The organism is Deinococcus marmoris, assembly GCF_001949125.1.
GTDB classification, from domain to species: Bacteria; Deinococcota; Deinococci; order Deinococcales; family Deinococcaceae; genus Deinococcus; species Deinococcus marmoris_A.
The window spans coordinates 1-56,402 of sequence record NZ_MSTI01000040.1 but is presented as its reverse complement, the minus strand read 5'-3'; the positions used below and the strand labels follow the sequence as shown (position 1 = coordinate 56,402).

Sequence of the window (56,402 nt, the reverse complement as noted above, 5' to 3'; positions counted from 1 at the left end):
CAGATGCCTTGTTCCCGCGTCAGCCGCATCCCGCACCGCATCAACCGCCCAGTCGCCACCACAGCGCCAGCAGCGCGGCGATCAGCACTGGCGGCGTGGCGATCAATCCCAGGCGCAGGTACTCGCCCCAGGGCACCTCTATCCCCTTTTGCCGCAGCAGACCCAGCCACAGCAGCGTCGCCAGACTGCCAATCGGCGTCAGCTTGGGGCCGATGTCGGCGGCCACGATATTGGCGTAGACCATCATTTCGCGGAGGACAGGCGGAACGCCACCCACCTCCTGAATGCTCAGCGTGCCGATCAGTACGGCGGGCAGGTTGTTGGTGATGGCCGAGAGCGCGGCGATCACGCCCCCCGTACCGAACACCGTGGCCGCTGCCCCGTGGGCCGCGAACGTCTCCAGCAACCCGGCCAGCCAGACCGTCAGCCCCGCATTCTTGACCCCGTAGACCACCAGGTACATCCCCAGCGAGAACAGCACCACGTCCCAGGGTGCGCCGCGCAACACCGGCCCCAGCGCCACCCGCCGCTCCAGCGCAGAAATGCCCAGCACAATGGCGGCGGCCAGCAGCGCCACGGCACTGACGGGCATGCCCAGTCCAGGGGCGAGAAAGAACCCGGCCAGCAGCGCTGCCATCAGGCCCGCGCCAGCCCAGCAGGTGCGCGGAGCAAGCAGCGCCGAGCCGGGCGGCGGCAGGGCGGCGAGGTCATACCGGGCGGGCCAGGAATGCCGGAACATCAGCCACAAGACCCCCAGGCTGACCGCCACGCCCACCAGATTCACCGGCCCCATCACGGCGGCGTAACGCGCGAAGGGCAGCCTGAACAGGTCGGCGCTGATGATGTTGGTGAGGTTGGAGGTGATCAGCGGCAGGCTGGCCGCGTCGGCCACGAAGCCCACCGCGAACAGCACCCCCAGCGACGCCGCCCGTGAAAACCCCAGCACGCTGCACAGCGACAGCGCGATGGGCGTCAGGATCAGCACCGCGCCGTCGTTGGCGAACAGGGCGGCCAGTAGCGCCCCGAACACCACCAGCAGTGCGAACAGGCGTCCGCTGTGCCCGCCCGCCCGCCGCGCCAGGTGCAGGGCCAGGAAACGGAACAGCCCCGCCGCGTCCAGCAGCAGGCTCAGCACGATCAGGGCCACCAGGGTCAGGGTGGCGTTCCAGGTGTCGTTCCAGACGGCGCGCACATCATCCCAGCCCACCAGGCCCAGTGCCAGCCCCAGCGCGGCCCCGACGAGTGCGCCCACTGCCACGCTCAGACCCCGCGGACGGAAGACCACCAGATACAGCGTCAGGGCGAAGACACCCAGGGGAAGGATCACGGCGGCGCGGACCTGTCGGAGTGGCGCTTTTGCCTGAGCCAGCCTGTATTCACCGCCGAAGAATAAGCCACAGGCGCACAGCCAGAGCGTGGGATCAAAACGGACTTGAGGCCGCAGCAATCGCGGTTGCTCCGGCAATCTTTTCCGCCTCACCTGGAAAGTCCTGCTGGGTGGCCCGCACATAGCGCAGGGTGGTGTCCGGCGAGGCGTGGCCCATGGGCTGGGCCAGGCGGTACAGCGGGACTGTCTAGGCCAGGACATAACCGAAACGGTGCCGCAGCTCGTGCGGACTGACCTCGGCGCGGGCCAGACGGGCGTACCTGCGAACCAGATGGGCCAGGGCGCGGGTGGTCAGGCCCCAATACCTCGCGGGCAGTGATATTAAGCGGCACGTCGATATTAAGCGGCACGTCGCGGACCGTGTCGCTCTTGCCAAGTGCAGGTCACGGCGGCACATGGGCGCAGACTTCGTGGGCGCGTAGGCTGGTGTGCAGCATCAGGACGATCAACGTCTGGTCATGCGCCGGGCCGTGGTCATGACAGTCCGCACCAGGGCGCGGTTCACGCCAGTTTGAGGCCGCGTTGATCCTCTCCCCCACGCGCTTAAGGGCCTTGTATGACGCCAGCGTGCTTTACCCGTCGCTGATTCACATGGATTGAATCGTCCGCATTTCAGTCTTCTTCGGCTGGTGGGGCGTAAAGCGGCAACCCCTCAGCCCCGGCAGCCTGGCGCTGGCGGTCATCGAAGGTCAAGAACTCGATTCCGTCAAAGGCCAGGGACGCAATCTGGGCACCGACCAGATGCACGGCGTCCATCGCCCGCAGGCCAAGCGCCGCCTGACGAATCACCAGCGCTGAGGCGTCTTGTAGCGCCCCATCGTCCACCGACACTACCTCAAAGGTCTCCCAATCGTGGTGAAAGTCAGCCAGCAGGCGGGTGACCTGCGCCGCACTTAGGCGGCCCGAGTGGGCGCGGTGCTGGCGCTGCATCAGGGCAGCGGTGAACTCCGGGTGGGCCAGGCCGCTGACCACCACGCGCGGCGCGTCCAGAATGGCCCGCTGCACCAGCGCGAAGAAGGGGTCTTTAACCAGATAAGCCCGCAGCAACGCCGAGGTGTCGAGGAAGAGTGGGGGAGCAGCGCTGGAAGTCTGGCTCAAAGGTCGCGCCCACGCAGCTCGGCGAGCTGGTCGGGCACGCTCCAATCGCCTTCAGGAACAGCTTCAGAGCTGCCTTCAAACCGGCCAGAGCGGCGCGGCGCGGCAATGCGGGCGCGGGCGTCCTCGCGGCGCACGGCTTCGGCGGCGCTGACTGGCTCCAGAACATCCTGAAACAGGACCGCGCTGCCGGTCAGTTCGCTGAGGGCTTCGAGCATGGTGCCGACGGTGGCGAGGTCAATGCGCTGGGCCGGTTTGCTGGCCAGACCGTAGACGGTGGCCGGGGCCAGGCGGCCCTCGGTGGCCTTGACCAGCCGGTAGGCACTGATGCCGCGCCGTTGGAGGAATGCGCCCAGGTTCATCTGAAGACCCATACTGCTAGCTTATCAGAGTAGAGCCTGGCCTGGTGAATGTCCGATTTTTGTCCAACTCGGATAAAAGATAGAGTTTTGCCGTCTGATACGGACTCCGATTAGAGGGTGTTGAAAACACCCGTAATCCGAGCGGAGCGAGAAGGAGAGAAACGGGTGCCGGACGTGGAGTGTAGGAATCGGCGCTGTCCCGATTCCTACACGAAACAAACGGAGTCCGTATGACACACGCAGCGCTAACTACGTCATGGATGCTGCTGCTGGCATACACCGCTCGCCATTGCTCTGAATTGTGCAACAGGGATCTGCAACCCGAGAACGTTAATCTCCACTGGATATCTTCTGGGACGCACAGAAAGCCGTTGCTGTACGCTTCCGAGCTGCGGGGGAGAAAAACGGGTTCCGGGCGTGGAGTGGAGGATCGGCGCTGTTCCGATTCCTGCACGAAACAAACGGAACCCGTTTTTCTCCTGCTCGCTATCGTCGCGAATAGACGCCCATGAGGACGCTGCTCCTCCCGCGCGGATTGCGGATGCTTTCAACACCCTCTAATCGGAGTCTGTATAAGGTACGCACGCGATGTGGACAGAATCTCGGCCTTCGCCCGGTCAACCTGCCTGCACCAGATGCGCTCTGCGCACCTCGTCCATCTGCACAGCCGTGTCAGCAGCTTCGGCAGGACGCGGGTACTGCTCTCCCACCGGGCGATATTGATAGCTCCATTCGCTGATCTGAAGCAAAATCGGCAGCAGCGCCACACCTTTTTCAGTCAGGCGGTAAACCACTTTCTGTGCGTGGCTGGGGTCCTCGGCTTTGCTGATGATGCCCTCTGCAAGCAGCATTTTCAGGCGGTCCGAGAGAATGTTCGATGAGATGGCCTCTTCAGAGGCGAGCAGTTCGCGGAAGTGGCGCTTGCCGCTGAACATCAGGTCACGCACGATCAGCAGCGTCCACTTGTCGCCGAAAACGTCCAGGCCAAGGCTCACTGGACAGCCTGAACGGATGGTTCTCTCTGCGCTGCGCTCACCCATTTTCATCACCTCCCTACTGCTTGCATTATCGCACCAGTTCGGGTATGGTTCAACTGGTTGTGAAACGCAACTGCTTTGACCGACGTTGATCATCGTCCTGCCGTTGACCTGGAGGTTTTACCGTGCACACTTTGTCCACCAATTCAGAACTCCTCGCTTCTCTTCCCACAGATTCCCGCCTGCTGGGCAAGAAGGCCATCGTCACCGGCTCTACCAGCGGCATCGGCGAGGCGATTGCCCGCGTGCTGGCTGCCTCAGGCGCTGAAGTCGTCGTCAGTGGCCGCGACGCCGCCCGCGCTCAGCAGGTGGTGAAGGCCATCACCTGGGGCGGAGGCAAGGCGCATCTTGTTCCCGCCGATCTGGCAGGCTCCTATGACGCCCTGCGCACCTTTGCACGTGAGGCCACGGCTGCGCTTGGCGGTCAGGTGGACGTTCTGGTCAACAATGCGGGGGTCTATCCAGTGACGCCCACCGAGGCGCTTCTCGACGCTGATCTGGAGGCCATCTTGGACATCAATATCCGCGCGCCACATGTCCTGGTGGGCGAGCTTGCGCTGGGCATGGTGGAGCGTGGTTCGGGGAGCATCGTCAACATCGGTTCGTGGATGGGGCGGATCGGCACGGCCAACGGCGCGATGTATACCGCCTCCAAAGCCGCCATTGAGCAGATGACCCGCAACTGGGCGGCGGAATACGGCCCACGCGGCGTGCGGGTCAACACCGTGGCTCCAGGCGCGACGCTGACGCCTGGCAATGCTGAATTCAGTGCCGCCCTGGACGCCATGACCGCTGGCACTGCCGCTGGCCGTCCTGTTCGGCCCATTGACATCGCCTACGCGGTGCGCTTCCTGGTCACCGAGGAGGCCGCCTTCATTCATGGCACCGTCCTGGACGTGGACGGCGGCATGAATGGCACCCGGCTCAACTTCTAGAGCATTCCTGACCCTCACCGGAGAACCCATGAACCTGACTGATTACCGCACGCTGGGCCGCTCTGGCCTGATCGTCAGCCCGCTGGCCCTGGGGACCATGACTTATGGCAACACGGCCTGGGGTTCCGCCGATCACGTCTCTAAGGCCATCTTCAATGCTTATGTGGATGCGGGCGGCAATTTCATCGACACTGCTGACGTGTACTCGGGTGGGCGAGGTGAGGAACTGGTGGGTCAGTTTATTGCCGGGCGCGGCTTGCGGGACCAGATTGTGCTGGCCACTAAATTCGGCTTCAACGCCCAGAGGGGCAACCCGCACGCGGGCGGCAACGGGCGCAAACAGATTTACCGGGCGCTGGAAGGCTCCCTCAAGCGCCTGAAGACCGATTACATCGACCTGTACTGGCTGCACGTCTATGACATGGTGACGCCGGTGGAAGAGGTGCTGCAAACGCTGGGCGATCTGGTGCGGGGTGGACAGATTCGTTATTTCGGCTTCTCGGACATGCCCGCGTGGTACGCCATGAAAGCGGCAACGCTGGCCCAGACGCTGAATAGTCCTGGCCCAGTTGCCATGCAGCTCGAATACTCACTGGTGGCCCGCGAACTGGAGAACGAACATCGCCCCGCCGCGCGTGAAGGTGGGATGGGCGTGGTGCCGTGGAGTCCGCTGGCAGGCGGCTTTCTGGCGGGCAAATACGAGCGCGATGGCGAGAACACGCATGGTGAGGGCCGTCTCAGCGGCAGCAATCCATTTTCCGGGCCGTTCACCAAGTTCACGGAGCGCAACTGGGCCATCTTGAACACGCTGCGGACCGTGGCGGGCGATATCGGCAGACCGCCCGCACAGGTGGCGCTGGCCTGGGCAGCGGCGCAGCCGGGCATCACGTCCACCCTCATCGGGGCCAGCACAGTGGCGCAACTGGAGGACAATCTGGCCTCCCTGGACATCCGCCTGACGCCCCAGCAACTCCAGGCGCTGAATGCAGTCAGTTCACCGGGAATGAACTTCTTCTCGCCTGATCTGCGGCGGATGGTCTTTGGCGGCGCGAATGTGGCGGGCTGGGGTGAGGAGGACTTTAATTGCCCTGGTGGTCCTTCGAACCGACGCAGGGAGTGATCGACTTCCTGACCCCTGACCTGCGTGATCCGCTGGCCTCCACCTCGACGCGCATCTCCGCCGAGGCGGCAGACCCATCGACGGCCCGCATCCTCCGGGTGGCCGTGGGCAGCCCACTGCTGCGCTTCGTGACCCTGGGCCTGACGGCGGGCGGCGAGGTGCTATACCGCAACGTCTCTTTCCAGTCGGGTGATCTGCTGGACGTGCATATTTCGAGACAGGTCACGGCTCCGTAGCTGGCCCTGAACCAGACTTCCAGGTTCCTCATCTTCAAATGCGTTGTCGGTGCAGGAACTGGCCGTTCCCCCGTTCAGCCACCAACCCGCCCTGGTCCACCACCTTCTGACCCCGGACCAGAACCGTGACCGGCATGCCCCGGACTTCCATCCCTTCGTACAGGCTGTAGTCGACGGCGCTGTGCTGCGCCTGTGCCGTGATCGTATGCGGGCGCTCCAGATCCCAGAGCGCCAGATCGGCGTCGTAGCCCGGCGCGACACTGCCCTTGACCCCACCCAGACCGAAGCTGCGGGCCGGATTGGTGGCCGTCAGGGCCACAAACCGTTCCAGGCTGAAGTGGCCGCCGCGTACACCAGCCTGGTGCAGCACCATCAAACGCTCCTCGATACCGGGGACGCCGTTGGGAATCAGGGTGAAGTTGTCCCGGCCCAGGACTTTCTGGGTGTCGAAGCGGAAGGGGCAGTGATCGGTGCTGATCACGCTCAGGGTGCCGTCCCCCACCGCCGCCCACAGCGCGGTCTGGTCCTCCTGCTCGCGGGGTGGCGGACTGCACACCCACTTGGCCCCCTCGAAACCGGGGCGGTCCAGATCGGCCTTGGTGAAGAAGAAATACTGGGTGCAGGTCTCGGCGGTCACGCGCGCGCCCCGCGCCTGGGCCTCGCGCACGCGCGCCAGCGCCGGACGGCAGCTCAGGTGGACGATGTACAGCGGTGCGCCCAGCACCTCGGCCAGGGCGATGGCCCGCCCGGTGGCCTCGGCCTCCAGTTCCGGGGGACGGGTCAGGGCGTGGTATTTGGGGGCCGTCTCGCCCCGCGCCACCGCCTCGGCCATCAGCACCTCGATGGCGTCGCCGTTCTCGGCATGCACCAGCGTCAGCACGCCCGCGTCACGCGCCCGCTCCAGGCAGCGGAACATCGCCATATCGTCCACCTGAAGGGTGTCCTTGTAAGCCAGAAACAGCTTGATGGACGTGACGCCCTGATCCGGCAGGCCGGCGATCTCGTCCAGCACGTCCGGCTGCGGATCGGTCACGGCGACGTGAAAGCCGTAGTCGATGACCGCCTGACTCCGTGCCCTGCCGTGCCAGGTGTCCAGCGCCGCCCGCAGACTTGAACCTCTGGGCTGGATGCAGAAGTCCAGGTGCGTGGTGGTCCCGCCCATCGCCGCCGCGACCTGGCCGGTGTAATAGTCGTCGCAGGTCACGGTTCCCATCGAGGGCATCGACAGGTGAGTGTGAACATCAATGCCGCCGGGTAGAACGTGCTGGCCGCTGGCATCGATGATCTCATCGCCCGACTGTGCCAGGTCCGTTCCCAGCGCCGTGATCTTGCCGCCGTCCACGCGCACGTCGGCCTGGAAGCGTCCATCTGCCGTGACGACTGTGCCGCCGCTGATGATCAGGCTCATTCGGGGGTTTCCATCTTGACTCCTGGGGCTTGAGATCTCATCCTCGCAGACCGCTCCACATCAGAGGCCGAACGCCTCTAATCCAGCGATCAAGCGGTCCACTTCTTCCAGCGTGTTGTAGTGGGCCATAGACACGCGCACCACGCCCTCGGTCTGGTCCAGGTTCAGCGCCTCGATCAGGCGGTAGGCGTAAAAGTGTCCATAACGCACGGCGACGTGTTGCCCGTCCAGAAATCTGGGCAGCTCCGACGAGGCCACGCCGTCCACCACGAAGCTGATGGTGTCCACCCGCGCCAGGGGGTCTGCTGCCGGGTGACCGATGATCCTGACCCTGGGTTTGCCAGCGAGATAGTCCAGCAGCCGCCCGGCCAGCATGGCCTCGTGCGCGGCGAAGGCGTCGAACACGCCGCCGAGACTGTCCACACCGAGCCGCGACTGGAGGGCATCCATATACTCGGTCACGCCCGTCAGGCTGTAGGTCAGCTCGTAATTGAGGTTGCCGGGTTGAAGGCGGTAGGCCGCCGCATCCGGAGAGACGAAGAAGTGGTTGATGCTGGGCAGTTCCAGCAGGGCGTCCAGCTTGCCGAACAGCAGCGAGATGTGCGGGCCATAGACCTTGTACCAACTGAACAGGTAGAAATCCACATCCCACGCCTGAACGTCGACCTGTCGGTGTGGCGCGTAGGCCACGCCGTCCACGAAGACCTTTGCGCCGCGCTCATGTACGAAGCGGGTAATCTGCGCCACCGGGTTGATGGTCCCCAGCACATTCGAGACATGCGTGAAGCAGACCAGCCGCGTGCGTTCTGTCATCAAGCTTTCCAGCGTGTCCAGATCAAGTTCTAGCGTCTGCGTGTTGACCTTCCAGATCAGCGTCTTGACGCCGCGGGATCCCAGCCGCGTCCAGGCCCCCACGTTCGCCTCGTGATCGGTGTCGGTGACGATGATCTCGTCGCCCGCTTTCAGGAATTCGCCCATCGACGAGGCCAGGTTGGCGACGAGTTGCGTGGAGCTGCCCCCCAGGACCACCTCGCGCGGATCGGCAGCATGGATAAAGTGGGCCGCCGCCTGCACGCCCGCCTCAACACGGGCGCTGGCCTGCTGGGACACGGCGTAGCTGGCCCCGAGCTGCACGCTGGTGCTGAGCAGGTAATCGCTGACGCGCTCGGCCACGCCACGCAACACCTGCGAGCCGCCGGCGTTGTCGAAAAAGGCCCAGGGACTGTCCAGCGCCGGAAACTGGGAGCGGATGAAGTCGAGGTGCGGCTCCAGCGGTGAAACGGTGGGTGAGGTGGAAGCGGGAAGCGTGGTCATGGGGCAATCCTTTAAAGTCAAAGATGGGGCGCTATGCGGTCTGCTTCATCTTCAGCGGGCAGCGCGCTGCTTGCTGCGGGCCTCGAAGCGGCTGACCAGACGGACGAGTGGAAACAGCAAGATCACGTAGATCAGCGCCGCGCCCACCAGCGGTGTGGGATTGGCTGACAGCGCCTGCTGCGAGGTGGCCTGCTGCAGCAGTTCAGGCAGCGCCACCACCGAGGCGATGGCGGTATCCTTCATGATCGAGATGGCGTTCCCGGTGAGTGGCGGCACCACGATGCGCAGCGCCTGGGGCAAGATCACCGAGCGCATCACATCCCAGCCGTGCAGTCCCAGCGAGCGCGCGGCCTCGAACTGGCCGACAGGAATGGCCTCGATGCCGGAGCGGATGATCTCGGCCACGTATGCCGAGGCGATCAGCGAGATTGCCAGCACCGCGCAGGTGAAGGCGGGCAGCAGAATTTTGACGAACGGCAGGGCGTAATAAATCAGCACCATGAACACCAGCAGCGGCATGGCGCGCAGCACGTCGATGTAAAAGCGCACCAACCAGCGCAGCCAGCGTGGTCCGTAGAGGCCCAGCAGCGCCACCACCAGACCAAGCAGCGTGCCCACAACAGCGCTGACCACCCCCAGTTCGAGGGTGATCAGCAGGCCGCGCAGCAGGGCGGGCAGCGCCGAGTCCAGGACGTTCAGGTTGAAAAAGGTCTCGAGCAGCTTCATGGTCCTCGCCTGCTATCAGTGGCGCGCAATTACTTGGGCATCGGCAGAACGGTCATGGTGGAGGTGTCCTTTTCCGGCACGGCCCCGAACCATTTCTGGTACAGCTTGGACACGGCGCCGTTCTTTTTCAGGATGTCGAGCTGGGCGTTGAACTGCGCGGCCAGCGGACTGTCCTTGGCGAACATCATGCTGTACTGCTCGCCGGTCTTGAGGCGCTGCACCACTTTGACACCGCCCGTGACCTTGGCGTAGTACTGCAAAGCCGGGATATCGGAGATATAACCCTCGATGCGCCCGGCCTTGAGGTCGAGCATGGCCGGGTTCAGCCCGGTGTACTCGCGGATCTTGTAGCCGTACTGGGCCTGGTGGGCGGTGGCCCATATCGCGCCCGTCGAGCCGGTGTCCACGCCCACGGTCTTGCCCTTGAACGCGCTGACGTTGGCCAGGGTGCTGCCGCTGGCGACGGTCAGAGACTGATCCGAGTCGTAATACGGCTGCGTGAACGACACGGTTTCCAGGCGCTTTTTCGTGACGGTGATGCTGGAGATGGCGACGTCAATGCGCCCCGACTGCACAGCGGCGAACAGGCCGTTGAAGGGCGTGTTGACGATGTTGACCTTCTTGCCCAGATTCTTGGCGATTTCCGTGACCAGGTCGATCTCGAAGCCCACGTTGGCCCCGCTGGCATCCTGAAATTCCCAGGGCACATTCCCGATGTTGGCCCCGACATTGATCGTGTCCTGCGCCTGAGCGCCCGCACCGAGAAGGAGAGAAACCAACATCAATCCGCCGACTGCCGTCTTCATTCGCTTCATTTTTGATTCTCCCGGGAATGCTGGGACCAGAACTTGAAGTGCCGCTGCCTGCGGAGACGTTCCGCAGCCATAAAGGAAAGCCTTCACCTGGGAAGCTGAAGTGGATTTCTTTAGTGGGCAACAGCTTAGGCTGAGATGAGGCGGCTGTCTACAGCGACGCCGCGCTGTGTCTGCTTAACCCGGCAGCGTCCATCGCCTCGCCCAACCTCTCTGGTCCGTCGCTCACATCCTGTGAGGTGGCGGTCCAGGGCACCCGCACCCGGATCATGTTGGCCGACATGTCAGTCTTGAGCAGCAGCAACCCGTGTTCACGCGCCTGTTCGACAATTTTTCTGGGATCGCATTGGCGGGGGCCGCCCTCTGGGTCCTCTACCAATTCAATGGTCATCATCGATTCTGTGCCTCGCACCTGCCCGATCTGCCGACACAGGGCGGCCACCTCCGGTCCAGTCCAGTTCGCAGGCGTTCTCCCAGCACGGCGGCCTGGGGCAGCCACTCCCCTTCGTCGAAGACACATCAGGGACCGCGTTCGCGGCGCAGGCCAGGGGACTCCCCGCGCAGATGCCGCCCAGCCTGCCCGGTGCGGGCGCGTCGGCGATCTCAGCCCTATCAAGCACCGCTGAGATCGGCAGCCCCCCGCCCACGCTCTTGGCCAGCAGGATCGGGTCTGGCTCCACACCGCTGTGTTCAATGGCGTAGAAGGTTGCGGTCCGCCCAATTCCCGACTGGATTTCATCGGCCACCAAGACGATGCTGTGCTGCGCACACGGTTCACGTCGGCCACGCAGGAAAAGACAGTCGTCTGGTGCGCGTTCCTGTGGAAGCTCTCTTCCTAATACAGCTAATACGGGCACAGAAACGCAGCGCCAGGTACAGCCCTGACTACCGCGTCAGTCTTTGAACTGACCTCTTGTTCTGTTCCCCACTCACCAGAGTGGGCCAGGGAGTTGCTACCGTTGACCCACATGAAAAACCTGGTTGTGCTGAGTGTGTTGCTATCGACGGGAACTGTTCTGGCCGCCTCACCGGCAGATACCCTGGTGATCCAGTCCAGCGCGGAGGTCATTACCATGGACCCCGGCGCGATGTACGACGTCATCTCTGCGCCGGTGATCGTCAACGTGTACGAGACGCTGTTGACCTACAAAGGCAGCAGCCTCCAGCAACTGGTGCCCGCGCTGGCCACCAAATGGACCGCTGGAAGCGGCGGCAAGACCTACACCTTCGACCTGCGACAGGGCGTGAAATTCCAGAACGGCGACGTGATGACCTGCGTGGACGCCGAATACACCTTCAGGCGCAATCTGGTCACCAACGAATCATCGGCGGGCAACTGGTTCCTGAGCGAATCGCTGCTGGGCACCCAGGCCAATGCCAACGACGACAAGTCCATCACCTGGGCCAGAATCAGTGCCGCCGCCAAGTGTAACGGCCAGGGTCAACTGGTCCTGAGCCTCCCCAAAGTGGACCCCGCTTTCCTGTCCAAGATCGCCTACGTCGGTCAGGGCATCCTGGACCGCAAGTACTCGGCCAGCATCGGTGAGTGGGACGGCACCGAAGCCACCTGGAAGAGCTGGGTGGGCAAGGACGTGTCCGGCAGCGCCCTGAATAAGAAACCCAATGGAACGGGTCCTTACAAGCTGGTGCGTCAAGACGCCAGTTCCATGCTGTTCACAGCGCACGACAGTTACTGGGGCGGCAAGCCGAGCATCAAAAATGTCGTGCGTCAGAAGGTGCCGGAACTGGCCGCACGCCAGCAGGCGTTCCTGCGCGGCGACGCGGACATGATCGACGGCGGTGGGCGCGCAGTGGACGAGGCCCAGCTCAAGGGCAAGCCCGGCGTCACCTGGGTGGATGATTTGCCCAACACCAACACGGTTGCCATTTTCATGAACGAGAACATCAAGAACTCCGCGCTGCTGGGCAGCGGCAAGCTGGACGGTCAGGGCATTCCCGCCAATTTCTTTGGTGACGCCGACGTGCGCCGCGCCTTTGCGTATCTGTTCAACTACGCCCAGTACACCAAGGACGTGTTCAAGGGCCGGGGCGTAGAGCTGACCATGATGCTGCCCACCACCTTTCCCGGCTATGACCCCAAGATCAGCGTCTACAAGTACGATCCCAAGCAGGCGGAGGCGGCGTTCAAACGCGCCTTTGGCGGCAACATCTGGAAGAACGGCTTCACCTTCACGGCCAATTACCGCGCGGGCAGCACCTCGTCCCAGACGGCGCTGGAGTTTCTGAAGCAGAGCGTCGAGGCCCTGAATCCCAAATTCAAGATGAACTTGCAGGCCAAGCAGGCCAGCGAACTCTCGGTAGACGCGGGCAAGGGCATGGAACCCATGACCGTCCTGAGCTGGTCGCCGGACTACGCGGACCCGGACAACTTCATGTACACCTTTTACAGCAGTAGCGGCTGGTTCTACCCCCGCTCGAATTTCAAGGATGCCACCATCGACAAGTGGCTTGATCAGGCGCGGGCCACCATCGACACGGCCGAGCGCAACAAGCTCTACAGCCAGGTGGGCCGCCGCGCGCACGATCTGGCCCCGGTGATTTACCTGCCGCAGGAGGTCAAATACCTGATGTACAGCAGTCGACTGAGCGGCGCGCCGCTGACCAAAGCTGGGTATAACCCGCTGACCTTCCTCCCCTGGGCGGAACTGGCGAAGAAGTAGACCAAAAAGAGCTACGGTGGCAAAACCAGCTTGTCCCACTCTGCCTCAAGGTGGTCAAGGCAAACCTGGGGGGTGTCAGAACCGCGACTGAAGGCGACGGGTTTCCAGGTTTTGCTCAGGGCTCATCCCACGTTCCGGGGAGCTGATACGGACTCCGATTAGAGGGTGTTGAAAACACCCGTAATCCGAGCGGGACTCGCAGAGCTGCGCCGCAGAGGAGCAGCGTCCTCATGGGCGTCTGTTCGTGACGATGGCGAGAAGGAGAAAAACGGGTGCTGGGCGTGGAGCGTAGGAATCGGCGCTGTCCCGATTTCTACACGAAACAAACGGAATCCGCATGAGATCAGAAGCAGGGTTAACATCGGCTCCAACAGCGAAAATCCACGACAACGGATGTTGTGCATCGTTTGGAAGAAGGCGAGGTAGAGCGGCAACCACCGCTGCGAAATCCCTCTGTTTGGCTGTAACCACGAGCGCCGCAAGCACCACACGCCAACACCGTCGTCATCGCGTGCGAATTCTCGATGACCGTGATTCACGGTGACGTGCGCAAACCCCCACTCAGGCAACCGGGAGTCAATCGCGTACTCATCAGTATTGACCATGCTTCCCGGCTGGATGGTGGTCAGGATAGGGGGGCGGATGGTGCGCTGTTAAATGGTGGCGCAGAGTTGGAGCACGAGTGATCCACCACCTCGCTTGATCATGCCCAGGACGGGTGGCTTGTCGGACACGGCCGTGCCGCGTCCTCGCTTGCCCTTCAAACGTCGTCTACGTCCAAGCCGACATTTTTCTCACCAGATCACTCTGCCCCTTGTGCCCCGCCACGAGATAGACCTCGTCGATCTCGACCGTGCCAGCGAGTGTGGATGTGATGGATGCATCCACCACGCCTTGCCGGAGACTCAGGGTCATGCTCTGAGCATCATCTTCGTTCAGGCTGAACTCGTGGGCAATCTGGCGGTTGCTCAGATTGAGGCCCACCAGATAAAGACAGCGGTCAAGCATCGTCATCGGCGCTGCTCTGACCAAGAAGGCGCCCCATTATCGGAGGGACTGGTGGTGGCCGGCGAAGACCGTGCCGGTCAGGTCACCGAACTTTCAGACAGCGTTCTCGCTATCTGAACCGCTGGCTGTCGTCCCGGCCTAGTTTGACGACACCCGATGCGTGACAGTGCGGGCAGGTCACGCCATCGGGCGAACGGAGTTCCCGCACGCTCTCGAAGCATTTTTCATCGTCCAGGAGCTGAATCAAGCTCAGCATGCCGACAGTTTATCAGGATGTACTCAGCTCTCTGGAATCCAGGAAGAGCCTTCTCTTCACGGACGGTTCTAAAGCGCTTGGTCTGGGCCGGCCGGAGGTCTAGAAACATCAGCCCATTGTTCAGGAACCCTGCCGTTCAAACTCCAGTGTTTCCGGGTCAGCGAAACGCTCCAGGACGTGCCTGGAGAGTTGCGGTGGCAGCGCCTGGATGCGCCGCTCCCGCTTGCAGGCCGCTGCCCACTCGGCCAGCATCAGGTACTCTGCCTCTTCCAATTCGGCCAGCCAGGTCACGCTGCTTCCATGCAAAACGTAGGCATTTCCCTTCAGGTGGCAGGGTCCCAGACAGTGGCTGAACGACAGGTGGCAGGCTTTCCACAGGTAATCGGCTTTCCAGGCCGCGAGCAGGGCCTGCTTGGGGACGCGCCCTGGCGGCGGGCCGCCGCAGTTGCTGCCCGTGCAGATCAGCAAATGGGTCAGTGCCTGAAACTTCTGGGCGCGCGTGGATTCGGGGGTTATGCGTTCACTGGACATACGACATGCGGCACCTCGGAGAATGAATGGGAATAAAAAAGCGCCCGGCGGGGGCGCGTGGGAAACAGAAGAGTCAGGTCTGGCCGGGACAGGGCAGGGCGCGGAGCGCAGCAGACCGTTCTCCTGCTCCTGACGCGGAAGCAAGATAAACGCTGCAACGTGAGCAACCGGACTGGAACCGTGGCGCGACCGTGCCGGACTGTGCTTTCTGGAACCAGAAGGCAGACACCGGACTTCTCTCAAGCTGTGCAGCGGGCCAGTCATGAACTGACCTGCCGGGTAATGTACCTCAGCCGAGAGACTGGTAGCCGTCCGCGCGCCCCGCATGAATCAACGTCACCAGCGACGTGCGGCGGTACCACAGACCCGGGGCGGTGGTCTGGAGACAGGCCGCCATCCCGTCCAGAAATGCTGCCCACTGGGCCAATGCTATCCGGGCGAAGATCAGCAACTCTGCCTCGCTGGCAGATTCGTATTCGTGCCTTATCTCGACCTGCATCTGCACGGCGCGCCACCTGCGCCCAGGACGACAGGGCGCGCGCGGTATTCCAGAAAAGCCGCTGCCGCAGCTCATGCCCTGATCTGGCACGCCTGAACCAGCCGCCGCGCCATCCCCGGATCGGCGGCGTAATGCAGGTGCAGATAGCTTGCGAGGACGTTGCCTGACGCGTAGCCCTCCTCCACCGCGCTGCCGTCGTGGGCGGCCCAGCGGTAGGCCGGATGCGTGGGCACGTGCGTCAGGGCGCTGTAGTGAAACTCGTGACCGCGCAGGGCCTGGCCTTCTGGGGCAAGCGGGGACGCATGCAGCGCCGTGGCCTCGCGGTACCCCAGGGTCAGCCGGGATTGCATGCGGGTGCGGTAGGGAATGACGCCGCACATCTCATGACGCTGTCCGGCCCCGTCCTCAAGATGCTCGGAGAGGTACATCAGGCCGCCGCACTCGCCGATCACAGGCCGCCCGCTGTGGGCGAAGGCCCGAACGGCTGAGCGCATGGCCGTATTGGCGCTCAGCCGTTCGGCGTGAACTTCCGGGTAGCCGCCGCCCAGAAGTAGGCCACCGATGTTGTCAGGCAACTGATGGTCGTGAAGCGGGCTGAATGGAGCGAGTTCGGCCCCAGCAAGGCGCAGTTCATCCAGCGCATCAGGGTAATAGAAATGAAAAGCCTCGTCGCTGGCGTAGGCGATCCGGGTGTGGGCCGCAGGTATTGGAGAGCGTGACGGGAGCGCAAGCGGTTTAGCCGCCGCCGCAGTCAACAGGGCGTCCAACCGCAACGTGGCAGCGGCCTCAAGCGCGGCGTCCCCGTCCCAGTGGGTCTGCTCGGCACTCAACAACCCCAGGTGGCGGGAGGGAAGATGCAACTGCTGATTCCGCAGGACAAAGCCCAGAACGGGAAGACCCATTTGACCCAGCGCCGCCTCACACAACTCGGCGTGCCTGACGCTGCCCACCCGGTTGAGAATGACGCCCGCGATCTGGAGGGCTGCGCCTCCCTGCCGCCCGAATTCGCGCAGTCCCAGCGCCACCGCTGCCACCGTGCGGGCCATGCCGCCCGCGTCGATGACCAGCACCACCGGAGCGCCGAGCAGCCGGGCCAGGTCTGCCGTGGAATGCTCGTCGCTCCGGGGATCACGCCCGTCGTACAGGCCCATCACCCCCTCGATGACGCTGATGTCGGCGTCGGCAGCCGCGCGGGCGAACAGTTCACTCAGGCGCTGGCGGGAGAGCAGGAATGAGTCCAGGTTACGGGTCTTGCGCCCCGCCGCCCGCGTCAGGTGGGTGGGGTCCAGATAATCCGGCCCCAGCTTGAACGGCTGCACCGTCAGGCCACGCGCCCGCAATGCCAGGCACAGCAGCGAAGTGACCGTGGTCTTGCCGCTGCCCGAATGCGGCGCGGCGATGATCAGGCGTTTCAACGGGTGTCCAGAATCCCGCGTCTGGTCCCCGATTCCGGCGACTCAAGCTGGCTTGGGAACTCGGCGGACGCGCGGATCAGCATGATGGAGAAGTCAGAGAACTCAGCCACGCACTCACCTAACCGCCCGCTCCAGCTCGCCTCAGCCTGGGTCAGCGCTTCCCAGACCTCCACCGGGCGGTCAGGGGCCACACCCTGTTGCAACGTGTAGGCAGCGATATCTCGCGGCATGAAATCCCAGGGACGCGGGATCACGATGGCGTTTCTCCCATCTCTCAGCACATGAACCAGATGGCGCTTGAAGGGTTCAATGTCGCCCCGGCGGTGGAAGGTCAGGAAGGTGGTCTCGTCAAAACAGACCCGCCCCCGGCTTGCCATGATCTGTGCGCTGGAAATGCCGGGAACAGTGTCCACCCGGTGTCCGCAGGCCAGTTCTACCCGCTCCAGAAACTGGAAGCCGGAGAAATGCACGTCGCCCATGAAGGCCACCACGCAGCGTTTGCCCATGTGGTGGAGGGCGGCCACTTCCTCCAGTTTTGCCACCTGATCGCGGTAGCCCATGCCGATTTGTACAGTGTCCGGCGCGAGAATGGGCGCAACAAGGCCCAGCACCGTGTCAAAGCCCGCCACCACTTCGGCGTCTTCCAGCAACTTCTTACCCAGGGCCGTCAAATAGTCCAGGCTGCCCGGTCCGATTCCAACACATACAATCATTCAGATTCTCCAGTTTTCAGGGGTTGAGGGAAAGCCGTATTCAATTTCGTCAAAGGGTTTCCAGCACGCTGTACCGCGCTCCCAGCACCTCGGCCAGTTGCGCTGCGCGGCCCAGCCTGATGCGGCCCGTTTCAGTGTCCACCACCAGGGCGGAAACATTTTTGAGGGCCTGCGCAGCGTGCAGGGCGTCCGTCCAGGCATCGCTCCCCGCTGTGAGCGGCACGTTGGCCCGCCCATCGGTGAAGATCACCAGTTCGGCGCTGGATTCGGCGTTGACCAGCTCTGCGGCCAGTTCAAGGGCGTGGGCCAGCGGGGTGCGGCCCCCGGTGGGGACGGCGGCGATGACGGCCTCGGCCTCGGCGGCGTCCGTCGTCCAGGGCAGGGCCAGCGCCGCGCCTGTGCCCCGGAAGACGATTAAAGCCGCGCGGTCACGGCGGGCCTTGTCGTTCAGCACGCCCAGCAGCGTCCCCTTGAGCGCCCCCATGCGGCCCGCGACGCCCATGCTGCCGCTGGCGTCCACCACGAACAGCACCCGCCGCCCGCCCACGGGTTCGTGAATAGCACTTCTGAGATCGTCGGAGGTCAGTTTGAATTCGCCGCCGAGGTTGCGTCCCAGCGCAGCTTTCAGCGTATCGGGCAAGTGAAGAGGCGCGTTGGACTGCGGGGAGGTGGGAACGCTGCGAATCACACGTCCTGGCTGCTCGCCCAGGGATGAACCGCTGCTGGCCGCGCCCTTGCCCACCAGCACGGGCAGAGGAGCGGCGTTGCTGGTAGGTGCGAAGATTTCCTCCGCCTGCGGGTTGAAGTCGGGTGGCGGTGGGGGCTGACCCGCTTCCGGCTCTGGGTTGCCAGGGGGGTGTTGAGAAGTTGGGGACGGGAATGGTGGCGGCAGGCGTGGATCGCGGCGGTGCAGCAGCACCAGCGGGGCCACCCGCTCAATATCCGCCTTGCTGACCTCGCTCCGTCCCTCCAGTGCGGCAAATGCACGGGCGGCGCGGTGCATCACCAGATCGGCCCGCAAACTGCGTACCTGGGCGGCGGCGCTCAGGCCGGCAATCTGGCTCAGCAGGGCGTCTGGCAGATGGACTGAGGGAAAGAGCAGGCGGGCCGCCTGAAGGCGTTCACGTAGGCGCAACTCCTCAGCCTGCCACTGCTCCGTGAAACCTTGAGAATCAGTCTCAAAGCGCATCCGCCGCCGCACGATCTCGGCCCGCTGGCGGGGGTCGGTGGGGGCCTGCACGTCCACACACAGCCCGAAACGGTCCATAAACTGGGGGCGCAGACTGCCCTCTTCCGGGTTCATGCTGCCGATCAGGGCGAAATCAGCGCGGGCCGCCGCACTTAACCCGTCGCGCTCCACCCGCACCACGCCCAGCGCGGCGGCGTCCAGCAGCACGTCCACCAGATGATCGGGGAGCAGATTGACCTCATCTATATAGAGCAACCCGCCGTGCGCCTGCACCATCAGGCCGTGCTTGAGCCGGGCCTCGCCGCGCAGGGCCGCGTCCAGATCCAGCGTGCCCACCACGCGGTCCTCGGTTGCGCCCAGCGGCAGGTTGACGAATGGGGCGGAATGACCACCCTCCTGGGGCAAAAGGGCGGCCAGTCCCCGCGCCGCCGTACTCTTGGCCGCGCCCCGGTCTCCCCGGATCAGCAGCCCACCCACCGAGGGTGCCACCGCCAGCAGGGAGAGGGCCAATAGCAGTTCAGGTTGATGGGCGATGGCTGAAAGTGGATAGGTCGGGAGAGTGTCGGGGATCACGCGCTCCCCCGGCGAACGTGTAGCACATGCACGTCAAAGGTCCAGCGGTAGCGCCAGCCACCATCCTCCTGCGCCGTCAGGAAGGGGTGCAGGAACTCCAGGACCTCGGCCTCTGGCAACGGTAGCCGCGCCTGGGCCAGCAGCGCCGCCGTGTCGGGAAAGACCAGTTCGCGTGTTTCGGTGATCTGAAGGTGGGCGGGTGACTCGCCCAGCGCGTGCAGGGCGCGGCGCAGGCTGGTGGCCCGCTGCGGCCTCGGCTGCCCGGCCAGCGTGCGGCGCAGGGTGACGTGCGGGCTGCCCAGGCCGTCGTCCTCCAGCAGGAACAGATCGCGGCGGGCCAGGCGCAGCAGCCCCGTTAATGCGCCGCGCAGGTCGGGCAGATAGGCCAGCGACCACGCCGCCAGAACCGCGTCGTGGGGCGCGAGGCTGGAGTCGTGCAGAGCGTCGGCGAGTTCCTGACAGCGCACCTCCAGATGCGCGGGCGGCTGCTTGCTGATCAGCACCGCGAGCATGTCGGGCGAGTGGTCCAGCGCCGTGACCCTGGCTACCGCGCCCGCGAGCGGCAGGGTCAGGCGGCCCGTGCCCGCGCCCACGTCCAGCAGCGAGGCCGCGCCGCCCAGCCGTCCGCCCAATTGTCCGTGCAGCCACGCCACCGTGTTGGGCAGTTCCGGCTGGCCCGCGTCGTACTTCGCGGCCTGGGCATGCCAGTAGGCCCGGTCACGCTCCGGCTGCCAGCGCCCCGAGCGCACGGCGAGGACCTGTTCGCGCCACTCGCCGAAGACGTCGGTCTGGACAGTGGGGTTCGGAGCGGTCATCCCCTCACCCGCGCCTGCTCGCCCCGGTCTTCCAGCAGGCCCTCGCTCTCCATCAGCAGGCTTTGCAGGGCCACCAGCGTTTCTGGCAACGCCTCCCACAAGTCACGCTGCTCGGCTTCCAGCAAGCGGGTGGCAATGGCGTTCAAGGCCCACGGATTGCTGCGTTTCAGGAAGTCCTGATTGACCGGATCAAGCGCGTACGCCTGCGCCACACCCTCGTACATGAAGTCGTGGGCAATCTGCGCGGTGGCGTCAAAGCCGAACAGGTAATCCACCGTGGCCGTCTGTTCCAGGCCACCTTTGTAGCCGTGCTGGCGAATCCCATCCAGCCACTTGGGATTGACTACCCGTGAGCGGTACACGCGCAGGGCCTCCTCGCCCAGATCACGTACGCGGGCACGTTCGGGGTTGGCCGTATCACCGAAATAATGCCGGGGCTGAGCGCCGCTGAGGTGCCGCACGCTGGCGATCATGCCGCCGAAGAATTGCAGGTAATCGTCGCTGTCAAAGATGTCGTGTTCGCGATTGTCCTGGTTGTGCAGCACCAGTTGGGTCTGGCGCAGCCGCGCCCCGAAGTCCTCGCGGGCGTCCGCGCCCTGCTCGGCGGCGGTGTAGGCGTAGCCGCCCCAGTTGATGAAGGTCTGGGCGAAATCGGCGTCATTCGTCCAGTTGCCCTCGTTGATCAGGTCCAGAATGCCCGCGCCGTAGCTGCCGGGAGCGCTGCCGAACACGCGGTAGCCCGCCCGGCTCTCGGCTTCTTCCGGTGGCAATTCCGCCAGTCGGCCTGCCAGATCGGCCAGATAATGCTTACGGGGGTAATTCTGCTCGGGGTCTTCTTCGGCGTGCATGACCTGCTGAAAGGCGTCGTCCAGCAGGGTGATCAGGTGCGGGAAGGCGTCGCGGAAAAAGCCGCTGATGCGAACCGTCACGTCAATGCGCGGGCGGCCCAATTCCTCCAGGGGAATCAGGGTGACGCCTTCCAGCCGTCGGCTCTGCGGGTGCCAGACGGGTTTCGCGCCGATCAGGGCCAGAATCTGCGCCACGTCATCGCCCTGCGTCCGCATGTTGGAGGTTCCCCAGACGCTGATGGCGACGTGTTCGGGATAGCCCCCCGCCTCCTTGAGGTGACGCTCCAGCACCTCGTGGGCCAGGCTGCTGCCCACTGTCCAGGCCGCCTGGGACGGCAGGGCGCGGGGGTCAACGGCATAGAAATTGCGCCCGGTGGGCAGAATGTGCGCTTGACCACGCGACGGTGCGCCGCTTGGCCCCGCCGGAACATAGCGCCCGCTCAGGCCCGCCAGCAGGTTGGTGATCTCGGCGGTGGTGCCGTCCAGGTTGGGCTTGAGTTCGTGGCAGACGTAGGCCAGCGTCTGCGGCAGCGCGCCGTAATCGCCCTGAACGCCCATCGTCAGCGCCAGCACGTCGGGGATGGCGGCGGAGTCAAAGTCGCGGTCTGCCAGCGTCTGGTACAGGTGCAGGGCCAGCTCGTCCAGCAGTTCCAGCGCGTCGCCGCCCGTTTGAAGGGGACGCCCCGCCAGGTTGTTGAGCGCCACGTCTGCTTCACGTCTGGCTCCCAGGTTGTCCAGCAGATCGGTCAAATTCAGGTTCAGCACGTCGGCTAGCCCCGCCAGCAGGCCCGGCACCTCGGCGTTAGATAAGCGGGTCAGCGCCCGCAACATCTCGGCCAGCGGCTCCCCCCTTGGCACCTGGCCCAGGATATGCAGCCCGCCGCGAATCTGGGCCATGCCGAGTTCGCACAGGTAGCCGTCAATATCTTCCAGCAGGTGCGCCACATCCGAGCCGTTCATCTCGCTGATGGTGACCGGCACGCCTTCCTCAGTAAATTCATCGTCCCAGTCGTGGACGTGATCGCCGTGATCGCGCCCCAGCATCGTGCCCAGATCGGTGCCGAGATCGGCCTTCTGTACCAAGTCCCATATTTGCCCTTGCAGGAGCGGCAATTTGGAGGGGTCAAGCAGTTCTAGCTGGTAATACTCGTCCACGAGTGCGGCCAGTTCGGCCAGCGGCCCGTAGGTGTCGGCGCGGGTCAGCGGCGGCGGCAGGTGATCCACGATGGTGGCGTGGGCGCGGCGTTTGGCCTGCGTCCCCTCGCCGGGATCGTTGATGACAAACGGATAAAACAGCGGCAGGTCGCCCAGCAGCGAATCGGGGAAACAGTTCTGGCTCAGGCCCACGCCCTTGCCGGGCAGCCATTCCAGCGTGCCGTGCTTGCCGACGTGAACCATGGCGTCCGCGCCGTAACCGCCCAGGGCCACGGGTTCGCGCAGCCAGCGGTACAGCGCGTAATAGTGGTGCGTGGGCGGCAGATCGGGGGTGTGGTAGATGGCGTCCGGGTTCATGCCGTAGCCGCGCGGCGGTTGCAGGGCCACAAAAATCTTGCCGAAATACAGCCCGGCCAGCGCCAGGTGTCCGTCGTGGACATACGCCTCACCGGGCGCGGCCCCCCACTGCTCTTTCATCCGGCGCTGCTGGCTGCCCGGCAACTCGGCAAACCAGCGGACGTAGAGCTGCTCTGGCACACGCCCCGCCGCCTGCGCCAGTTGGGTAGGAGTGAGCAGGGTGGTGTCGTAGGTGGTGCGCTCCAGCAGGGCGTGCATCAGCGCGTCAGAAGTGGCAGGCAAGTCGCCCACGTCGTAGCTGTCAGCTTTCAGCGCGTGCAGCGCGTACAGTAGCGAGGCTGCCGAGTCCAGCCCCACCGCATTGCCTACCTGCGAGGCCTTGGCGGTGGAGTTGGTGAAGACGAAGGCCAGCCGTTTTTCAAAGTTGGGCAGGTGGCGCAGACGGGCCAGCCGCACCGCGATTCCGGCCAGGCGGGCGCTGCGCTCGGGATCGGCCACCAGACGGCGGGCCTGACCTTCCTGCTGCTCCTTGAAGGCAAACGGCACTCCGATGATGCGCCCGTCAAATTCCGGCAGGGCCACGTTCATGGCGGTGTCCAGCGGGTTCATGCCGCGCGAGCTGGTCTCCCAGGGGCCGCGTGCGCCGCCCAGGGTCAGGCCCTGAATAATCGGCACGCCCAGCCGTTCCAGGGCGCTGACATTCTCGCCCGCTGCGGTGATGCCGCCCGCCTTGACCTCCGCCATCGCAAAGCTGAGCGTGGAGATCACTGCGTCCACGTTGCCGTGTAAGAAAGCAAAGGCTTTGGGATCGCCATGCACGTCCACATCTTTCAAGCTGGTGGTAAAGATCGGTAGCGCGTCGGCCCCGGCCTCATCCAGTGCCGTGATCAGGGTATCCAGGAAGGCGGTGTTTCCGCTCAGTGCATGGGCGCGGTAAAATAGAATGCCCACCGCTGGGCGCGAGGATGTGCGGACGAGCTGCCAGTCGTCCAACGTGGCGTTTTCCGGCAAATCAGGTGCGTAGATGCCGTGTTCAGGCAGGGCCAGCGGCGGCAATGCTCCGTACCCCGTCAGGCGCAACGTATCGCTCAGGCTCAGCAGCAGTTCGCGTATGTTCTGCCAGCCGCTCGCCGCCAGATACGCCAGCGCGGTATCCAGCGTGCGGGCCGGCGCGAGGCTCAGGGCCGCCAGTTCGGCGTCGGGTTCCCCCGTGCCGCTCAGCAGCAGCAGGCGTTGCCCGGCCTTGCGGGCATGGTTCAGCAGCGCCTCGGCCCCTGGCACGGCGCTGAATTTGCCGTGGATGCGGACGATCAGCACCTCGGCCAGCCCGACTGCGCCCGCGAGCAGGGTCTGCATCTGCGCCTCGCTGCGAATGCCCGAGAGCATCACGCCCGTCACCAGTCCAAAGTCGCCGGGCAGACTTTCCTGCGCTGCCCGCAGGTTGAGCAGATCGGTGTCGGCGTGCGTCAACAGCGCGAAGCCAGAGAGTTGATCCGGGGTCTTCGCGTCTCCCGCTCCCACCTGAGCAGCGGGCGCGGTTCCGGCGGCGTCCCAGGCGTAGTAGTTAAAGCTGTACTCCACCAGTTCGGCGGGCAGCGGCAGATAGCCGCCGGCGTCCAGCATGGCGCTGATGTAGTCAAAAATCGCCCGCACCAGCCAGGCGTCGTTGACCGAGTGAAACCACACGTCGTGGCCGTCAAAGACCAAGTGCGCCACGTTCGCCAGCGCACAGGGTCCCAGACATCCAGCCTTGGTCAGGTGAATCTGATTGCGAATCTTGCGGCGCGTCCACTCTTCCCGGTACGCGTCCACCGGGGCGGCGGAAAAGCCCCGATCCGTGCGCCCACAACAGCAACCGTGAAAGCAATAGCTGAGATGTCCGCGCTTGCGAACCACGTTGATGGTGCGCCCGTCGGCCCTCTGGACGCGCTGGCGGGAGACGGTCACAGGGCTTCCTGCCTGCGGCGGCGAAACAGAAGTTGCGCCACCACGAACAACGCCAGTGTCAGTCCGGCCAGCCAGAACCCCAGCGGGGACACGTCCACGTTCTGCACGGCGGCCAGCTCACGTTCTGCTCCCGGAAAATGCTCCCCCGCCCACTGCGAGAGGGTCACGACACCGATGATCAGCGCGATGGCCCCCGAAAGGCCCGTGACCAGCACGTTGTAGGTGCGCTTGGCTTTGGGATTGTGCAGCGCCCAGCCATAGGCATGGGCCATCGCCACGCCGTCCAGGGTGTCCAGCAGCGTCATCCCGGCGGCGAACAGCAGCGGTAGCGATAAAATGGCGGCCCAGCCCAGACCTTGCTGCCCCGCGCTTCCAGCCAGCGCCAGCAGCGCCACTTCGGAGGCGGTATCGAAGCCCAGGCCCATCAGAAAGCCTAGCGGAATAACCTGCCACTGACGGTTGACCAGCGCAGTCAGCGGCGCGATCAGGCGGGCCAGGAAGCCGCCGTGATGGTGATTTCCGTCATGCCCGCTGCGGAGAATGCGCGACACCGAGTACAGATTGACGATGCCGACAGTGATCAGGTACGCCCCGGCCACAAATGGCCCCACCCAGCCGCCCACCGTGCCGATGCCGTCCTGATTGTCCAGCAGCGCCTTGCCGATGATCGCCGCCGCCGCCGCCATCAGAAAAACGACGGACGAGTGGCCGATGCTGAAGAACATCCCCACGCCATAAGCAGGCCGCTTGAGGTTCAGCAGTTTTCGCACAGTGTTGTCGATCACGGCGATGTGATCGGCGTCCCAGGCATGACGCAGACCGAACAGGTAAGCCGTGAGGCCCACCCCCCATAGAATCGGGGCATGGAGCGCGGCGGGAATCCACAGAGCAATCGCCAGGAGATGCAGGCCAAAGACGCTCAGAAAGTAGGGCAGGCCCTGTCGGACGCTCTCCTGAATGGTCAGTGGGTTGAGTTGTGGTCCGTCTGGCGTCATCTGCGCTGGCCTGGCTGAGCGGCCCTGAGCAGCGTGAACATGGTGGCGCTGGAAGGATAGAAGTGCTGAGGCATGAAAGCTCCGGCGTGCGGGGCGGGCCATCAGTTCGGAGCACGAAGAAACCCGGACTGGTGGGGGCCAGCGCGGGTGCTTTGGGTCATGCAGCAGACGCGGAACGCGGCCCTCTGACGGCGAGAGGTGCCTCACACAGTGGTGGAGGCGTCCCTGAGAGGCATTCGGGCTTCACCACAGCTTGTGGCATACCGTTGCGCGACAGCGCCGGATTCTCACCGGACTTCCCCTTCCTCAGGTGCGCGCAGGTTAGCAGAGCAGCGCGGTGGAAAAGCGGTGGCCTTCTGACAGAGGCAAGAAGGCAGAACTTCAGGGAACACGCAGCCCTGAGGATGACGCGGTTTTGTGCTGATGGAGATCAGCCTCGACAAGAGGATGCACCATCATGACCCACCACAGAATCGATTCCGCCGAGTTCAAGCGAGACACTGCTGGGCTCGCCCGAACGTGCGCAACCTCTCTCATACCGCGCGCGAGCTGGGCCTCCATGCCTCACTGCTCGGCATATGGCTGACGACCGAGCAGGAAGAGGGTGAGGCTGCTTTCTCTATCCAGGGAAAGCGAAATTTGACCTCATACGGACTCCGATTAGAGGGTGTTGAAAACACCCGTAATCCGAGCAGGGCGAGAAGGAAACAAGACGTGTCAGATCAGTCTATGACGGGTCTGCCAGACGACGCCTGACAACCCATAATGGCTACCCAATGCCCGGCCGCGAACAGGCAGCCTGCCGTGCAATGTTGAGAAACGGCTCAGTGGTGGAAAATCGACTTATGAGCACTCATGGGTACCCCCACTACAGTCAGGAACTCGTCTGTCAGAATGCGGACGCGCTCCCCTGAAACCTATGCCTCTAATATTCCCAGATTCTCTCGGCTGGGAGCGCTTTACCACCAGTGATGCAGGTGCAATTTTTGAGGATTACTCTACGGGCATGGCCGAGCCGCTCTTATCAGAATTCCGCGAAACGACGCTGCCCCTCGGTACCAGCCCCGCCGAGCGGTTAAAAACCTTTACCGACGCGGTAGTGGCGATTGCGCTCACGCTGCTGATCCTGCCGTTGCTGGAAACGGTGCCGGACACCATTCGGGCCAATGAAACTGCCGCCCAGTGGGTTCACGCGAGCAGCAATTATCTGCTTTCTTTTCTACTCAGTTTTGTGCTGATCACCGCGTTCTGGCACAACCATGAACGCATTTTCGAACATGTGCAGCGCCAGACCGCGCCGTTGCGTCTGGTGAACTCCTTTTGGATGCTGACCATCGTGTTCCTGCCGGTCCCTACCGCTCTGTTAGGGCTGCAGAAAACGGACGCCACGCAGTACGCGCTGTATCTGGGGACCATGCTGCTGAGCAGTCTGGCGATCAATGGGTTGGCGCTGCTGGTCGCACGCGATCCCCGCATCGTCGGGCGCAATCCACCCCTTCCAGCGAGAACGCTGGCGTCCACCTTCAGCGCCACCGTGCTGTACGCGCTGACCCTGATCCTGGCCCTGAATGGGGTGGGTTACAAGGCCGCATTCACCCTGATGCTGATTCCTGTGCTGACTCCTGCCATGCTGCGGGTGGTGCAGCGTCTCAAGCTGATCTCGTCGCCCTGAATTCTGTACCGCAGCAGGCCAAACTGGAATGAATCCCTCAGCGCGCGTTTATAAAGGGCCAGGCCCGATGGCAAGCTTGAGGTGTGAAATGCAGGCCGTACTCATCTGATACGGACTCCGATTAGAGGGTGTTGAAAACACCCGTAATCCGAGCGGAGCGAGAAGGAGAAAAACGGATGCCGGACGTGGAGTGTAGGAATCGGCGCTGTTCCGATTCCTACACGAAACAAACGGAATCCGTATGACCTGCCCCAGGCCCAGTTTAAGCGGCTCGAACCGCCGCCAGCCTGACGTGGGCAGCGCAGGTTCGCGGCATACCCGTGAGCCAGGGTGTGGCCAGCGCCATCAGGGCCAGGGCCTGCGCGCGGGGACTGTCCAACTGGTCGAGGCGTACCAGTAACGGCTGTGCAGATCACGCCGCATTGTTCATGTCCAGAACCTTGCGGTGACGAACCTCGTTGTGACAGTTGATGTCGCCGAGTTTCCCGAGCAGGTCATGGTGATCGTGATGGCGCTGAGCCATGACAGCTCCTGTTCGTAGAATTCACAGAGGCCACCCACCAGCCGGGGCTAGCCAATGCCCAGCCCGGCGACGGCCCGCGCGATCAAAAAGGCGGCCCCGGCTGCCAGGCCACCCACCAGCGTCGTCTGCAGGGCGCTGCCCACCACACTGACCCCCGTGAAGAGGGCTTTGACCGCGCCGAACACGGCCAGCGCCAGCAGGGTGACGATCACCGAGATCCGCAGCGCCTCCCCGATAGGCAGTCCAAAAGCATAAGGAACCAACGGAATCAATCCTCCCACCACATACGATCCGCCGATGGTCAGGGCACTTTTTGGGGCGCGTGAGGGCTGGGGTTCCTCAAGCCCCAGTTCGTTGCGCATCATGAACTGCACCCAGCTTTCCGCATTGGAGATGATGGCGTGCGTCGCCTGTTCCAGCGCCTCACCCTGGAGGCCGTAGCCAGAAAAGATCTCGCGCACCTCCTCGGTTTCGCGTTCGGGCAGTTCTCTGACCTCCTGTCTTTCCCGGGCCAATTCACTGCGGTAACTCTCAGCGTCGCTGCGGGCGGCCAGAAAGCCGCCGAGACCCATGGCGATGCTGCCCGCTGCCACCTCGGCCAGGCCGGCCACCAGCACCAGGCCGCTGGAGGCCACCGCGCCCGAGAGGCCAGCGGCCAGCGCGAACGGGACGGTCAGACCGTCGCTCATGCCGATAACCACGTCGCGGACAGTCTCTGAACCAGTAAAATGGCGCTCAATATGTGGGGTCTGGGGCATGATTGCTCCTTTTGGTCACAGCGTCTGGAGGAGCATGTCTGTCGAGGGACGTGACCTCACGGCGTTTTGATGGTTTGGACGATGCCTCTTCCGTTCAACCCAGGCAGGCCTGATCACTTGAATTCGGCGAACCCGTCATCCGTCATGACCATGCTGCCGTTGATGGCGTCAGCCTCGCTGCTCGCCAGGAAGGCCACGATCTCGGCGATGGCTTCCGGCGTCTGCAACTTGCCCCGCATCTGCTGCCTGGCCATCATTTCGCCCAGCCCAGCGTCTTTGTAGCCCTGGATGATCGGGGTGTCGACGCCGCCTGGGGCAATCGCCACCACCCGGATGCCGAGGGGTGCGAGTTCCAGGGCGGCCGCCTGCGTCATCATCTTCACCGCGCCCTTGGAGGCGTGATAGCCGATCACGCCCGGCGACGCGAGCAGGGCGAAGACCGAGGCGGTGTTGATGATCACGCCCCCGGTCTTCAGGTCACGCATTTTGCGCCCGGCAGCCAGGATCCCGTAGTACACGCCGTACTGATTGACCTTCACCACCCGGTCGAAGTCGGCGGGTTCGTGTTCGAGCAGCGGCTTATTGATCCCGATGCCCGCATTGTTGAACATGATGTCCAGCCGGCCATAATGGTCGGCGGCCAGGTCGACAGCGGCCTGCACGTCCTCGAAGACGGATACGTTCGTCTGAATGAACCGTGCGTCATGGCCTAGGCTCAGGAGTTCGTCCACGGTCTGTTTGCCCTGGTCCCCGTTGAGTTCTGCCACGACGACGCTGGCCCCCTCACGCGCAAAGATCAGGGCGGTGGCCCGGCCGATGCCACTGCCCCCACCCGTGATGACGGCCACCTTGTTTTTAAGTCTCATGGATGCTCCTGTTCAGTACCGGACAACTTGGGTTTAAGCTTCACTGGCACGCGAAAAAATCTTTGCTCGTCGCTTGGCTGACGTTTGAGAGAACGTTGTATCCATCGTGCTGCCTCCTGACAGAGCCGACAAGCGCTTGAGATCAGAAGCTGTTCTCAGCGCATTTCTTGTCCCAGACGGGATCGCTGCTCATATCAAGTTTTCTGCCGATCTGGACGACGAAAAAGTAAAGTTGTCCAGTACTGAAATGCTCCTGTTGACGAATGATAGGAGTAGCGTGAACCGTATCTGGAGGAAGCCGAACCAATGGATACGCCGCTTCAGTATCTGCCCGCCCAGTACGGAGCCAGACCGTAATACCCGTAATACGGGTCAAAGAATTCCCGGTCGTACTTCGTGGTCAGTTCAGGATCGAAAGGCGGCGCGGCGATCACATGATCACGGCTGTGGTTGATGTGGACCTCGGCGCGCGTCGTGCTGCTCACGTCTTCGATAGGGACAAGAAATTCCCTTTCACCCAGACCCAGGAAGCCTCCAGCACCCACCTGCAAGAAGCGCACCTTGCGGCCTTGCTTGTCGATGAACAGGGCGCTGACATGGCCGAGCATCTCACCGTGTGTGTCCACCACCTTGCGGCCACGGACGTCGTCGCTGGGGTCACTGAGCATCATGTTGCTGTCGCCAAGTTTTTCAAGCAGGTCCGGGCTGTTATCGTCATGCTGCGTCATAAAAACTCCTTGGATAAGGCTGTCAGCAGTCATTTGTCCGGACGCTGGCAGAAGAAGGCGGGTGGCGGCGGCGCGGGAAGGCGCTGCGCGGCGACCTACACGCCGATACGGATCTGGTTGTCGACGGCGGTGACGCCCGCAGCGTTCCACGCCGCCCGGCCTGCCGCGCCGATCTCTGTCCAGTCGGGCAGCTCGCCGCGTAACGTGACGCTGCCACCGGCGACCTCGACCTGCACGCGGCCCGCGTCCAGTTCGCTGCTGCGCTTGAACGCCTCCTCAATCTTGTTGTGGATGTCCGTGGAGGTAACCTGAGGCTTGAGGGTGAGCAGGTTTTCGACGCCCCCCACCCCCAGCAGGTTCGCCACGAGATCATGGGCCTGCTGGCGCTGAATCTGCCACTCGACCATGCCTTCCAGGGTGACCCAGCCGCGCTCCACCCGGAGCTGGATGTCCTGGTCCGCGAGGGCCGCGCTCCATTCCAGGGCCCGGCGGGCCGCCCCGGCGATGTCCGCGTCACTGTGCAGGCTGCCGTTCCTGAAGTCGACGGTCAATTCCTCGGCCACCCCCTGCACGCCCCGCACCCGCTTGACGGCAGTCTCAGCCGCCCATTTCTCCGGATAATTTGCCACGCTTCCCGCCAGGGTCACGACGCCGCCCTTCACGCTCACCGCGATCTGCCCCGCGTCGAGGCTCGGCTCGAACAGCAGTTCGTCCAGCACGCTCTGGTGCAGTTGTTGATCACCAATCGTGTTCATAGTCCAGCTCCTTGCGGCGGTGAAGAGTGAGATCACAGGGTGGACCATGCCGGCACGGTCACTTTGATGTGGTTGTTGACCTCAGTCACGCCCATAGCGCTCCAGGCCGCGTGGGCCGCGTGTTCCCGCTGCGCCCAGGAAGAGGTCTGGCCGCTCAGGGTCACCTGACCGCCGGAGACCGCCACCATGACCTGCCGGGCGTCCTGCTCGCTGCGGCGGATGAATGCGTTTTTGAGACTTGATTCCACCTGGTCCGGTGTGGTCGCTGGCGTGACCGTGATCCGGTTGGTCACGCCCCGAACCCCGATCAGGCAGGCCACGGCGTCGTGTGCCGCCCGCCGCTGGTAGTCCCAGGTCAGGTCACCGTCCAGGGTCATCCAGCCCTGCTCCACCTTGACCGTGACCGTTTTCAGCGCTTTGATCCAGCTCCAGATCAGGCGGTCGAGCGCGGCCTGCGTGATCTCGGCGTCGGTTCGCTGATGCAGCGCCACAGGACGCACGTAGAGTCTGTTGACGACGCCGCCCACACCATCAACGCGCTGGGTAGCCTCGAGCGCTTCCAGTTTCTGCGCGAAGGTGTTCACCGTCCCCGTCAACGTGACCACGTCGCTGGTGGCCGTGACGCCAATCTGCGCGAGGTTCAGGTCCGGTGTGAATCCGAGTTCAGCCATCACAAGTTCTTGAAGCTGTTGGTCACGCGTCATATGACACTCCTTGATTCCAGGCATGCTCGAATGCGCCGCAATTGACGCGGGAGAACCGTTGACCAGAAGATGGGTCAAGGGGACTGAGAAGCCCCCGCAGCGGGCCTGGCTTCTCAGTACGGTAAACCTGAAAAACTCCAGCGCGCTCGTCGTCAACGCCAGGGTTGGTGTCAACCGCTCCGGCGATCCCGGCTTCCCAGCCCCGTCATGTCTGCCCACAGGGAGGGATGAACACAACATCATGTTGCGCTCCACACATCAGGCCGCGCTGCCAGGAGAGGGCCGGACGGGGCCGGGCGGGGCGGCGTCCACCGTGAAGACCGACCACGTTCGCCAACCGCAACGTTGTCGAGCGGCGGCGGTCAACGCGGCACACGTCCAGCAAAGGACGCGCGCCGCTCAGTCCAGGAACTCAGGATCGGTGTCGGACTTCTCCTGCGGCGCAGGCACGGCGTCCCAGTTCTCGCGCAGGTGTTCTGCCAGTGCTATGGCCTGACGTTTCTCGATAGGCGACAGTACCCGTTCCAGGGCCACGGCCACCCGCGTGTGTGTCTCCAGGTGCGTGCGGATCTGCTGGGTGATCGCCGGGTCTAAATTGTTGGTGCTGAGCAGCGATTCGCACAGGATCGAGATGGCCCAACTGCCCACCCGCCGCACACTCAGGTCACGGATATAATTGTGGTCCGTCAGCGCCAGCAGGTGTTCGCGGCTGGAAAAGGATCTGATCACCTGGAGGTCGCCGCGCCCCTGCATCACGGCGCTGACCTTGGATACGGCCACCTTGCTGACCCCCAGGGCGCTGGCCGCTTCACCCAGCGACAGCGGCTCGGCGCGCAGCAGCAGCAGCGCGATCAATCTTCCCTCCAGTGACGGAAAACCCAACTGCTCGTGCAATTCACCCATCAGCGTCAGGAAGCGCTCCGGCGTCACCGGCCCGCCGCCATGCAGCAGGACGGCTTCTTGGGCGCGTTGCAGATCAGTATCCAGATGCTCCTGCGCGGTTCCCTCACGCTGCGCTGTGACGTCTTCCAGCGTCATCACGGCGGCGGCGGCCTGACCGAGCTGATCTGCAACTGGCGCGGCGTTCACGCGCAGCAGCAGGCGGCTGCCATCTGGCCGCTGCACGTCCAGTTCCTCTGTGCCCACCGCTGAGCCGTCCAGTGCGCGCTCCAGAGGCAGGCGGTCTGCGCTGAGTGCCGCGCCGCTGCGGCTGAAGCGGAGTGCCGCCAGACGCTCAAGGGTCATGCCCGGGGCCAGCCGCACGCCCAGAAGACGCTGCGCCTGCGGATTGACCAGCCGGACGCGGCGGGTCTGCGCGTCCACGATCAGCACGCCCAGCGGCAGGTGGGTCAGCACGTCGCCCAGCCAGTTGACCTCCAGGGCCAGATGCTCAAGTGTTTGCTCCTGACTGGCAGCTTCAGGCTGGATTGGGAGAGCGGGCGCGCCCGTCACGGTGGGCACGCCAGTGCAGAGCCAGCCCGTCACCGTGCCCTGCACCGAGCCGCCCTCACGCAGGGGTGCGTGACGCCACTGCACCGCCACACGTCCCGGCACGGCCTGCATGGTGTAAGTCGCTTCAAACGGCTGACCGTCCTGCTGTGCCTGCGCCCAAACCTGCGCCGCCGCAGTGGAGTTTTCCGGGGCCTGAACGTCCAGCCAGTTGCGCCCAATCGACGCAGCGCGGCTCAGCCCAGTCAGGGTCAGCCAGCGTTCGTTGACCTGTCGGACGCTGCCCCGTCCGTCCGTCACGACTGCTGCAGAAGGAAGCGCCTCGATCAGCGCCAGGATCGACATCCCGGCAGTTTCGGCACTCTGGCTGTTCTGGTGATCGGTCATGTCCTCCCCCTTACTGACTTTTGCGGCTGAACTCTGTAGCTGAACTATCTGGCATCTCCATGAGCGGTGTGACTTCGCCAACCCCCCGGTTGGTGAGACTGAGTGTCCTTTACGAATATCCGGTCCAGGCGCTCTGGATAACGGGCAGTGCATAGAGGCTTACGGCCTTGCCAGCCGCGCAGCGCCCAGTTTCAGACATGGACGGCAGCAGACAAGAGTCCCGTCAACGTCAGGGTTGGACATCATGGCCCCCGTGTAGATGTAGCTTACCGTACAGACGTGGCGGTGCTGCCCGACCGTTTCAGTCGACCATCGGCCACGCGACTCTTTGTGGATCGGCTAAACGAGCGTGATGCGCTCTGGCGGTTCCCTCGCGCTGGTACACGGTACGGCAGAACGGGCGAACACAGCCCAGCAGGTACTTGAAGAATCTGGCGCGCACGACACCGAACTACGGGTGTCGGCAGCTATCGACTGCTCCGGTTCACCTGCACCCGGCACAGTGCCAATCGTTCCTCCAGCCAGTGGGCTGGAAAGGTGGTGTGCATGAAACGCTTCATTCTCAGAAGCCTCGCCCTGGTGCTCACGCTGAGCGTCCCGGTGTTCGCTGTTCCAGGCGCGCCGGGTGGCCCGGTCATCTACAGGGCCAACTGCGCCTCGTGTCACGGCGCGGCGGGCAAGGGCGGCATTGGCCCGGCACTCAGTGACTCGGCGACATGGTCATACGCCGTCTTCAGCCGCGCACTGCTCAAGGGGCTAGACGACCACGGCAACGCGTTCAAATCGCCCATGCCGACTTTCGGCAAGACAGGCTTTGCTGGCGCACCCCACACCGCGCCCACCCCCGCGCAAATGAAGGCCCTGCAAGCCTACCTGAAGACCCTCAAGTGAACGGCACTCGCAGCAGTGGAGGTCAGCCATGACAAAGAAAGACCACATCAAAAACGGCATGCTCGTACAGGCTGGAGACGGTCAGGAGACCGTGTACCTGGGACGGGTCGCGGGGCTGAAAAAGCGCTTCGTCAAGTTACGCCGCCGCGACGCCCCGGACGGTGAACGCCGCTACTTCCCCAGAAGCTGGGTGGACGGCGTCGTGGGCCGCCAGGTGCATCTGTCCAGAGCGCCGTCCACCGCCCGAACAGGCTGGCTGACCAAAGCAGAGTTGAGAGTCTGGCGGGAGGGCGGATGAACACGCCCATCAATACGGCCATAACCGGTTACGGAACGCTCACTGCCGGGTTCAACCGGGATGGCTGGCGTCAGCCGCTGACACCAGTCACGGTGGTCATCCCGCCCTGGGCCATCGCCCTGGAGCGCTGGGTGGACGAGGGCGGTTTCGGAAATGACCCGGACGACACCGCGCGCCCCAACCAGACGCGCATTCCGCCGCCCCGGAAGGATCAATGACGCCGCTGCCAGACGGTCTGCTGTGGCTCCTGGGAACGGCAACGATCTTGCTGGCCCTATTGCGGGAACGCCGCCCAACTCAGACCAAACCCTCTCTTCAACACGGCTTCACTCCACGGGCCATAGCGCCCGGAAGGACCGATCATGACCCTGACCCACACCACGAACGCGGCCCCCGCGTGGATCAATGACCTCAACCCGGCGCAACTGGCACTGGCCCGCGTCATCCAGCAAAACGGTCTGGAAGCCCGGCGCGTGGATCTCACTGGTTTTGCCTGGTACAGGGGCGGTGACCTGCTCGTGACCACCACCCAGCAGGTCAGCCTCAGTGCGGCTTTTGACCTGGCGGCCTCGCAACTGCCCTGCGCGTACACCCAGCCCGCAGACGGAACGGCCACGCACCATCAGGACGCGCCGTGACCAACCCGGCGCAGGGGACAGAGGAACCATCCGCACACGTGCGCTCCCTGTCGACAGACCGCCCCCCGAAGGTTCCCCTCTCCACTCCCACAATCGTTGACCTCACGCCGGAAGGCATAAACCAGCTCTGGAGGATTCCCATGTCACTGACCACCGCTCCCCTGACCGTCCCGCGTCCCCTCGCCACGCCCAGCGATCTGACCGCAGAAGGCGTTGCCCAGATCACGGCGGCGCTCAACGCACTGGCTGCCGACGCCGTGGGGCTGTACCTCAAGACCAAGAATTACCACTGGCACCTGTCGGGGCCACACTTCCGCGATTATCACCTGATGTTCGACGGGCAGGCCGGGCAACTCCTTGCCAGCGTGGACGTGCTGGCCGAGCGGGTGCGCCGTCTGGGCGGCACCACCCTGCGCTCGACGGGTCATGTCCTGCGCTTGCAGCGGGTGACGGACGACGACGAGGACTTCGTGACCGCGCCCGACATGCTGGTGCGGCTGCTGGCCGAGAACGGGGCGATGGCCGCCCGGCAGCGTGACGCCCATGAAATCTGTGACCAGCAGCGGGATTACGCCAGCGCCAGTTTGCTGGAGGTCTTCATCGACGAAACCGAGCGGCGCTCCTGGTTCCTGTTCGAGGCCATGCAGGGCGATGCTGGCCGGTGAACGCGCCTGCCCTGCTGACCTGCTGTTCTGGGAGAACAGAACGCCACCGCGACAGGGACGCACCGTGACGCGATCCAGGCACCGCCCCACCACTGTCGTTCCAGGAGAGGAACTTCGTATCCCCTGAACGTGCGGGGTCTGCACCGTCTCGCCTGACATCCACAGTCCAACGGAGACCTCATGCCCACAGCGCCCAACACCCACCATTCCCACCTGGACAACACCACCCTGGCGCTCCTGGAGCCTGCCCTGCCAGGACAGAATGTTCTGTCTATCGTGCTGGACGTCAATCCGGGCAGCGCCCCCAACCAGGGCGGCAGCCTGCACCTGCGCGCCCATCAACTCCTGGACGCTGTCGGCGCTCCTACCGCGCTCGCCACTGCCGTGATGGACGACCTCGACGATGCCCAGCGCCAGACCCGCACCCGCCTGTCGTTCCTGTGGGACGATCACGGCCACGTCCAGCGGCAGACGGTGGACACCCAGTTGGAACTGGGCGAAACCAGCCGGTACGGCGCACCAGACCTGGAACCGCTGCATTTCGCTCTCGAATCCAGTGCCCGCGTCCTGCTGGCCGTGATCGACGACGAGTGGGGCCGACTGCTCAGCATTCATCTGGGCGAGATCACCGAACTCTACCGACTGGAGAACGTCCTGGAGACTGCCAACACTTTCCACGTTCACGTCCTGCCGACTCCGGACGCCCAGTCGCTCCAGTCCGCTGCCGAGGAAGCGCCAAGGAACGCTCCAGTCCAGCACCAGGGCGCGCAGCAGGATGGACGCTTTCACCACACCCTGATGACCCAGGTGCAGCGCTTGCATGACGTGGGCGTCTTCGAGCAGTTGCTGATCGCCGGTTCCGTCCGTGGCCGGGCCGCCCTGCGCGCGTTGCTCGGCCCGAACCTTCAGGGCACTTTTTCCGGGGAGTTCGCCGCTCCCGGCGACGCCACCGCCGCCGCCCTGCTCACCGCAGCTCAGCCGTCCCTGCTCAGCCTGGAGGAGCAGCGGGAAACGGCCGTTCTGGACGAGGCCCTGGAGCGCGGTATGTACGGCGCTGGCCCCACGCTGGACGCGGCGCAAGAGGGCCGGATGGCGCAACTGCTGGTGTCCGGGAACGGCGCGGCCCAGCGGGTGTGGCAGGACTCGTCCGGGCAGGTGTTCCCTGAACCTCCGGCCCTGGGCGTCTCCCCGCTGACCGGCGGCGCAGTGACCGAATGCACCCTGCGCGACGTGCTGCCACTGCTGCGCGAACGCTACGGCCTGCACGTCCGTTTCCTGACCGGCTCCCGCGCCGAGCGACTGGACGCCCATCTGGGCGGACTGGCTGGCGTGGCGCGGTATTGAGCCGCCTGACCATGCCTGGTCTCACGATCCGCACCCTGGGCCAGGCCACTGTGCTGCTAGGCGGCCTGGAACCCGACTGGCACGCGGACTCGGCCCGGACCCTGCTCTTTTACCTGCTGGGTCACCCGGACGGCCAGCCGCACGGGACCATCGTGCAGGCCCTGTGGAACCCGGAACCGGGCGGCGCGTCCGTCGCCTGCCTGCGCGTGGCGGTGTGCCGACTGCGCGCGGCCCTGGGAGATCCCGGCAGTGTGGTCACGGACCGGCAGCGCTACCGGCTGGCGCTGCCCGTACTGGAACGCGCCGATACCTTCCAGTTCACCAGGGACCTGCACCTGGCCCGGCGCGGTCCTCCCCACCAGCGGATCGTGGCCTACGGGCGGGCGCTCGCGCACTACGGCGGAGACCACCTGCCGCTGGAGCAGGCCGAGTGGGCGCAGCCACTCAGAGCGCGGCTGTGCGGGGACGCCGCCCAGGCGGGCGTGGAACTGTCCATCCTGCTGGGCGAGGACGGGCAGCCGGGAGCCGCCCTGGACGCCCTGGCGACGGCGCTGCACAGAGACCCGCTGATCAGCGAACGCTGGCACCAGGACCTGATGATCGGCCTGGCCGCCCAGGACCGCTACGCCGCCGTCGAACATTACCGCCGGTACGTGCGGTACCTGCGTGCGGAGGTGGGCGACACGCCCATGCGGGAAACCACGGCGCTCGCCCAGCGCATCAAAGACGGTCTGCCGCTGGATGCCGTTGGAGCGCTATGGGACGGATCAGGTCTCACGTCAGCCAGGAGCTCAACAGGAAATCCAGTGCCAGAACGCTGGGGCCGGGCCTGACCGGGGATGCCGATTCTGTTCGTGCACGGCGTGGCGATCCGTGCGCCGGGGACTCCCCAGTGGGCGGCGCTGCATCACCTGACCCACGGCGTTGACTGTCCGCAGATTGAGGCGCAACTTCGAACCCACGTTGCGCCGCTTCTGAATCCCGTCCGGCCTGGCGCGGTGGAGATCAGCCTGCTGTACTGGGGCGATCTGGGAGCGCGGTATACCCCCAGCGAAACCGGCCCCCCGCCTGAGAAAAGGCCGCGCCCCCGGACGCCCCGGCTCAGCCGGCTGTCCACTGCTGACCTGGGCCACTGGGCAGAGCAGCGGCTGTATGCTCAGGCCCCGCTGGCCGCCTGGCCTGAGCTGGTCACCGCTGTCTGGGCGACGGTGCGCGACAGCGGTGTGCGCGCCGTCCTTGCGCTCACAGCCCTGTCCGGCCAGTGGGCGGTGCTGCAAGCCGCCGTGCTGACCCGCCTGCAACCGGACGCGGGGCCAGAACCGTTCTGGCCGCACCTGGCCGGTGGAGTGGAACTCCAGCAACGCCGCAACGTGAGGCGGGCGGTGGGCCAGCTGCGCCGTCCCCTGGAGGCCGTCATGCCTGTCTTCATGGGGGACGTCCTGTGTGACCTGGGGGGGCGCGGCACCCCGGCCCATCCCGGCCCCATCGCCCGGCGGATCATGGACGGCCTCCAGACGGCGCATGTGTCACGCCAGGGCAGCGCAGAGCCCCTGGTGGTGCTGTCCCACAGCATGGGGGGCCAACTGGTGTACGACGCCCTCACCGCCTTCCTGCCCGCCGCGCCCGCCCTGAGCGGCGTGAGGGTGGACTTCTGGGCCTCGGTGGGCAGCCAGACCGGGCTGTTCAAGGCACTCGGCCTGTTCCTGAATGACCGCCAGACCCCGGCGCTGTCTCTATCTGGCCTGTCTCTGGCCCGCTCACCGCACCTGGGCTACGCCTGGAACGTCTGGAGCGCCAGCGACCTGCTCAGCTTTCCCGCCGAGGGCCACATCGACGGCGTTCACGACACGGCCTTCCCCCTGTCCGGGGCCATCCAGCATGACCACACCGCGTACCTGCACCATCCGGATTTCTACCCCCTGCTGGCGGCCAAGGTGCGGAGCCAGGTTCGCCTGCCCGGATGACACTTCGGCCCAGGCGTCCAACCACTGGCCCCCATGCACGCCGCAGAACAGGCTCCTCAGGGGTGCGGGCGAGCCGGGCCATGTCCAAGCCTGCGGTTGGTGACCGCGCACAGCCTTCATGGTCACGGCATCGCCGGACACCTCAGGCCCAGCCCATGCCGTGGGCGGCTGGAGTCGCCACCACCGCGCCTCCCGGAGTCCCGGCCCGTCACCGTCGCCTGGTCCGGCGCGGCGTGAACGCCCGACAACGCTGCGGTTGACGATGACCGCCCCTGAAGGGGCGAGCGCCTACTGTTCAGAGAGACCACCCAGAACCCGCAGCGCTGAAGCAACTCTCCAGCGCCCCTCTCTCTCCAGCGCCCCAGGCCGCCTACCGAAATGCTCTGGTAACGCGCCGGGGTCAGCCTGCTCCCGTCCCACCACTCAGTCTCAAAGGAGAAACTTCATGTTCAACCTCAATACGATCAAGCACCTCCAGACCCTGACCTCGCGCCCGAGCGTCACCATCACGCTGCCCACGCACCGCACCGCGCCGGACAACCAGAAAGATCACATCCGCCTGAAAAATCTGATCACGGAGGCGACTCGGCGTCTGGAAGCCGAGTTCGGCAAGCGCGAGACGGCAGAACTGACCGCGCAGCTTCACAGACTGGCCGACGGCGTGGACCATGACCACAACCAGAATGGGCTGGTGCTGCTTGTTAGCAAGGACTACCACAACGCCTTCAAGGTGCCGTACCGCCTCCCTGAGCGCGTCGCCATCGACGACAACTTCCTGACCCGCGACATCGTGTTCGCCATGAACCGCTCGCCGCTGTACTGGGTGCTGATGTTGGCCGAAAAGCCCACCCGGCTGTATCTGGGCCAGCGCGAAGAACTGACCGAGGTCCGCGAACACGGCTTTCCGCAGGAGTACAGCGGCCCCGGCGCAGGTTCGGCGGTCAGCAGCGGCATCGGGGCCAATCCCAGCCAGGAAAAAGACCGCGCGCTGGAGGCATTTATGCGTGAGGTGGACGCCAGCCTGCTGGCCGCCGTGCAGGAGGGGCCGTTCCCGGTGCTGCTGGTGGGCCTGCCCCAGAACCTGAGCGCTTTTCGCGAGGTCACCAAACACGCGGATTTCATCATGCGCGAGCTGCCCGGCGGTCACGACAGTCTGAACGCGCACGAGCTGGGCGAACTGGTCTGGCCCGAGGCCCGCGCCGCCCTGCGCGAGCGCCGCCGCGAGATCTTTGAGCAGCTTGAAACGGCGCGGGGCCAGGGCCGCACCGTCAGCGATCTGGGCGAGGCGTGGCAGGCGTCCATCGACGGGCGCGTGGAAGTGATGGTGGTGGAGGAAAGCATGAGCTATCCCGCCCGGGTCAGCGCCGACGGGCGCAGCATCACGCCCCTGACCACCGGCAAGGAGGAGGGCGCGGACGCTTACGCCGACGCCGTGGACGAGATGATGGAGGCCGTGATGCAGCACGGGGGCCGCGCGGTCTTCGTGGAGGACGGCGAACTGGCCGCGACAGGTGGCATGGTCATGCTGACCCGCTATTGAGCAATAGGAGAGTGCGGCGCGGAGCTTGAATGTTCCGCGCCGCACTCTCCCATTGCGCGCCGTCTCAATTCACTCCAGCAAGGAGGAACACATGACAGAGCAAAGCAACCGACATGCCCCAGTGGTCACACTGACCGTGGGCCTCATGGAGAGCGGGCGCACCCTCAACCTCCAACTCAAGGCAAAACGGGGACGCGGCAAAACGGCGCATATCCACATCGAACGCTCCAGGAGTTGGAGTGATCAGGACCGCCGGGTCATCCGGGGCAAGGCCCACAAACTGCTGTGGAGCGCCCCTGGCCTCTGAACGAACAATGGCTGGCCGCGAACGAGGCTCACTCTCGCCTTTAGCGCCTGATCCAAACACGCTGAGCATGCACACAAAAGCCGTCCCGGACGATCAATAACCCGCACAGAGACCAGAGACGGCTTCAACGGTTCACCGCTGTTCAAGTACTCGGCGCAGCGAAGGCGGGTCTCGTCGTCCATCTGGTCATTCTCGCGCTGCCGGCACTGGCCCCCTGGCTCTACTGGAAGAAAGACACCACCTGAATGACGCTGCCGCACTTCGTCCTCAATCCCATCTCTGGAGGTTCACCATGAGCACAACATCACGCTCAACCCTTTCACCCACCGAACTCCAGCACCTCGACGCCTACTGGCGGGCGGCCAACTACCTGTCGGTGGGGCAGATCTACCTGCTGGCCAACCCGCTCCTGCGCGAGCCGCTGACCCTGGCCCACGTCAAACCGAGATTGCTGGGCCACTGGGGCACCACGCCGGGCCTGAACTTCATCTACGCCCATCTCAACCGTCTGATCCGGGAGCATGACCTCAGCGTGCTGTACGTCGCCGGTCCCGGTCATGGCGCGCCAGGTGTGGTCGCGAACACCTACCTGGAGGGCAGTTACAGCGAGCTTTACCCGGACATCGGGCCAGGCGAGGACGGCCTGCGGAAACTGTTCCGGCAGTTCTCTTTTCCCGGTGGCATTCCCAGCCACGCCGCGCCCCAGACGCCCGGCTCTATTCACGAAGGCGGCGAACTGGGCTTCAGCCTGACGCACGCGTACGGCGCGGCCCTCGATCACCCGGAGCTGCTCGTTGCCTGCGTGATCGGCGACGGCGAGGCCGAGACCGCGCCGCTGGCGGCGAGCTGGCACAGCAACAAGTTCCTGAATCCCCGCACCGACGGCGCGGTCCTGCCGATCCTGCACCTGAACGGCTACAAGATCGCCAACCCGACCGTACTGGCCCGCCTGGAACACGCGGAACTCGACGCCCTGCTGCGCGGCTACGGCCACACGCCGTACTACGTGGAGGGCGATGATCCAGCCCTGATGCACCAGCAGATGGCCCGGACGCTGGAGCAGGTCTACGCGGATATTGCCGCCATCCAGCGCCGCGCCCGTGTGGAGGGCGTGCAGGAGCGCCCCGCCTGGCCGATGATCGTGCTGCGCAGTCCCAAGGGCTGGACCGGCCCGAAGGTGGTGGACGGTCTGCCCGTCGAGGGCACCTGGCGCGCGCATCAGGTCCCGCTCGCCGGACTGAGTGACCACCCGGAACACCTGCATCAGCTCGAAGACTGGCTGCTCAGCTACCGCCCTGAAGAACTGTTCGACGAAGCTGGCGTACTTCGCCCGGAACTCGCGGCGCAGGCCCCATCCGGCGAGCGGCGCATGGGCATGAACCCGGTGGCGAACGGCGGTCTGCTGCGGCGCGACCTTGACCTGCCCGACTGGCGCGGCTACGCCGTGGCCGTGCTGGAGCCGGGCAGCGTGGAGGCCGAGGCGACGCGCGTGCTGGGGACATTCCTGCGTGACGTCATGAAACGCAACATGACCACCTTCCGCCTGTTTGGCCCGGACGAGACCGCCTCCAATCGCCTGGACGCCGTGTATGCCGCGAGCGGCAAGACCTGGCAGGAGCCGCAGCTTCCCACCGACCAGCACCTCTCCCCCGACGGGCGGGTGATGGAGGTGCTGAGCGAACACCTGTGCGAGGGCTGGCTGGAGGGCTACACCCTGACGGGACGCCACGGGTTATTCTCCTGCTACGAGGCGTTCATCCATGTGGTGGACTCGATGGTGGGGCAGCATTCCAAGTGGCTGGAAACCAGCCGGGAGATTGCCTGGCGTTCCCCGGTTCCGTCCCTGAACATTCTGCTCACGTCGCACGTCTGGCGGCAGGACCACAACGGCTCCTCGCATCAGGACCCGGGCTTCATCGACCTGATGATGAACAAAGCGCCCGCCGTGGTGCGGGTCTACCTGCCGCCCGACGCCAACACCCTGCTGTGCGTCACGGACCATTGCCTGCGCAGCCGCGATTACGTCAACGTGATCGTGGCGGGCAAACAGCCCGAACGCCAGTGGCTTAGTGAGGCGGACGCCGCGAAGCACTGCGCGGACGGACTGGGCATCTGGGCGTGGGCCAGCACGGACCGGGGCGAGACGCCTGACGTTGTGATGGCCTGTGCGGGCGACGTGCCGACCCTGGAGACCCTCGCCGCAGTCAGCCTGCTCCGCAGCGCATTTCCCGGTCTGAAGATCCGGGTGGTCAATGTGGTGGATCTGATGACGCTCCAGCCGCAGTCCGAGCATCCCCACGGGCTATCTGACGCGGCCTTCGACGAGATCTTCACCACGGATGTCCCGATCATCTTCGCATACCACGGCTACCCCTGGCTGATCCACCGCCTGACCTACCGCCGTGCCGGACACCAGAACTTGCATGTGCATGGTTACACGGGCCAGGGAACAACCACCACGCCCTTCGACATGACGGTGCTGAACGAACTTGACCGATTTCACCTCGCCCTTGACGTGATCCGGCGTGTGCCCCACCTGCAAGACGTGAACAGTGACGCGAAGCAGCAGCTTCTGAACAAGCTCGACGAACATCACGCCTACGTGCGTGCCACCGGAGACGACCTGCCGGACGTGAAAAACTGGCGCTGGGGTGACGGCTGAAGGCGGCCCTGGTTGTGGTGCCAACCGGGCGCTCATCTCAAGGGCGACCATGAGACTGATGGGCCGGCCCAGCCCCAAAACGTCGGAACCTCAGAGACCACCATGCCTGGAAGCAGCCCGCTTCTGGTCTTGGGATCAGAAGCGGGCTGCTGTGGACGCCCATGGGTCAGCGCCTGTCGGTTCAGCCCTCAGGGCAGCAGGTAGGTGATGTTCAGGACGGGCTTGTTGTGGGCGCTGTTGCCAGACCTCAGCCTGGCCAGGTCGGTCATGTTGTCGCCAGCCGTCGTCTTGGCAAAACGCAGGCGGTACTGCGAGCGGTTGCGTTTGGCGGTGAGAGACGGCCTCACCGCGAAGAACACGTCCGAGTTGTGATTGCCGAGAGTGGGGTCCTGATACGGATTCCGTTTGTAACGCGGCAGGAATCGGAACAGCGCCGATCCCTCCACGCCACGCCCGGAACCCGTTTTTCTCTTGCTCGCCATCGTCGCGAACAGACGCCCATGAGGACGCTGCTCCTCTGCTGGCGCAGCTCTGCGAGTCCCGCTCGGATTTTCAGGTGTTTTCAACACCTTCTAACCGGAGTCCATATGAGTCATGGGTTCACTCCAATCAGCGCACTGGGAGTTGATGACCACTGGGGTGACAACTGTCACACTCCTTCCCTGACACTTGGCACTGGGTTTGGAGACGTGAACGGGCGAAGCTACGGGCATGATCAGTGCCATCGACTACCTCAACGCCCTCACCACGGTGAACCGTCACGGCTTCGGCTTCCTGCTTGCCTACGGCCTCACCTGGCTCGTGGCGGCGCTCATCTGGCGCACCCAGGGCGACCGGGCGGGTGCTTACGCGGCCCTTTTTCAGGGCATGGTTGCCCTGCCTCTCGCGTTTGGGCTGACGGCCCTGACGGCGGTCGGCACCCGGCCTGAAGACCCCACCATGAACATGCTTTCCACTTACCTCGCCACGGGCCAGTTGATGGTGCTTCCCCTGGTGATCGTCCTGGTCATGGGCCGCCGTTACACCCTGTCCGCAGCGATTCTGGCCGCCACCACCGCTGTCCATTTCCTGCCTTACACCTGGCTGTACCAGACCCCGATCTATCTGGTCATGGCGGTTCTCCTCGCCATCGTCATTGCGATGTTGATTCGGCTCGAAGACCGCCGTCAGCAGAGTTCGGGCGCACTGATCTGTGCCGCCAGCGGCATCATTTTATCTCTCGGTGCAGTGGCGGCCTTCGTCGTTTCCTGAATCCACTGCGAGTTCAGGCGTGTAGCGCTGGCCGGCAGTTCCGCTTGAGCGTCGCGCACGCTCATCCGCCTACTTGATTGCTGAGCTTTGGGTGCGCTCTCCAGTTTCCTGAGTTGAAACCTCCATGCCCTCTGTGCCGTATTCCCCTACATGTACAAGCGCCGTCGCCCTCTGCCCACCAAACCTGCCGCGCCGCCCTGGAAATGGGCGCTGGCAGTTTTGCTGGCGCTGCTTCTGGTGGGGGGCGGCTGGCTGGACGTGACCTGGCCGCGCAATCCCGAAGTCCAGATGGCGGCCACGGTCCGAACAGTGACGCAGGACTGGGCAACATTGCAGGGCTTCGGCCCTCGCCCTGTGGGCACAGCGTCGCACGACGCCGCTGCCGACTGGCTGAGGGCGCAGTTCACGGCGCTGGGCTACCGCGTGACCGAGCAGCCTGTCACGCTGGAGCGGCCCTTCGATCATGGCGGCACCGTTCAGGTGGGAGAACTGACGGTTCCCGCCGCCGCTCTGTACGGTGCCGGCGGCGGCGAGCAGACGGGCCGACTGGTCCGCGTTTCCGCCGCCGCCTCGCGTGACCAGATGGAAGAGGCGGGTCTGCGCGGACAGATCGCACTGGTGGCGCTGGATGCGGCGGTTTGCGGCTCAACGTCCTGGAGTGATCTGGCTGACCGGGCCACGGGGGCTGGGGCTTTCGGGGTGGTGCTGGTGGATGCGTGCCAGAGCAGGCAGTTGAGGCGGGTGAATACAACGCCTCTTCCCCTGGTGGAGATCAACGCGCCAGACGGTCAGAAGGTGCTGAAACTGGCCGGGCAGCAGGCCACCGTAACCTCCGATGTCGAATTTCGCCAGGTTGTGGGCCACAACCTGATCGCCGCCCGCGTGAATGCCGTGCCAGAGGTTGTTTTTGGGGCGCATCTGGACAGCGTCAACCGCAGCCCCGGCGCAAATGACAATGCCAGCGGCGTTCTGGGGGTGCTGGAGGCAGCGCGTCAGGCGTCCAGCCAACCGCTGGCAGACCGCGCTTGGTTCGTGCTGTTCGACGCCGAGGAGGACGGGCTGTACGGCAGTAACACTTTTGCCCGCGATCCCTCGTATCCGATCCGCGAAACCCGCGCCATGCTGAATCTCGACATGGTGGGTGTGGCCGCCGCGCCGCTGGGCCTCGCTGGGGACGCGGAGTTGCTGACACTGGCGCGGCGCCTCCGGCCTAATCTGCGCATTTTCAAAGATGATGCCCGGCCCACACGCGAGACGTTCGGGCGGACCCGCAACCTGACGGGCAGCAGCGATCACGTCTCATTCATGCGCTGGGGCGTGCGTACCGCCTTCCTGCACCGGGGTCTGGACGACAACTATCACTCCCCTGGCGACATGACCCTGAATCCGGCGCTGGTGCAGGACACCGCCGATTTTGCCCTGAAACTGGCAGAGCGTGTGCTGGAGACGCCCTGGACGCCGCACGAATCCTGCGGCATCACGGGACGCGACTGCCGGAACTGACACCGCGCTGGTGTTGTTGGCGCGGGTTATGGTTCTAAGGCTCGCGGTGCCCCGACCGCCGCACCGTCCACCTGAGAGTTGCCCGTGCCACTTTCCAGCGGATAAGAAGCTGACACAACCGTCTTAAAGTTTTGCCGATGTTGAAACTCACCTGCGTTGCCCTTGGCCTGTCGGTTGCTCTGTCCCTCGCCGCCTGCGCGCCTACCGCCCCCACTGTGCAGGACACGGCGCCGTACCCATCCCTACCCACAGCGGATGGTCAGGTCAGAGTTATTGCCGAAGCCAGCCTGCCCCCCACCGATCTCACTGCCCTGGGATACAGCGCCGCACAGGTGGCCCGGGCCAAGGCCAACGGTCTGCCAAACACCGCCCTCCCCGCCATCGGCAGCGGCCTGCTGGTCCTGCCGAACGGCGAGTTTCTGGGGATCACAGACCGTGGCCCCAACGAAGATCATCTCAATACAGCAGGAAAGGCCGACGGCAAGGTGTTCCCCCTGCCTGAATTTGCGCCCACCCTCACCCGCTTCAGGGTGGACGGCAAGACCATCGTGCCCCTGGGTTTTACCAGGCTGACTGACGGTCAGGGGCAGGGCATTACCGGTCTCACGAACATGCTCGGTGACGAACTGCCATTCGAGAATCAGGCCAGCGCCACTCCGCTGGCTTTTGACGTGAACGGAATGGACACCGAGGGCCTCGCCCGCTTTCCAGACGGACGGCTCATTACAGTGGAAGAGACTTCGCCGTCCATCGCCATCCTGAGCGAGGGCGGGCAGGTGCTGATGCGGTATACCCCCGTCAGCAAGCTGCTGAGGGGCGCGGCCTATCCGGTGAAGAACATCTTGCCGGACGTGTACGCTCAGCGCCGCTCGAACCGGGGTTTCGAGAACGTCAGTCTCAGCAGTGACGGAAAGACCGCCTGGGTCACCCTGCAAAGTCCGATGGGAGACGCCAAGGCCGACGCCTACAAGAACAGCCGTATCCTGCGTACCCTGAAGCTGGACGTGACCAATCCGCTGGACGCCCGGGTGGTGGGCGAATACCTGACGCGGGGCAGCGCCATTGGCGATTACCCGGCGGGCGGCAAGCAGGCCGACTTGAAATTCAGCGATACGGCCTGGATTGCTGGAGACAAGTTGCTGACCCTGGAACGCGCGGCTGGCCTGGTGCAACTGTTTGTGGACGACTTCAGCGCCGCCACCAACGTTTTGAATCTTCCGGATGAAAGCAAGCTGACCTACGAGAACACCGATGCTGATCTCGGCGCGTTGGGTATTCAGACCTCCACGCGCAAGCTGGTGTTCAAGTCCACCGACGCGGGCATCACGGACGATAAGCTTGAGGGGTTGGCAATCCTGACGCCCTCGACCATTGCCCTGACCAACGACAACGATTTTGGGATTGGCGACAATAAGACCGGCGCGCCCAGCAAAATCTGGGTGGTGCAACTCGGCCAGCGTCTGCGGTAGTCGAGAGACAAGCGAAGGGGCACTTCACCGGGCGGCCTTTCTCCGTCAATGTCAACTCATATCGGTTGCGGTTGAAGTCCCAACTTCAACCCGACTGGGAGGAGAAGAAGAAATTACGGGTTGCGCGGTCTGGAAGAATATACGGCGCTTTTCTGTATGTTCTGAAATTTAACGTAATCCAAATCACAGTATTCGCAGGCACAGGAGGTCCTGGAAACGTGGGAGGCAGCAGGCAAGTTGGGCGGACACTCTGCCATTCTCCAGCAGCCCCAGCTCCGCATTGCCATTCGCCAGACGAGTTTGGAATTCACTCACCACCGTATGGTCAAAGCTGGAACGGTCCAGTTCCAGATTCAGAGCAGCTTTCCAGTCCATCCTGTCTCCAACAGCATCCGCATCACCTCGGTCGCTGAGTTCTTCCAGGAATTGATAGACGGTGATCAGGTCCAGTTGTCACGGAAACCAGACAGGCATCCCGAACCCGCATGTACACCGCGTCGCCTGGCGCAAACCACTGGACGGCCTGACCCATCTCCGTGGCCACGCCGGAGCCGTCGTTGCCCAGCACCAGGGAAAGCGGTAAGGCAGCATTTCTCATTGCGGGTTCTCCACTGGGAATTTGCCGGCAGAATCCCCTTCGTTTGCGTACGTCTCTGAAGTAAAGTGTCGAGGCATAAGCACAATTTCAATCTGCGACTGACTGGGCGTAACTCGGCGGGCACGGCAGCAGCGCCGGGATGGCAAGCGTGGCTGCCAGTTCGGCTGACCACTTGACATTCCCACCGTAAAGCGCACAATAGAAAATGTAACCGCTTACAAAACCAGAATGACTTCAGGCTGCTCCCTCTCTGCTGCTGGTTGCGAGACACGAATCCCTTTCATTGGCCACTTTGTAACCGGTTACAGTGTATGTCGATTCTTCCCCCATCGCCCATTCCTCGCTTCCACTGCGCAAAGGAGCCAAGCTGACGGTATGCCCCCTTCCCGGCCCACCATCGACGATATCGCCCGTGAATCTGGTGTCAGCACCGGAACGGTCAGCCGGGTGCTAAACGGGCATGCCACGGTTGCCAGCCGCACCCGTGAGCGCGTACAGGAGGTGATTGCCCGCCTCGGCTACACCCCCGATCCCGCCGCCCGTCATCTGAGCTGGCGCACTGGGCAGACGCTGGGCATCTCCTTTGATCACGATGACCCGGTGCTGCATCCCTACAGCGTGCTGTTTCGCCGCGCGCTGGAAAGCCTGACGGCCTATCAGGGCGTGCAGCTTCTCGATCTGCGCGCAGACCTGACCCGGTTGGCGCGGCTGCCCAGCGCCGTACTGGTCATGCATGCCATTGACGGCGATCCACGTCTGGGCTTTCTGCGGGATGCGGGAGTGCCCGCCGTGCTGATCGGCCACCAGCCTGGGTCTTTCTGGGTGGCCCCAGATGATGTGGGCGGCGCAGAGTTGGCCACCCGGCAACTGACTGGGGCCGGACACCGCCAGTTGGCTTTTTTGGGCCAGGGGGCAAGCCAGGTGGCCCAGGACCGCGAGCGCGGCTTTCTGCGGGCGGCGGCGGCGGTGGGCGCACAGACCGTCAGCCTGCCCAGTGATTTCACGGTGTTGGGCGGCTACCGCGCCATGCGCCGGGCCTGGGAGGGCGGCGTGCGGTTCACCGGCCTGTTCGCCCAGAGCGACGAGAGCGCCGCCGCCGCCGTGGCTGCGTTGGAAGATCTGGGCGTGGACGTGCCGGGGCAGGTCAGCGTGGTGGGCTTTGACGGCCTACCCGAACTGCCGCTCCCCATTCGCCTGACCACCGTGGCGCAGAACATTCCCAAGATCGCGTCCACCGCGCTGACGCTGGTGCAGGAGGCCATCTCGGGCCTGCCCCCGCGCGGCGAATTTATTGAAGTCGAACTGATTCGCGGCGCAACCGTTGCGCCTTTCCCTGGAGGGAAGCCATGAAAAAAACACTGTTTGTCAGCCTCGCCGTCCTCGCTGCCGCCGCCGGTGCGGCCTCGGCGCAGACCACCATCAAGATCAACGGCTACGGCGGGCAGGACCCGGCCATCGTGGGTGATCTGATCAACCGCTTCGTGAAGCCCGCGCTCGCCAAGGACAAGATCACGGTGGTCTACCAGCCGCTTCAGGGCGACTACAACCAGCAACTGACCACGCTGCTGGCGGCGAACAACGCGGGCGACGTGTTCTATGTGCCGGGTGAGACGCTGGACGGTTACGTCGCCACTGGCAAGCTGCTGCCGCTGAACGGCGTCGTCAACACCACGCCGTTTATCAAGAGTCTGAATGACGCCTTTACGCGGGGCGGCAAGACCTACGCCGTCGCCAAAGATTTCAATACCCTGACCCTGGTGTACAACAAAGACATCTTCGACGAGGCCAAGGTGCCCTACCCCAACGACAACGAAACCTGGACGAGCTTTCAGAACAAACTGACAGCGGTGAAAAAAGCGCTGGGCAACGACTACTACGGTGCATGCCTGGCCCCTGATTACGCCCGCATGGGGCAGTATGCCTTCGCGGCAGGCTGGCAGCCGTTTGACGCCAAGGGCAAGACCAACCTGCTGGATCCGGCCTTCGTGTCCGCCTTCAATTACTTCACTGGGCTGGGCAAGAACAAGGTGGGCGTGCAGCCCTCGGAGCTGTCGCAAGACTGGTCCGGCGGATGCCTGGCGTCGGGCAAGGTGGCCGTGGCCATCGAGGGCAACTGGATCGTGGGTTTCTTGAAGGACAACGCGCCCAATTTGAAATACGGCTCGGCACTGATCCCCAAGAACGACAAGACTGGCAAGCGCGGCAACTTCGTGTTCACCGTGGGCTGGGCCATCAACTCGGGCACCAAGAACAAGGCGGCGGCGGCCAAGGTGCTGAACATCCTGACCAGTCCGAACGTGCAGCAGTACGTGCTGGAGCAGGGCTTGGCGATTCCCAGCCGCACGTCGTTGCAAAGCAATGCCTTCTTTAAAAAGGCCACCCCTGGCGCGGAGAACAGCAAGGCCGTCTTTCAGGGCGCGTCGTCGGGCACCGTGCGGCCCTACTACTTCGGGACCCAGGGGCCGGACTGGATCAAGCCGATCAACACTGCGCTGGCTGCCGTGCTGAGCGGTCAGAAGTCCAGTGCGGACGCCCTGAAGCAGGCGCAGCAGGACATGAATACATTGCAAAACCGCTGAGCTGAGCAGTTGAGCTGAGCAGAAGTTGATTTGGGGGTTTCGGAAGTGGGCGGCGCTGTCATTTGGCCGCCCACGGCCCCCATCGTTTTCCCGCCGGAGGGCCGCCATGCTCAAGAAGGGACAGACCTCAGCCGCCTACCTGTTTCTCGCGCCGTTTCTGATCACCATCGGGATTTTCTTCTTCTACGCCTTCGCGCGGGCCATCTACTACTCGCTGACCGATTTCAACCTGTTCAACACGCCCAAACTGATCGGCATCAAGCCGTACACCGACGTGCTGGCCGATCCCCTGTTTCAGCGTGCACTTGCCAACAGCCTGGTCTTCGCGGTCATCACCACCACCCTCCAAACCGTCGGCGCGCTGCTGATGGCGGTGGCGCTGAACAACAAGATTCGCGGGATGGCCTTCTTCCGCTCGGCGTGGTACATGCCCAGCATCACGTCCAGCGTGGTCATCACCCTGATTTTCCTGTGGCTGTTCCAGCGCCGGGGCGTCGCCAACTACGCGATTACCCAGTGGCAGGCGTATCTGCCCTACACCCTGACCTTGATCGGCGTGCTGATCGCCGCGCAGGTGGTGCAGGTGCTGTGGGAACGCTCGCGCGGGCTGCCCGCCGGGTGGTTCGATCCGGCGCTGGCGGTCATCAGCCTGCTGATCGCGCTGGCGGTCACGGCCATTCTGAGCTGGACGGGCGTGCTGTCGGTGCGGGACGTGGCCCCCTACGATTTCCAGTATTTCTCGGACCGCTGGATCAGCCTCGGTGGGGTGCAGATTCTGAGCATTCCCATGCTGGTGATCATTATCCAGAACACCTTCACCACCATCCCCACCCTGATGCTGTTCTTTCTGGCAGGGTTGCAGAACATTCCCGGCACGCTGTACGAGGCCGCCGACATCGACGGCGCGACGCCCGCGCAGAAGTTGATGAACGTGACGGTGCCGATGCTGCGCCCCGTAACCTTTTACGTGATCACGGTGGGACTCATCGGCACCATGAAGATGTTCGATCAGGTGGCCGTGATCGGCAGCGCCGCGCCGCAAAGTACCCTGATCACGCTGGCGTATTACGTGTACACCAACACCTTCAAGGCCGGGGCCGCGCCAGTCAACATGGCCGCCGCCGCCGCCATCGTGCTGGCCGCCATCATTCTGGTGATGGTGTTCCTGCAACGCCGCTTCATCAGCTCGGATGCGGTATGAGACGGCCCGCGTCTGTTCCATTGCCAAACGATTCAATCGGGGGTGAGTTGACATGACCGTGACCCTCTCTGAAGTCCGCAAGAACGCTGCCGATCTGGACCGCTGGCTGGCCCGCCGCCGCTGGGCGCGCGCGGGGTGGCTGTACGCCTTCATGCTGGTCATGAGCATCTTCTTTCTGGGGCCGTTTCTCATGGGCCTGCTGAGCAGCATGAAGGACAACCCCAACGAGTACCCGCCCCGCCTGGTCATCCCGCAACTGACGGCGCAGTACATCGGGCGCGCGTACACCCTGGGCGTGCAGGGCGCGGGCAGTGGCTGGAACGGCGGTCTGGAGCCGGGCCGCACCGTCACTTTCGATGTCAGCGTGCGCTCCCCGGCAGACGCGCCGCAGGCCCCGCCCACCACCGCGCTCTTTCCGTATCAACCCACCAGCCTGGTAGCGATTGCGCGGCAGGCGCAGGCCACCGAGTACGCCACCGTCAAGACCGTGGAAACCGGCCAGGTGGGCGAGGTTCGCAGCTACCGCATCACCGTGGATTACCCCGCGTTGACGGCGCAGCAGGGCGAGGTGCTTCAGGCCAAGCTGGCGACGCCCGACGCCAACCTGAACGCCAAGCTGCCAGGTGGCCAGACCGTACCCGTCACGCTGGACACGCCCGCCGCGCAGGACAAGCAGTATTCGTTGAACGCCACGCAGGCGGTCGAGCTGGTCAAGGCCGGGGACAAGTATTACCTGCGCGGCCCGGTCTTCGAGCGCACGCCGCTGCAAATCGACGTGCAGCGCGGTCAGACCATCACCGCCAGCACGCTGCCGCCCAGCGACAGGCAGAACTTCGGGCGCTCGTTTGCCTACCGCAACATCACGCCCGGCGTGCTGGGCTACACCTTCAACAACTACCGCCGCGCCTTTACCGAGACCACCAGCCCGCAGACTGGGCGCAGCCTGTTCTTTAGCTGGGTGCTGAACACTTTCCTGTACGCCTTCCTGCGGGTCAGCGCCGCCATCGTCTTCTGCTCGCTGGCCGGGTACGCCCTGGCCCGCATGGATTTTCCGGGCAAGAACCTCATCTTCATCGTCGGCGTGCTGTTCGTGCAGATGGTGCCCGATCAGGTCAACCTGGTCAGCAATTATGTGCTGCTGCAAGACCTGGGCCTGCTGAACATCTGGGGCCTGTGGTTTAACGGCCTGGTGGCGGCAGGCGGCGTCTTTTTGATGAAGCAGTTCTTCGAGGGCATGCCCAAGGAGCTGGAAGAATCGGCGGCCATCGACGGCGCGGGGCCGCTGACCACCTTCTTCCGCGTGATGCTGCCGCAGGCCGGGCCAGCGCTGATCGCCCTCGCCATCACGCAGTTTCAGGGCGCGTGGAATGACTTTTTCTGGCCGCTGGTGATCCTGCGTCAGAACACCGACTACCTGCTGACCGTGGGCCTGGTCAACTTCCGTCAGCTCTACGGAGGACAGGGCGATTACGGCCTGATCTTGGCCGGAGCGGTGCTGAGCGCTATCCCCGTGATTGTCATCTTCGTGATCTTCCAGCGCTATTTTGTGGACACTGGAGCGGACAGCGCAGTCAAGGGGTAGCGCAGTCAAGGGATGAACTGCATGGCCCCGTCTAAAGGACTGAACGCTACAACCTCCCTTGCACCCCACCAAGGTCTGCGCCCTTTTCCTCATGTGGGGGAGAGAGGAGCGCAGCGACGGACGGGTGAGGGGGCACCGAGCAGGCCGGCACCGATTCTTTCCGAGCCAGCATCAGCGCCCAACCATCAAAATGCCTAACTTTCCATACCAACTCTTTATCTTCTGCGGTTAGACCTTGACTCGGTGTGACTGCTTGACCTTCTCCCCCACCCGCAAGGAGCTGCCATGCTGCCCACCCGCACCGTCCTCAAAGAAAATGACCTGTATCTCGTTGGAGACGCGCACTACGCCGTGGCCGAGGGCGAGAGCGGACTGTACCGCCGCGACACGCGTTTCCTGTCGCGTTACCAGTGGCAACTGGACGGCCAGACCCCGCAGACGCTGATGCAGCACGAGCGTTTTCCCTTCTGGTTGCACACGCAGAGCGCCAACGCCAACGTGGGTTACACCATGCGCGTGGGGCTGGGCCGCGATCTGCTGGTCACGGCCACGGAGATGCGCGACACCCTGACGGTCACGCGTTATGCCGGAACCGAACCGCACACGCTGACGCTGGAACTGGCCGCCGACTTCGCCGATATGTTCGAGGTGCGCGGCTGGCCGTACCCCTCCGCTGGGCGGGAGATTCGTACGGAGGTCACCGGGAACGGCGTAACCTTCGCCTACACTGCGCAGGACGGGCTGGAACACCGCGCTGTGGTGCAGGTCTCGCCCGCCGCTTCGTGGGACGGTCAGCGCCTGAGCTGGACAATGGACGGGGAGGAAACCGAGATCGTGGTCAGCGTCTTCCCGCTGCTGGCCGATGAACAGCCGACGCCTGGCAAACCGGATGGGCTGGCCGCCGAGTACGGCGCGGTCCAGGCCGGAATCGGGCACGATTTGCAACTGGCGGATCCACGGGACGCCCGCGTGCTGGCCCAGAGCGCCAAAGACCTCCGCAGCCTGAGCTTCCAGACTGAGCAGGGCGCGTTTCCAGCGGCGGGCCTGCCATGGTTCGTGGCTCCCTTTGGCCGCGACAGCATGATCATTGCGCTGATGGTCAAGGATCATCTGCCCGAACTGGCGCTGACGGTGGCGCGGTATCTGGCCGCGCATCAGGGCGTCAACGACAACACGGTGACGCTGGAGCAGCCTGGTAAGATTCTCCACGAATTGCGTGTGGGCGAGCTGACCCGTACGGGCCGCACGCCGCACCGCCCGTATTACGCCACCGCCGACGCCACGCCGCTGTTCGTGTGGCTGGTGGGCGAGCTGAGTGCCGCGCACCCCGATCTGGCCCGCGAACTGCGCCCGAACTGGGAAGCGGCCCTGAAGTGGTGTCTGACCGACGGCGATCCCGATCAGGACGGCTTCATTGAGTACACCCCCGATTCCGAACCCGGCGGTATTACCAACGCCGTGTGGAAGGACAGCGGCGACAGTACGTTTACCGGGGGTGATGTGGATGTCAGTGGGCATGTGGCCGTGGTGGAAGTTCAGGGCTACGCCTACGCGGCTTATCTGGCGGCGGCGCGGATGTACCGCCTGCTGGGGGAAGATGCCCTGGGCTCCGAATGGGAGGCACGCGCTTTGAATCTGCGCGAGCGCTTCCAGGCCGCCTTCTGGTGGCCCGAACGTGGCTATTACGTTCACGGCCTGAATGGTGACAAGCAGCCGCTGCGCGTGCTGGTTAGCAACCCGGCGCATACGCTGTGGACGGGGATCATTCCGTCGGAATTTGCGGCGCAGGTGGCAAAGACGGCGCTGAGTGAGGAACTGTGGAGTGGCTGGGGCATTCGCACGCTGGGCACGGGGGAAATCCGGTATAACCCGGTCAGCTACCACAATGGGAGTGTCTGGCCGCACGACACCGCCGCCGCCGCGCTGGGGATGCACCGTTATGGTCTGAACGCCGAAGCGACGCAGGTGGCCCGCGCTCTGTTTGATGCTGCTCGCGCGGCCCCTGACGCCCGATTGAGCGAGCTGTTCGCCGGATTCGTGCGCCAGGACGGCACGCCCCCGGTCCCGTATCCCGCCGCCTGCCACCCGCAAGGCTGGGACGCCGCCATTCCACTGGCCCTGGGCCACCTGCTGACTTGAGTTCGGCCCTGGAATGACCGGAATCGGCAATACACTTTTATACGGATTCCGTTTGTTTCGTGTAGAAATCGGCGCTGTTCCGATTTCTACACTCCACGTCCGGCACCCGTTTTTCTCCTTCTCGCTCCGCTCGGATTCCGGGTATTTTCAACAGTCTCTAATCGGAGTCCGTATTACTCATGAGTTACATTTTGATCTGTCAAGGGTTTGGTGGAGGCTCAGTTCGGGATGGGGCTTGCTCCTCAAAGGCCGCCGGGGACCGGTAGCCCAACGCGGAGTGACGACGCTGGCGGTTATAGAACACCTCAATCCACTCAAAAACTTCTGTTCGTGTCTGGACACGACCCCACTGCGCCTTTCCAAGCTCCAGTTCCGTCTTCAACGTCGCGAAAAAGCTCTCCTGAACGGCGTTATCCCAGCATTCTCCTTTCTCGCTCATGCTCTGAACTGCGTGCAGTCTGTCTAGCGCCTGCTTGTAGACCTCACTCGTGTATTGGCTCCCCCTGTCTGAATGG

General features: G+C 64.2%; 56 protein-coding genes. 25 read left to right on the top strand and 31 right to left on the bottom strand.

Going from position 1 to position 56,402, the window contains the following annotated elements; all coding sequences use genetic code 11:
• Window positions 1-40 precede the first annotated feature (40 nt).
• From arsB to BOO71_RS06265, 6 genes are all read right to left on the bottom strand, one after another.
• On the bottom strand, window positions 41-1,327 hold the full coding sequence (arsB, locus tag BOO71_RS06285) for an arsenical efflux pump membrane protein ArsB (RefSeq protein WP_075831105.1): 1,287 nt from the start codon (window positions 1,325-1,327) through the stop codon (window positions 41-43).
• 94 nt (window positions 1,328-1,421) lie between these two features.
• The gene (locus BOO71_RS29035; protein WP_303046717.1) at window positions 1,422-1,544 is read right to left on the bottom strand and encodes a hypothetical protein; all 123 of its coding nucleotides are present in this window, start codon (window positions 1,542-1,544) and stop codon (window positions 1,422-1,424) included.
• A gap of 30 nt (window positions 1,545-1,574) precedes the next feature.
• A complete protein-coding gene (locus BOO71_RS28245) occupies window positions 1,575-1,784 on the bottom strand; it encodes a hypothetical protein (protein WP_217694853.1) in 210 nt (69 codons plus the stop codon).
• 215 nt (window positions 1,785-1,999) lie between these two features.
• Window positions 2,000-2,485, bottom strand: a complete 486-nt coding sequence (locus tag BOO71_RS06275; protein ID WP_075831104.1) for a type II toxin-antitoxin system VapC family toxin — start codon at window positions 2,483-2,485, stop codon at window positions 2,000-2,002.
• Window positions 2,482-2,856, bottom strand: a complete 375-nt coding sequence (locus tag BOO71_RS06270) for a hypothetical protein (protein ID WP_075831103.1) — start codon at window positions 2,854-2,856, stop codon at window positions 2,482-2,484. Before BOO71_RS06270 ends, BOO71_RS06275 begins: the two co-directional genes overlap by 4 nt.
• A gap of 605 nt (window positions 2,857-3,461) precedes the next feature.
• Window positions 3,462-3,839 (bottom strand): winged helix-turn-helix transcriptional regulator, encoded by a 378-nt coding sequence (locus BOO71_RS06265; RefSeq protein ID WP_217694852.1) that lies wholly within the window; start codon window positions 3,837-3,839, stop codon window positions 3,462-3,464.
• A 167-nt stretch (window positions 3,840-4,006) separates the two neighbouring features.
• On the opposite strand from BOO71_RS06265, the gene BOO71_RS06260 reads away from it, so the two are divergent.
• The 3 genes from BOO71_RS06260 to BOO71_RS06250 are packed head-to-tail and all read left to right on the top strand — an operon-like array spanning window position 4,007 to window position 6,172.
• Window positions 4,007-4,816 carry an SDR family NAD(P)-dependent oxidoreductase gene (locus BOO71_RS06260; RefSeq protein WP_217694851.1) on the top strand — a complete coding sequence of 270 codons (810 nt, stop codon included), beginning with the start codon at window positions 4,007-4,009 and terminating at the stop codon, window positions 4,814-4,816.
• A gap of 28 nt (window positions 4,817-4,844) precedes the next feature.
• Window positions 4,845-5,936, top strand: a complete 1,092-nt coding sequence (locus BOO71_RS06255) for an aldo/keto reductase (RefSeq protein ID WP_075831102.1) — start codon at window positions 4,845-4,847, stop codon at window positions 5,934-5,936.
• Entirely contained in the window at window positions 5,900-6,172 is a 273-nt protein-coding gene (locus BOO71_RS06250) for a UTRA domain-containing protein (RefSeq protein ID WP_083653102.1), read from the top strand. The genes BOO71_RS06255 and BOO71_RS06250 overlap by 37 nt, the downstream gene beginning before the upstream one ends.
• 34 nt (window positions 6,173-6,206) lie before the next feature.
• Here the strand turns inward: BOO71_RS06250 and hydA are convergent, their stop codons facing one another.
• The 6 genes from hydA to BOO71_RS06220 form a co-directional block, all read right to left on the bottom strand.
• Window positions 6,207-7,580, bottom strand: a complete 1,374-nt coding sequence (hydA, locus tag BOO71_RS06245) for a dihydropyrimidinase (RefSeq protein WP_075831100.1) — start codon at window positions 7,578-7,580, stop codon at window positions 6,207-6,209.
• A 60-nt stretch (window positions 7,581-7,640) separates the two neighbouring features.
• Window positions 7,641-8,894: an aminotransferase class V-fold PLP-dependent enzyme gene (locus tag BOO71_RS06240; protein WP_075831099.1), complete on the bottom strand. Its 1,254-nt coding sequence runs from the start codon at window positions 8,892-8,894 to the stop codon at window positions 7,641-7,643.
• Window positions 8,895-8,945: 51 nt separating this feature from the next.
• A complete protein-coding gene (locus BOO71_RS06235) occupies window positions 8,946-9,620 on the bottom strand; it encodes an amino acid ABC transporter permease (RefSeq protein WP_075831098.1) in 675 nt (224 codons plus the stop codon).
• 29 nt (window positions 9,621-9,649) lie between these two features.
• A complete protein-coding gene (locus tag BOO71_RS06230) occupies window positions 9,650-10,402 on the bottom strand; it encodes an ABC transporter substrate-binding protein (RefSeq protein ID WP_217694850.1) in 753 nt (250 codons plus the stop codon).
• Between the two features lie 181 nt (window positions 10,403-10,583).
• Window positions 10,584-10,823, bottom strand: coding sequence for a hypothetical protein (locus BOO71_RS06225; protein WP_175607380.1), 240 nt, complete (start codon window positions 10,821-10,823; stop codon window positions 10,584-10,586).
• The gene (locus tag BOO71_RS06220; protein ID WP_075831095.1) at window positions 10,813-11,289 is read right to left on the bottom strand and encodes an aminotransferase class III-fold pyridoxal phosphate-dependent enzyme; all 477 of its coding nucleotides are present in this window, start codon (window positions 11,287-11,289) and stop codon (window positions 10,813-10,815) included. The genes BOO71_RS06225 and BOO71_RS06220 overlap by 11 nt, the downstream gene beginning before the upstream one ends.
• Before the next feature lie 111 nt (window positions 11,290-11,400).
• Between BOO71_RS06220 and BOO71_RS06215 the strand changes: the two genes are divergently transcribed.
• The gene (locus tag BOO71_RS06215) at window positions 11,401-13,113 is read left to right on the top strand and encodes an ABC transporter substrate-binding protein (protein ID WP_075831094.1); all 1,713 of its coding nucleotides are present in this window, start codon (window positions 11,401-11,403) and stop codon (window positions 13,111-13,113) included.
• Window positions 13,114-13,884: 771 nt separating this feature from the next.
• On the opposite strand, the gene BOO71_RS28240 is transcribed toward BOO71_RS06215, so the two are convergent.
• From BOO71_RS28240 to BOO71_RS06165, 10 genes are all read right to left on the bottom strand, one after another.
• Complete coding sequence (locus BOO71_RS28240; protein ID WP_217694849.1) at window positions 13,885-14,127, bottom strand: hypothetical protein; 243 nt, start codon at window positions 14,125-14,127, stop codon at window positions 13,885-13,887.
• Between the two features lie 103 nt (window positions 14,128-14,230).
• Window positions 14,231-14,377 carry a transposase gene (locus BOO71_RS28235; protein WP_139322785.1) on the bottom strand — a complete coding sequence of 49 codons (147 nt, stop codon included), beginning with the start codon at window positions 14,375-14,377 and terminating at the stop codon, window positions 14,231-14,233.
• A 120-nt stretch (window positions 14,378-14,497) separates the two neighbouring features.
• On the bottom strand, window positions 14,498-14,908 hold the full coding sequence (locus BOO71_RS06200) for a hypothetical protein (protein ID WP_075831093.1): 411 nt from the start codon (window positions 14,906-14,908) through the stop codon (window positions 14,498-14,500).
• 289 nt (window positions 14,909-15,197) lie between these two features.
• Complete coding sequence (locus BOO71_RS06195; RefSeq protein WP_075831092.1) at window positions 15,198-15,413, bottom strand: hypothetical protein; 216 nt, start codon at window positions 15,411-15,413, stop codon at window positions 15,198-15,200.
• Between the two features lie 65 nt (window positions 15,414-15,478).
• Complete coding sequence (locus tag BOO71_RS06190; protein WP_075831091.1) at window positions 15,479-16,822, bottom strand: cobyrinate a,c-diamide synthase; 1,344 nt, start codon at window positions 16,820-16,822, stop codon at window positions 15,479-15,481.
• The gene (locus BOO71_RS06185) at window positions 16,819-17,535 is read right to left on the bottom strand and encodes a cobalt-precorrin-7 (C(5))-methyltransferase (RefSeq protein ID WP_075831090.1); all 717 of its coding nucleotides are present in this window, start codon (window positions 17,533-17,535) and stop codon (window positions 16,819-16,821) included. The genes BOO71_RS06190 and BOO71_RS06185 overlap by 4 nt, the downstream gene beginning before the upstream one ends.
• Window positions 17,536-17,584: 49 nt before the next feature.
• A complete protein-coding gene (locus tag BOO71_RS06180; RefSeq protein ID WP_254843050.1) occupies window positions 17,585-19,297 on the bottom strand; it encodes a VWA domain-containing protein in 1,713 nt (570 codons plus the stop codon).
• A complete protein-coding gene (locus BOO71_RS06175; protein ID WP_075831089.1) occupies window positions 19,294-20,112 on the bottom strand; it encodes a class I SAM-dependent methyltransferase in 819 nt (272 codons plus the stop codon). Before BOO71_RS06175 ends, BOO71_RS06180 begins: the two co-directional genes overlap by 4 nt.
• Window positions 20,109-24,419 (bottom strand): cobaltochelatase subunit CobN, encoded by a 4,311-nt coding sequence (locus BOO71_RS06170; protein ID WP_075831088.1) that lies wholly within the window; start codon window positions 24,417-24,419, stop codon window positions 20,109-20,111. Before BOO71_RS06170 ends, BOO71_RS06175 begins: the two co-directional genes overlap by 4 nt.
• A complete protein-coding gene (locus tag BOO71_RS06165; RefSeq protein WP_075831087.1) occupies window positions 24,416-25,414 on the bottom strand; it encodes a HoxN/HupN/NixA family nickel/cobalt transporter in 999 nt (332 codons plus the stop codon). The genes BOO71_RS06170 and BOO71_RS06165 overlap by 4 nt, the downstream gene beginning before the upstream one ends.
• A gap of 1,006 nt (window positions 25,415-26,420) precedes the next feature.
• Here BOO71_RS06165 and BOO71_RS06160 point away from each other — a divergent pair.
• Together BOO71_RS06160 and BOO71_RS27665 are read left to right on the top strand one after the other, a co-directional pair.
• Window positions 26,421-27,086, top strand: coding sequence for a TMEM175 family protein (locus BOO71_RS06160; RefSeq protein WP_075831086.1), 666 nt, complete (start codon window positions 26,421-26,423; stop codon window positions 27,084-27,086).
• Between the two features lie 241 nt (window positions 27,087-27,327).
• Window positions 27,328-27,486 (top strand): hypothetical protein, encoded by a 159-nt coding sequence (locus tag BOO71_RS27665; RefSeq protein WP_175607379.1) that lies wholly within the window; start codon window positions 27,328-27,330, stop codon window positions 27,484-27,486.
• 170 nt (window positions 27,487-27,656) lie between these two features.
• On the opposite strand, the gene BOO71_RS06155 is transcribed toward BOO71_RS27665, so the two are convergent.
• The 6 genes from BOO71_RS06155 to BOO71_RS06130 all read right to left on the bottom strand — a co-directional run bounded on the left by BOO71_RS06155 (window position 27,657) and on the right by BOO71_RS06130 (window position 33,256).
• Window positions 27,657-28,367, bottom strand: a complete 711-nt coding sequence (locus BOO71_RS06155) for a VIT1/CCC1 transporter family protein (protein WP_075831085.1) — start codon at window positions 28,365-28,367, stop codon at window positions 27,657-27,659.
• 113 nt (window positions 28,368-28,480) lie between these two features.
• The gene (locus tag BOO71_RS06150; protein ID WP_075831084.1) at window positions 28,481-29,233 is read right to left on the bottom strand and encodes an SDR family NAD(P)-dependent oxidoreductase; all 753 of its coding nucleotides are present in this window, start codon (window positions 29,231-29,233) and stop codon (window positions 28,481-28,483) included.
• 320 nt (window positions 29,234-29,553) lie between these two features.
• Complete coding sequence (locus BOO71_RS06145) at window positions 29,554-29,961, bottom strand: PRC-barrel domain-containing protein (protein ID WP_075831083.1); 408 nt, start codon at window positions 29,959-29,961, stop codon at window positions 29,554-29,556.
• Window positions 29,962-30,056: 95 nt separating this feature from the next.
• On the bottom strand, window positions 30,057-30,716 hold the full coding sequence (locus BOO71_RS06140) for a BON domain-containing protein (RefSeq protein WP_075831082.1): 660 nt from the start codon (window positions 30,714-30,716) through the stop codon (window positions 30,057-30,059).
• Window positions 30,717-30,748: 32 nt separating this feature from the next.
• The gene (locus BOO71_RS06135) at window positions 30,749-31,420 is read right to left on the bottom strand and encodes a BON domain-containing protein (protein ID WP_075831081.1); all 672 of its coding nucleotides are present in this window, start codon (window positions 31,418-31,420) and stop codon (window positions 30,749-30,751) included.
• Window positions 31,421-31,819: 399 nt separating this feature from the next.
• Window positions 31,820-33,256, bottom strand: a complete 1,437-nt coding sequence (locus BOO71_RS06130) for a PAS domain-containing protein (protein ID WP_075831080.1) — start codon at window positions 33,254-33,256, stop codon at window positions 31,820-31,822.
• A gap of 546 nt (window positions 33,257-33,802) precedes the next feature.
• On the opposite strand from BOO71_RS06130, the gene BOO71_RS06125 reads away from it, so the two are divergent.
• The 11 genes from BOO71_RS06125 (at window position 33,803) to BOO71_RS06075 (ending at window position 43,565) form a co-directional block, all read left to right on the top strand.
• Window positions 33,803-34,147: a c-type cytochrome gene (locus BOO71_RS06125; protein ID WP_075831079.1), complete on the top strand. Its 345-nt coding sequence runs from the start codon at window positions 33,803-33,805 to the stop codon at window positions 34,145-34,147.
• Between the two features lie 28 nt (window positions 34,148-34,175).
• Window positions 34,176-34,445 (top strand): DUF2171 domain-containing protein, encoded by a 270-nt coding sequence (locus BOO71_RS06120; RefSeq protein WP_075831078.1) that lies wholly within the window; start codon window positions 34,176-34,178, stop codon window positions 34,443-34,445.
• Window positions 34,442-34,663 carry a hypothetical protein gene (locus BOO71_RS06115; RefSeq protein ID WP_075831077.1) on the top strand — a complete coding sequence of 74 codons (222 nt, stop codon included), beginning with the start codon at window positions 34,442-34,444 and terminating at the stop codon, window positions 34,661-34,663. The genes BOO71_RS06120 and BOO71_RS06115 overlap by 4 nt, the downstream gene beginning before the upstream one ends.
• Window positions 34,664-34,807: 144 nt before the next feature.
• Window positions 34,808-35,083: a hypothetical protein gene (locus tag BOO71_RS06110; protein ID WP_075831076.1), complete on the top strand. Its 276-nt coding sequence runs from the start codon at window positions 34,808-34,810 to the stop codon at window positions 35,081-35,083.
• A gap of 140 nt (window positions 35,084-35,223) precedes the next feature.
• Entirely contained in the window at window positions 35,224-35,748 is a 525-nt protein-coding gene (locus BOO71_RS06105; protein WP_075831075.1) for a Dps family protein, read from the top strand.
• Window positions 35,749-35,928: 180 nt separating this feature from the next.
• Complete coding sequence (locus BOO71_RS27660) at window positions 35,929-37,092, top strand: baeRF10 domain-containing protein (protein WP_075831074.1); 1,164 nt, start codon at window positions 35,929-35,931, stop codon at window positions 37,090-37,092.
• An 11-nt stretch (window positions 37,093-37,103) separates the two neighbouring features.
• Entirely contained in the window at window positions 37,104-37,925 is an 822-nt protein-coding gene (locus tag BOO71_RS06095; RefSeq protein ID WP_175607378.1) for an AfsR/SARP family transcriptional regulator, read from the top strand.
• Between the two features lie 6 nt (window positions 37,926-37,931).
• Window positions 37,932-39,056 carry a hypothetical protein gene (locus BOO71_RS27655; protein WP_075831072.1) on the top strand — a complete coding sequence of 375 codons (1,125 nt, stop codon included), beginning with the start codon at window positions 37,932-37,934 and terminating at the stop codon, window positions 39,054-39,056.
• Between the two features lie 445 nt (window positions 39,057-39,501).
• Window positions 39,502-40,596, top strand: coding sequence for a baeRF3 domain-containing protein (locus tag BOO71_RS06085; RefSeq protein ID WP_075831071.1), 1,095 nt, complete (start codon window positions 39,502-39,504; stop codon window positions 40,594-40,596).
• 91 nt (window positions 40,597-40,687) lie between these two features.
• Window positions 40,688-40,903 (top strand): hypothetical protein, encoded by a 216-nt coding sequence (locus BOO71_RS06080; RefSeq protein ID WP_075831070.1) that lies wholly within the window; start codon window positions 40,688-40,690, stop codon window positions 40,901-40,903.
• A gap of 292 nt (window positions 40,904-41,195) precedes the next feature.
• Complete coding sequence (locus BOO71_RS06075; RefSeq protein ID WP_075831069.1) at window positions 41,196-43,565, top strand: phosphoketolase family protein; 2,370 nt, start codon at window positions 41,196-41,198, stop codon at window positions 43,563-43,565.
• 188 nt (window positions 43,566-43,753) lie between these two features.
• Here BOO71_RS06075 and BOO71_RS06070 read toward each other — a convergent pair whose 3' ends face one another.
• Window positions 43,754-44,047 (bottom strand): hypothetical protein, encoded by a 294-nt coding sequence (locus BOO71_RS06070; protein WP_075831068.1) that lies wholly within the window; start codon window positions 44,045-44,047, stop codon window positions 43,754-43,756.
• Window positions 44,048-44,276: 229 nt separating this feature from the next.
• Between BOO71_RS06070 and BOO71_RS06065 the strand changes: the two genes are divergently transcribed.
• From BOO71_RS06065 to BOO71_RS06055, 3 genes are all read left to right on the top strand, one after another.
• On the top strand, window positions 44,277-44,816 hold the full coding sequence (locus BOO71_RS06065; RefSeq protein ID WP_075831067.1) for a DUF7010 family protein: 540 nt from the start codon (window positions 44,277-44,279) through the stop codon (window positions 44,814-44,816).
• Between the two features lie 150 nt (window positions 44,817-44,966).
• Window positions 44,967-46,319, top strand: coding sequence for a M28 family metallopeptidase (locus tag BOO71_RS06060; protein ID WP_075831066.1), 1,353 nt, complete (start codon window positions 44,967-44,969; stop codon window positions 46,317-46,319).
• 137 nt (window positions 46,320-46,456) lie between these two features.
• Window positions 46,457-47,788, top strand: coding sequence for an esterase-like activity of phytase family protein (locus BOO71_RS06055; protein WP_075831065.1), 1,332 nt, complete (start codon window positions 46,457-46,459; stop codon window positions 47,786-47,788).
• 183 nt (window positions 47,789-47,971) lie between these two features.
• Here the strand turns inward: BOO71_RS06055 and BOO71_RS06050 are convergent, their stop codons facing one another.
• Entirely contained in the window at window positions 47,972-48,229 is a 258-nt protein-coding gene (locus BOO71_RS06050; RefSeq protein ID WP_303046718.1) for a transposase, read from the bottom strand.
• A gap of 532 nt (window positions 48,230-48,761) precedes the next feature.
• On the opposite strand from BOO71_RS06050, the gene BOO71_RS06045 reads away from it, so the two are divergent.
• The 5 genes from BOO71_RS06045 to BOO71_RS06025 all read left to right on the top strand — a co-directional run bounded on the left by BOO71_RS06045 (window position 48,762) and on the right by BOO71_RS06025 (window position 55,887).
• Window positions 48,762-49,736: a LacI family DNA-binding transcriptional regulator gene (locus tag BOO71_RS06045; protein WP_075831063.1), complete on the top strand. Its 975-nt coding sequence runs from the start codon at window positions 48,762-48,764 to the stop codon at window positions 49,734-49,736.
• Complete coding sequence (locus tag BOO71_RS06040; RefSeq protein ID WP_075831062.1) at window positions 49,733-50,965, top strand: extracellular solute-binding protein; 1,233 nt, start codon at window positions 49,733-49,735, stop codon at window positions 50,963-50,965. Before BOO71_RS06045 ends, BOO71_RS06040 begins: the two co-directional genes overlap by 4 nt.
• Before the next feature lie 106 nt (window positions 50,966-51,071).
• Window positions 51,072-52,166, top strand: coding sequence for a carbohydrate ABC transporter permease (locus tag BOO71_RS06035; RefSeq protein WP_075831061.1), 1,095 nt, complete (start codon window positions 51,072-51,074; stop codon window positions 52,164-52,166).
• Between the two features lie 52 nt (window positions 52,167-52,218).
• Window positions 52,219-53,748, top strand: coding sequence for a carbohydrate ABC transporter permease (locus BOO71_RS06030; protein WP_075831060.1), 1,530 nt, complete (start codon window positions 52,219-52,221; stop codon window positions 53,746-53,748).
• Window positions 53,749-54,033: 285 nt separating this feature from the next.
• Window positions 54,034-55,887 carry an amylo-alpha-1,6-glucosidase gene (locus tag BOO71_RS06025; RefSeq protein ID WP_075831059.1) on the top strand — a complete coding sequence of 618 codons (1,854 nt, stop codon included), beginning with the start codon at window positions 54,034-54,036 and terminating at the stop codon, window positions 55,885-55,887.
• A gap of 199 nt (window positions 55,888-56,086) precedes the next feature.
• On the opposite strand, the gene BOO71_RS06020 is transcribed toward BOO71_RS06025, so the two are convergent.
• The coding region (locus tag BOO71_RS06020) for an integrase core domain-containing protein (RefSeq protein ID WP_139322784.1) at window positions 56,087-56,402 on the bottom strand (316 nt) is incomplete at its 5' end.

Bases quoted from the DNA above. Each gene is read 5' to 3' on its own strand.
- BOO71_RS29035 (WP_303046717.1), bottom strand. From the start codon at position 1,544: ATGGGCCACGCCTCGCCGGACACCACCCTGCGCTATGTGCGGGCCACC.
- BOO71_RS28245 (WP_217694853.1), bottom strand. From the start codon at position 1,784: ATGTGCCGCCGTGACCTGCACTTGGCAAGAGCGACACGGTCCGCGACG.
- BOO71_RS06270 (WP_075831103.1), bottom strand. From the start codon at position 2,856: ATGGGTCTTCAGATGAACCTGGGCGCATTCCTCCAACGGCGCGGCATC.
- BOO71_RS06255 (WP_075831102.1), top strand. From the start codon at position 4,845: ATGAACCTGACTGATTACCGCACGCTGGGCCGCTCTGGCCTGATCGTC.
- hydA (WP_075831100.1), bottom strand. From the start codon at position 7,580: ATGAGCCTGATCATCAGCGGCGGCACAGTCGTCACGGCAGATGGACGC.
- BOO71_RS06240 (WP_075831099.1), bottom strand. From the start codon at position 8,894: ATGACCACGCTTCCCGCTTCCACCTCACCCACCGTTTCACCGCTGGAG.
- BOO71_RS06235 (WP_075831098.1), bottom strand. From the start codon at position 9,620: ATGAAGCTGCTCGAGACCTTTTTCAACCTGAACGTCCTGGACTCGGCG.
- BOO71_RS06230 (WP_217694850.1), bottom strand. From the start codon at position 10,402: ATGTTGGTTTCTCTCCTTCTCGGTGCGGGCGCTCAGGCGCAGGACACG.
- BOO71_RS06225 (WP_175607380.1), bottom strand. From the start codon at position 10,823: ATGACCATTGAATTGGTAGAGGACCCAGAGGGCGGCCCCCGCCAATGC.
- BOO71_RS06215 (WP_075831094.1), top strand. From the start codon at position 11,401: ATGAAAAACCTGGTTGTGCTGAGTGTGTTGCTATCGACGGGAACTGTT.
- BOO71_RS28240 (WP_217694849.1), bottom strand. From the start codon at position 14,127: ATGACGATGCTTGACCGCTGTCTTTATCTGGTGGGCCTCAATCTGAGC.
- BOO71_RS28235 (WP_139322785.1), bottom strand. From the start codon at position 14,377: ATGCTGAGCTTGATTCAGCTCCTGGACGATGAAAAATGCTTCGAGAGC.
- BOO71_RS06200 (WP_075831093.1), bottom strand. From the start codon at position 14,908: ATGTCCAGTGAACGCATAACCCCCGAATCCACGCGCGCCCAGAAGTTT.
- BOO71_RS06185 (WP_075831090.1), bottom strand. From the start codon at position 17,535: ATGATTGTATGTGTTGGAATCGGACCGGGCAGCCTGGACTATTTGACG.
- BOO71_RS06175 (WP_075831089.1), bottom strand. From the start codon at position 20,112: ATGACCGCTCCGAACCCCACTGTCCAGACCGACGTCTTCGGCGAGTGG.
- BOO71_RS06165 (WP_075831087.1), bottom strand. From the start codon at position 25,414: ATGACGCCAGACGGACCACAACTCAACCCACTGACCATTCAGGAGAGC.
- BOO71_RS06160 (WP_075831086.1), top strand. From the start codon at position 26,421: ATGGCCGAGCCGCTCTTATCAGAATTCCGCGAAACGACGCTGCCCCTC.
- BOO71_RS27665 (WP_175607379.1), top strand. From the start codon at position 27,328: ATGACCTGCCCCAGGCCCAGTTTAAGCGGCTCGAACCGCCGCCAGCCT.
- BOO71_RS06155 (WP_075831085.1), bottom strand. From the start codon at position 28,367: ATGCCCCAGACCCCACATATTGAGCGCCATTTTACTGGTTCAGAGACT.
- BOO71_RS06150 (WP_075831084.1), bottom strand. From the start codon at position 29,233: ATGAGACTTAAAAACAAGGTGGCCGTCATCACGGGTGGGGGCAGTGGC.
- BOO71_RS06145 (WP_075831083.1), bottom strand. From the start codon at position 29,961: ATGACGCAGCATGACGATAACAGCCCGGACCTGCTTGAAAAACTTGGC.
- BOO71_RS06140 (WP_075831082.1), bottom strand. From the start codon at position 30,716: ATGAACACGATTGGTGATCAACAACTGCACCAGAGCGTGCTGGACGAA.
- BOO71_RS06135 (WP_075831081.1), bottom strand. From the start codon at position 31,420: ATGACGCGTGACCAACAGCTTCAAGAACTTGTGATGGCTGAACTCGGA.
- BOO71_RS06130 (WP_075831080.1), bottom strand. From the start codon at position 33,256: ATGACCGATCACCAGAACAGCCAGAGTGCCGAAACTGCCGGGATGTCG.
- BOO71_RS06125 (WP_075831079.1), top strand. From the start codon at position 33,803: ATGAAACGCTTCATTCTCAGAAGCCTCGCCCTGGTGCTCACGCTGAGC.
- BOO71_RS06120 (WP_075831078.1), top strand. From the start codon at position 34,176: ATGACAAAGAAAGACCACATCAAAAACGGCATGCTCGTACAGGCTGGA.
- BOO71_RS06115 (WP_075831077.1), top strand. From the start codon at position 34,442: ATGAACACGCCCATCAATACGGCCATAACCGGTTACGGAACGCTCACT.
- BOO71_RS06110 (WP_075831076.1), top strand. From the start codon at position 34,808: ATGACCCTGACCCACACCACGAACGCGGCCCCCGCGTGGATCAATGAC.
- BOO71_RS06105 (WP_075831075.1), top strand. From the start codon at position 35,224: ATGTCACTGACCACCGCTCCCCTGACCGTCCCGCGTCCCCTCGCCACG.
- BOO71_RS27660 (WP_075831074.1), top strand. From the start codon at position 35,929: ATGCCCACAGCGCCCAACACCCACCATTCCCACCTGGACAACACCACC.
- BOO71_RS06095 (WP_175607378.1), top strand. From the start codon at position 37,104: ATGCCTGGTCTCACGATCCGCACCCTGGGCCAGGCCACTGTGCTGCTA.
- BOO71_RS27655 (WP_075831072.1), top strand. From the start codon at position 37,932: ATGCCGATTCTGTTCGTGCACGGCGTGGCGATCCGTGCGCCGGGGACT.
- BOO71_RS06085 (WP_075831071.1), top strand. From the start codon at position 39,502: ATGTTCAACCTCAATACGATCAAGCACCTCCAGACCCTGACCTCGCGC.
- BOO71_RS06080 (WP_075831070.1), top strand. From the start codon at position 40,688: ATGACAGAGCAAAGCAACCGACATGCCCCAGTGGTCACACTGACCGTG.
- BOO71_RS06075 (WP_075831069.1), top strand. From the start codon at position 41,196: ATGAGCACAACATCACGCTCAACCCTTTCACCCACCGAACTCCAGCAC.
- BOO71_RS06070 (WP_075831068.1), bottom strand. From the start codon at position 44,047: ATGGCGAGCAAGAGAAAAACGGGTTCCGGGCGTGGCGTGGAGGGATCG.
- BOO71_RS06065 (WP_075831067.1), top strand. From the start codon at position 44,277: ATGATCAGTGCCATCGACTACCTCAACGCCCTCACCACGGTGAACCGT.
- BOO71_RS06060 (WP_075831066.1), top strand. From the start codon at position 44,967: ATGTACAAGCGCCGTCGCCCTCTGCCCACCAAACCTGCCGCGCCGCCC.
- BOO71_RS06055 (WP_075831065.1), top strand. From the start codon at position 46,457: ATGTTGAAACTCACCTGCGTTGCCCTTGGCCTGTCGGTTGCTCTGTCC.
- BOO71_RS06045 (WP_075831063.1), top strand. From the start codon at position 48,762: ATGCCCCCTTCCCGGCCCACCATCGACGATATCGCCCGTGAATCTGGT.
- BOO71_RS06040 (WP_075831062.1), top strand. From the start codon at position 49,733: ATGAAAAAAACACTGTTTGTCAGCCTCGCCGTCCTCGCTGCCGCCGCC.
- BOO71_RS06035 (WP_075831061.1), top strand. From the start codon at position 51,072: ATGCTCAAGAAGGGACAGACCTCAGCCGCCTACCTGTTTCTCGCGCCG.
- BOO71_RS06030 (WP_075831060.1), top strand. From the start codon at position 52,219: ATGACCGTGACCCTCTCTGAAGTCCGCAAGAACGCTGCCGATCTGGAC.
- BOO71_RS06025 (WP_075831059.1), top strand. From the start codon at position 54,034: ATGCTGCCCACCCGCACCGTCCTCAAAGAAAATGACCTGTATCTCGTT.